This is a genomic window from Hominimerdicola alba, assembly GCF_900109655.1.
GTDB classification, from domain to species: Bacteria; Bacillota; Clostridia; order Oscillospirales; family Ruminococcaceae; genus Hominimerdicola; species Hominimerdicola alba_B.
On sequence record NZ_FOAT01000005.1, the window covers coordinates 1 to 57,671 of the forward strand.

Sequence of the window (57,671 nt, forward strand, 5' to 3'; positions counted from 1 at the left end):
TGTGATTTTAAAGTTCGCTCTGCATTTTGGTTTCGTGCCTTGGTGATTGAGGGCTCTGCCCTCAAACTCCCGCAAGCCTTTCGCGAAAGGCTTGACCCAAAGCTCTATTCACGGCAAAGTTTGTTTTTCGCACAGGTTTGCTGCCGCGACACCCCATCTTCACTAATGCCCCGCATGATACCTCTCCTTATCAGCACGCATCCTTTCATACGCGGTCTTCAACGCCAAGCGTATATCCTTGGCGGACTCAGCAAAGCATTCACCCGCCGCAAAGCTGATAACATCTGATTTTTCCAGCCTTTCCTTGGCTTCAGCTATGCTCTTCATGTATCTGTCAAACTCTTCTTTTTTGAAACCCCAGAACACCGCAACAAATTCATCGCTGCCGAAACGGTAGTACTCACCTCTGCATTCGGTGGCTTCCTGTATCACCAAAGCCACTTTCCTGACCTGCACATCGCTCATCAGATGGCTGTGATAGTCGTGATATTTTTTCAGATCATTTATATCGGTATACAGTACGCCTATCGGTACGCCGAGAAACTTGCTTTCTCGTTCCGCCATGTCGGCAAACTCTTCAAATGCTGCCTTTTTATAATAGCCTGTCTGTATGTCAATGTTATTATTTGCGGTCATGATATCACCTCGTTTATAGATTAGCAGGATAGATCATCACTGCATAGTGATAGTCAGAATAAACTTGCCATTCGATAGCGCAGCTGATATAGTACCGTCCAGCATCTCGGTGAACTGCTTGGCTATTGCCAGACCCAGACCTGTGTTGCCCTTGGTGCGGGAGATATCCGTTGTGTAGAATTCATCGAAGATGTGCTCGGTGTCGATATCCTGAGAGATAATGGCATTTTCAAAGGTTATGCGCATATCGTCCCCATCGATCACTGTTATGGTCAGGTCGCCTGTGCCGTGTTTCAGGGCGTTGCCGATGAGGTTGTCGAATATCCTCAGCAGCATATTCCTGTTTGAGGATACCATGCGCTTGCGCTGATTGCAGTTGAATACTATCTGCCTGTCCCTGCCGCAATAGTCATCGTAGTAGTGTACGATAGCTTCTTCGAGAACGGCTACGATATCAACGTTTGATCTTTCTGGACTTTTGCCGCGGGAGATTATCTTCCACAGCTCGAAGAATGAGTTTATCAGCTCCTGAAGCCTGATAAGACGGTTCTCGATTATGGCGAGCTCTCTGCTTTTTTCTTCCTCTGAAAGGTCTGAGTGCTGTATCAGGTCGATATATCCCATAGCCGAGGTCAGCGGTGTGCGCAGGTCGTGGGACACATTTGTTATCATCTGTTCAAGAGCGTGGTTTTTCTTTTTGTAGTCAGCCTTGGTCTCGCGTATATCTTTCAGCATGGAATTTATCTCCATGATAAGCTTATCCGCCATGCCGTTTTCGCCGTTGATAAGGCGGTTGGTGTCCTGACTTCTCAGCTCTGCCAGCTGTTTTGCTATGTTTGACAGCTCTTTCTTTTCAAGCAGAAAAAGCGCCGTCACGACAGCAAGGATCACCGATAAAATTACAACTGCCGCTGTCATGACGGCACCCCCAATTCTATAATTGATCTTGTTAGCCCTTTAGAGCCCGATTTTTGTATCTGGCGCAGGAAAAGACTTCCTGACCTTGATCATACTCTGTTTATTTTGGGTCTGTAAAGGGAACGCTATAAAAATATAATCAGCACCAAACGCCGCAGCTGAGAATTCCGCCGCGGCGTTCAGTAAAATTTCGGTTTACTATAAGATTTCAGACTTCTCTTTTTTTCCATATCAGATATCCCAGTACGCAGGATATGACAGTGATAGCTGCGGATATGATATAGCAGTCGGTGCGGTAGCTTTGGGAACAGCCTAAAGCAAGTTTGCCTATCATGGTGCTGACCTCGAATTCTACCAGCTTTTCAGTGATCTTTTGTGCGCTCTCTATCTCACAGAATATGGATATGAAAAGTGAATACACCAGCGGTGTGATTATCACGATGGAGTTGAAAGCCGCGCCCTTTTTGAAAAAGAAAGCAAGGAAAACAAATGCCGATACTATCGCCACAAATACAGGGAACTGTCCGAAAAGGACTTTTGAGTATTCACCTAAGGTGGAACTGTACTTGCTGCCGTTGACAGCGCGGTTCACGAAATAGAACAGATAGTTCGCACCCAGGAAACAGCCCAGGGAATAAACTAGCGCGAACACTGTCTTAGCGAAATAGAACTTGCCCTTGCTGACGGCTGAGGTTATGGTGTTCTTGATGGTGTGCTCGGTGAATTCCGCGGTGATCGTGCCAAATACAGGCATTATAAGCAGGAAGTAGTACACAAGATTCATGGCTGCCTGCTTGATATCCATTTTCTGGGCACCGTTCAGGTCAAAATCTCCCCCAAGCATTATGCCGCCGGGTTCGTGGTAGGCTATGGAAAGCATGGATACCAGGAAGGATACCAGCCAGAATATTATGAAGCCCTTTGTCTTGACTATGCGGTAAAGATCCGCTTTCATAAGATTAATCATGACTTCACCTCCCCCACCAGCTTTTTGAAATAATCCTCAAGCGAAACGCCAGATTCGTGTATCTTCATAACATCAACATCGTTCTGCACCAGTGTTCTGTTGACGATATTGGGTCTTGCGTTTTCATCGTATATCCTTATCTCGTGGCTGTCTATCACCTTATAATCGGTGATGCCCAGCTGTCTTTCAAGGATAGTTGAGGCTTTTGCTGTATCGTCTGTGCCAAGTGCTATGCATCGGCTGCATTCAAGGTCAAGCTCGGATTTTGATACCTCTTTAAGTACCTTTCCGTTTTCTATGAACATGAATCTGTTAGCCACTGCATAAAGTTCCGAAAGGATATGGCTGGAGATTATCAGCGTCATCCCCCTTTCGCGGGAAAGCCTGCGGAAAGTCTCGCGCAGTTCGCTGATGCCTATGGGGTCAAGACCGTTGATAGGTTCATCCAGTATAACTATATCGGGGTTATCCAGTACCGCAAAGGCTATGCCCAGCCTCTGCTTCATACCAAGTGAGAAGGTCTTGAACTTTTTGTTCCTCGCGTCACTCAGCTTTACAAGTTCAAGCACCTCGTCTATCTGCTTGCGGTCTGCTATGCCTTTCTGATAGCAGTAGTAGCGCAGGTTCTGGTAAGCTGTCATATTCCCGAAAAAGGCGGGATTTTCAATAAGACAGCCTATGCGGCGCTTTTCGTTCTCCGCCGCCATGCCTGTTTTTCCGAATAGGGAATACTCGCCGTTTGTGGGTTCTGTAAGTCCCGAAACCAGTTTCATCATTGTTGTCTTGCCCGCGCCGTTTCTGCCGATAAGGCCGTAGATATCTCCTTTAAATACGGTCATATCGGCATGATCAAGGGCGGTAGATCTTCCATAGCTTTTTGTAAGCTTCTTTGTCTGAAGTACGATCTCTCGCATTTTGCTGACCTCCGTTCTTTTGTTATCTTTATTATAACAGCAAGGTCTTAATAAACACTTAAATCAACCCTTAAAAAATCCTTAACCGATCATTTTTTCATGCGGTAGCCTATGCCCCATACAGTTTCTATGTATTCCTCGTCACTGCACTCTTTCAGCTTTTTGCGGAGCTTGCTCATATGCACGTTCAGGGTATTGTCGTCGGCGGAATTTTCGTAATCCCAGACGGTATCGTAGATAAGGCTTTTGGTGCAGGTCCTGTTCTGGTTTTCCATGAATAGTTTCAGCAGTGCGAACTCATAGCGGGGCAGTTCAACAGGCTTGCCTGCCACCGTCACGGTGAAATCGGTAGCATTCAGCTCGATATCCTTGAATATAAGTATCTCCCCCGAGGAAGCCCCCGAATTCGCCCTTAGCCTTGCGCCGATACGTGCAAGGAGCTCATCGTTATTGAAGGGCTTTGTGATATAGTCATCAGCCCCCAGAGAAAAAAGATCCACTTTTTTCTCAACATCGTGTATGGCGCTTGTGATTATAACAGGCACATTGTGCTTTTCTTTCAGATCCCTGATAACTTCATCACCGCTGCGCCCCGGCAGCATCAGGTCTAATAGGATAAGATCCACGTCCTTGCTGTGGGCGAGAAGCCCCTCGGTGCCCGAATAGGCGCTTATGGTGCTGTATCCGTTCTGTCTCAGCAGTATGCGGAGCATATCATTTATCTCGGAATCGTCTTCTATAATAAGTATTGTTTTCTGCATAGTTTTCTCCTTCTGTTTCGGACTTTTATTATTATAACAAATTATTTCTTGAATGTAAAGAGATTGGGAAAGATTTTATCGGGTATACTATATATAAACATGACCCTCCAAATGGTACAGAGAAACAAACTGACCGTACTATCAATGTGCGTAACGAGTCGAGCCTTCCGCCCGAGGACAAAAAAAGGCGGGTGCTGACCCGCCTTTTAGTTATCTGAAAATATCGTCTGCCACATCTCTGCCTGTGTCGATGGTGTCATCTATGACATCGTTGCCGCCTTCGAGGATATCATCTATGCCCTCGCCGATACGGCTCATTACGTCACCCGAATCATCGCGGGAGATGTCATTGTCGCGGAGTGATGAGAGCTCCTCCTTTTTTGATGAGCTTTCGTCACGGAGTGAGGAAGTTTCGGTTTTGCTTGAAGTATCGGACTTTGAAGTAACAGCAGGACGTGTTGTGGTCACGGTGCTGCTTTCCTCATACTTGCCTGCCTTATACTCCGAATCGCTGCGCTCGCCTGCCGAGCAGGCTGTTATGGCTGCCGCCGCCGACAGCGCACAGATAGTCACTGCAAGATATCTCTTCATTGTTATCTTTCCTTTCTTTTATGGCATACTATTGTTAAACGGTGTTTCTCTGCCGTTCACTGTTTTTATTATTGACCATGCTAACGTGATTATACGGTGTCATGATAATATACTAAATTTTACCGGTTGAAAGTTCATAAAAAAACTGACCGTAATTCATTTATTGGGTTGCAATAAAATCAGAAATATGCTATAATGTCAAAAGGTAAATCTTATTTAAATTTTCGATATTTTCATGTCTGGACGGATAGGTGGCATGAGAGATATCAAGGAAACGGAAGTGTTAGAAAATGGAAAAAACAAACTTGTCAAAGCGAAATTCATTTTCAAGCTCACTGGGATTCGTGCTTGCGGCGGCAGGTTCGGCGGTGGGACTTGGAAACATCTGGCGATTCCCATATCTTGCGGCTAAAAACGGCGGCGGTATATTCCTGGTGATATACCTGGTACTCGCCCTGACATTCGGCTTCACGCTGCTGGTCAGCGAAGTTGCCATGGGCAGAAAGACCAAGCAGGGATGTCTTACAGCTTACGGTGAACTTCACAAAAAGTCAAAGTGGATAGGCGTTTTTGCGGAGATAGTACCTTTTATGATACTCCCTTACTACTGCCTGATCGGCGGCTGGGTGCTGAAATATTTTACTGTATTCGCAACAGGCAACGGCACTGCTGCGGCGAATGACGAATATTTCGGCAGTTTCATAACCGCACCCGTTTCGCCTATTATATTCGACGTTATTTTCCTTGCGGCGACTGCTATTGTCATCGCACTGGGCGTAAACAAGGGTATCGAATCCATATCAAAGGTACTGATGCCTCTGCTTCTGCTGGCGATAATCGGTATATCGATATTCTCGCTGACACTGAAAGGCAATGACGGCAGAACAGGTCTGGACGGCTTCAAGATATTCGTTGTGCCAAACCTCGACGGCATGGGCGCAAAGGATATATTCAACGTTGTGCTTGACGCTACGGGACAGCTGTTCTACTCCATAAGCGTTGCTATGGGTATCATGGTAACATACGGTTCCTACTTCAAGGACGATGAGAACCTGATGAAGTCCGTAAACCGCATTGAGATATTCGACACGCTGGTAGCTTTCCTTGCGGGCGTTATGATAATCCCTGCGGTATACGCATTCCTCGGCACAGATGGCATGACAGCTGGTCCCGGACTTATGTTTATTGCACTGCCCAAGGTATTCGAAGCTATGGGTCCTGCGGGCACATGGATAGGTGCTGCATTCTTTATAATGGTACTGTTTGCGGCGCTGACAAGCTCCATATCCATACTGGAAGCTGTTGTTTCGGGCTTTATGGACAAGTTCGGCTGGTCGCGTAAAAAGGCTGTTACTTTTGAAACAGCTGCTGCACTGGCGTTGGGCATACTTATTTGCCTGGGCTACAACAAGCTTTATTTCGAGGTAGACCTTCCCAACGGAAGCAAAAACGGTCAGATACTTGATATCTTCGACTACATCTCCAATAATATCCTGATGCCCGTTGTTGCTATCAGCACCTGCATACTCATCGGCTGGATAGTAAAGCCCAAGACCATCATTGACGAGGCAACCAAGAACGGCGAGCGTTTCGGCAGAAAAGGTATGTATATCGTTATGGTGAAGTTCATCGAACCTGTACTGCTGTTTGTTCTGCTGTTAGGTTCGCTGGGCGTCTGGGACAAGTTACTGAAATAAACGAAGTTTCGTGGTTATATATTTTTTGGGGCACCATCGGGTCTACTGATGGTGTCTCGATTTTTATAGAGAACTGAATTTCGCGGCATAGTTTGTTTTGTGCGCAGGTTTCCTGCCGCGGAATTTCACTCGTTGTGTAAATGCACAAAATCGACAACCCGCAATTATTTAGAATGTGGAATTTTGCACGATTGCTTGTTTACTCTTGACGATGGAGAGTATTTGTGGTATTATAAATATAACAATATTAACCTTTGGAGGTTACACGCTATGTTCTTTGACGATTACCCTATCGTAGGCACTGAAACTCGGTTGCCTATCTACATAATAACCATCGGTCAGAATGAATATCAGTCCCACGTTAACAGACCCGAGGGCTTTCGCTACCCTCAGATAATCTACTGCACTAAGGGCAGCGGTATGCTGAATGTGAACGGTGCAAGCTACCGTATATCCCCGAATATGGGCTTTTTCCTGCCTGCTGATGTTCCACACGAATACTACACCACGGGTGATCTATGGGATACCCGCTGGATAACCGCAGGGGGTTACGGCTATGACCGTATGCTGAAAGAATTCGGCATGACTGAGCCCAGGGTTTTCAGGCTGAGCGATATAAATGTTCTGGAAGAGGGCTTTATGAAGATGCATGAGGCGCTCCGCAGTGATACAATATTTGGTAATTATCGCGCTTCGGGACTTCTTTACAATTTCCTGATAGATTTTTACAGGGTTGTATCGGGCGAGTACGAGGGCAGTGAGCCTTCGGGACCGCTGGTAAAGGCTATCGAGTACATAAACCGCAATTATCCAGATAAGATAACACTGGAACAGCTGTGTGATGTTTCCGGGGTCAGCAAACAGCATCTTTGCAGACTTTTCAGGAAGTCACTTGACTGCCGACCCACAGAATACGTGGCAAAGCGCCGTATCCGCGAGGCTAAACAGCTTCTGGCGAACACGGAGAAGCCTATCGAACAGATAGCTGTGGAGACCGGTTTCTGCACCCCCGGATACCTGTGCGAGCTTTTCAAGAGGTATGAGGAGATAACTCCCGGTGAGTACCGCAAGGAATTTACCAGGGATTAGTGTCGGCTTATGAAAGTATCTTTTGACCTTGATGATACGCTGTTCGTATCTGAGAAGAATTTTAAAGTAGAACCTGCGCTGAAATTTCCGCTTAATCATATATACAAGGAAAGGCTTCGGGCGGGGACGATTGAACTTATGAAGTATATCCGCAGTGCAGGTATAGAGCTTTGGATATACACCACGTCCTTTAGGTCGGAAAGGTATATCCGCGGTATGTTCCGCAGTTACGGGATACAGCTTGATGAAGTGGTGAACGGCAAGCGTCATGCTGAGGAGGTACAGAAGGGACATTCTGAGGGTATGCCCTCGAAATATCCCAGCAAGTACCGCATTGACCTGCATATCGACGATGATATCTCGGTAGCGCAGAACGGTCGTACTTACGGTTTCAAGGTGTTCACCGTGGGTGCCCAGGACGATGATTGGGCGAACAAGATAATAGCTGAGATAGAGAAGATAAGGGCGAGGAAGAATGAGGAAAAGCGGTAAGTTCGCTTTTCGTGGAAATATGAGAGAAAAAAATAACGGCGGAAGATTTGGTTCTTCCGCCGTTTTTTTTGTTATCAGAATTTTCCGCTTCGTCCGCTGAAGGAGTGTCCGCCTGACGAACCGTGTGAAACGTGTCCGTGGCTGCCGCCGCTGCTTCCGCTGCTGCTCTCGATGCGCGTTTTTGTAACGTTTTTGTACAGGAAGTTATCGCGCTGAACAGTCAGCTTGAAACTGTTCTTGCGGATATAGTCATCTGCGCCGTGCTGCATGGATACGCTGGTTAGCTGGGATTTTATGGACTCAGAAACGATAAGACCGATGACCGCACCGCCTATCAGAGCGCCTAATATCCAGCCCGGATGGAGCTTGCCCTTTGCCCTGTGAGTTGCGCTGTAAGGCGTGCCTTTCTCCCATTCCTTGATGAAATCTTCACTGATATCGGCGTACTTATCGAAGGCATCGTAGTAATCTCCGTCATGAAGATCGCCGATCATCTGATCAACAAGGAAACCTGTGCCGTAATCGTTGAATATCTCTTCGCCTTTGCCTGTGCACTGAATGGAATAATCTCTCGTATCCATGGCGAGCATGAACACGAATCCGTCCTTTCCATCACCCATGCCGAAGCCGTTGTATGCAAAATAATCCCGTGCAAACTGATCGGGGGCTCTTCCGCCAAGGGAGTTGACGGTCACGAGGACTACATCGATGTTATGCTCTTCGCTTATACTATCAAGCCTTGAAAGAAGCTTATCTTCTGCGAAACCCGGGAGGATATCAGCATCATCCACCACGCGGGGCTTTAATCTTTCGGGAGCATACAAGTTTTGTGATGCGTATTCTTCGGGGATCAGAGCTAAGGCAGGTATTGCGCTTATTATCATTACTGCTGCTGCCGCAAGGACTGCAAATATCTTTTTCATGATGCGCACCCCCTATCTGAAGAACAAATAGCCTACGCCGAATATGGCTATGGCTGAGACTATTGCTGTTAACCAGAATGTGCGCCAGAATGCCTTGGGATCGCAGGGCAGGTTGCCTACGAATTTGCCTGTCTGACCATTCATGCCAAAGAGGAATGTCTGACCGTTCCAGCTGGTGGTAAGCACCCAAACGGGGTAGAGCGCGTACTTTGCCTTTGCCTGTTTAAGGCGGAGATTATCGCCCTCCTTGGTTACGCTGGTATAGCCTGATACAGTCTTTCTGAATGCGTCATCAACGCTTTCCTTGGCGCGTACTGTGGCGCGTTCTGTTGAATCATCGGCGCTTACATCGTACTTATCTGCCAGATAGCCTGCCAGATAAGCGGTCTGGAAAGGAACTGCGTCCTTGAAATCGAAAGGACCTACGGACTCCATCAGGTCATCGGGCATTTTAGTGGAACCGTCAACGGGGATATTATCAAAAGACATGGTACCCTCGCGGTATACTGAATAGTAGCTGGTCTCGGTGATGCGGTAGTTCCCCGAGGTATGGGAATGGGTGCGGGTACATTTATAGCGCACGCCGCCGTCAGCATCGGCATCAAAAAGCCAGCAGGGGACGTATAAGCCCTTTACCTCGTCCAGATGGTTCTGGTCCTTGAAGACCTTGGGCAGGAACTTTTTGCCCACAAGGTGCTTTTTAAAACTTTCCACTGCGGCATTCTTATCCAGCTTGAAGGGTATGACATAATCGGGTTTAAGGTTGCCGCGGAACTGACCTGTCATGACAACGGGGTTATCGCAGTAGGGGCATTTTGTAGCGCCAAGGGTCTCGTCACCGATTATCTCACCGCCGCAGGACTGACAGGTATAGACACGCATATTATCGGTCTCGCCCTCCTGCCATTCGGAAGCTTCGGGATTCCAGTCTAACTCGTCGTTGCCGTCTGTGCTGAGGTCTTCGTCGTATGCCAGCAGGGTATCCATATCGAACTCTGTCTCGCAGTAGGGGCATTTCATCTTCTGCAACTGAGAGTTGAACTCGATGGCACCTGCACAGCACGGGCATTTATATTCTTGTACTGCCATTAGTGTTTCTCCTAATCATTATTATCAGACAAATGCAGAGAGCTGCCTTTGCCATACAAAACGATTGCAGAGATGCCTGCACCTCTGCAATCGTGTATTATTCGGTTAAAATGCGCTTATCAGTTGGTAGCGTCGTTATCATCGAATACGTCGCCGCACTCGGGGCAGAACTTGGGAGGATTGGAAGGATCCGCAGGAGTCCAGCCACACTTGTCGCACTTGTATACCTTAGCGCCTGCGGGCTTGGGTGAGCCGCAGTTCTGGCAGAATTTGCCCTGATTTACTGTACCGCAGGAGCAGGTCCAGCCGTTTTCTGCTGCGGGTGCGGGCTTGGGTGAACCACAGTTCTGGCAGAATTTGCTTGTATTTGTTGTACCGCATGAGCAAGTCCAGCTATCGCCAGCGGGAGCTGCCGCCTGCTGCTGTGCTGCCTGCTGCTGACCCATAGCGAAGAGCTGCTGAGCATTCATGCCGCCTGCCTGCTGAGCCATATTAACACCCATAAAGCCAGTCATAGCGCCAGCTGCATTGCTGCCTGCCGCACGCATAGCGTCGCCCTGAGCTGCAACAAGTCCGCCTGCTGCCATGGTGGGATCAGCGTACATACTCATACGTCTGCCTTCCATGAAAAGCTTCTGGCTTTCCTGCTGAGCCTGCTTGATCATTTCCTGATCTTCCTTGGGCAGGTTGAGAGCCTTGATAGCAACTTCAACAACTTCGATACCCATATTCTTGCCCCAAGTATCAGCAAGAGCGGTATTTACTGCGTTCTTCAGCTCGGTCTTCTTGCCGGGGATCTGGTTGGGTCTGATCTCCATATCCGAAAGGGTGGAGAATGCGGGAGTCAGCGCGTCGATGAATTCAGCCTTCATTCTGGGCGCGATGGTCTCTCTCTTATATTCAACAGCCTGATTGCCGCAGATATTTGTGTAGAACAGCAGCGGGTCAACGATCTGGAATGTGTACATACCGCTGCACTTGATGGAAACGTCCACATCAAGGCCGATCTTGGAGTCAACAACTCTGAAAGGTACTACCTCGGGGGTGCCGAAGAGGTTGTTGGAGATCTGCTTTGTATTGAAATAGTATACTCTCTGGTCTTTTCCGGGATCTCCGCCGTAGCCTATACGCTGACCGATCTGCTTGAATGTCTCCTTGATCTTGGTACCAAGCTTGCCGTCAGCAAACAGTGAAGGTGTACCCAGTTCAAAGGTATATCTGCCGGGGCGGTTGCAGACTTCGATGATAGCACCGTCTTCAACGATTATCATTGTCTGTCCGTCAGCAACTGCTACACCTGAACCTGCGCTGATGATATTATCATTGCCCTTGGTGTTCTGACCTCTGCCTGTAACTACCTTCTGTCCCTTTACCATCAGCACTTCATCGGGAAGTGCCTCGCAGTAAAAATATTCCTTCCACTGATCTGCCATTGTACCGGCTGCTGCGCCGATGGCTGCCATAATAAGTCCCATAGTAAGACCCTCCTTAAAAAATTGAAAAATAAATTCTATATGATACCAGTTGTCACGGTATATTTATCTGTGCATATTAATAGTCTTGTAGCCTTTCTGCGAATAGGGGTTCTTGTTCTCCTTAGGTTTTTCGGGGGCATCGGGCTGTCTGCCTACCCAGTGCAGGAACAGCGTCATCACTAATATGATGAACAGCCAGCCGCCAAGAGCGACCCAGAAATACCACATCGGGAGACCGACCATATAATGCAGTACCAGCAGTACCGCACTTACTACTCCGCCCCAGTGGTTCATCAGAAGATTGAACAGAAACGATCTCAAAAAGCGCAACGCTACTTTCACGGTCATCCCTCCGTTCATAAAATATACATCAACAGTTGAAAAGCTACACAACTTTCTACAATATTATAACATATTTTTTTACTGATTGCAATACCTTTATCTGATTTTTTTTGGATATATTGACGATTTCTTAATACATCATGAGCAAAAATCAGGGTTCAAGAATGACTTTATTACCGTTTCCGTCAACTACAACAATGTTTTTAAGACTGCCTCTGCCGAAGCTTCCGGTGGTACGGCAGCTGACTTTTACGGTTCTTTCGCCGTAGGGCGTAAGTATGATATCCGTGGAATCAATGAGGTTGCCCCTTGCGTTTTCGGAGCCGTTATAATAAATGTATAAATCAGGCCAGAGGAAATCGGAGCCGGAGTTGTATATGTTCAGCTCAACGGTCAGCTTGTTGCCGTCTATCTCGGCAGATTCCACCGTTACTTCAAGCTCGTCCATATATCCCACATCGTACCAGCCGCTTACCACGCCGTCCCCCAGCATGGGGTCGGTGGAAGACAGGTAGTAGGAATTTACGTAGCCGTAGGTATTATTATATAAGGTATAGTACCATGCTGAGCTGCCTGTGTACCATATCTGTATTGGGGTGCAGTCGGGTATGGAAGCCAGAAGCTTGGAACTGGAGGATTTTTCCTCGCGTAGTGCCAGGGTACCGCCGTCGGTATCCACATACATGGTGCCCTTGGAAGTATAGTTCAGGGCGGTGCCCTCGGTGGCACCGCAGACAGAGCAGGTCTTTGGTTTGGTGAGAGTGGCTTCTTTCCAGGTATGACCCTTTGCCTTGCCCCTTGTTTCACCGCAGTTTTCGCAGGTCTCGGGTTCGGTACAGGTAGCGGCTTTCCACTTATGACCGATAGCCTTGCCCTCGGTCTTTTTGCATCTCTCGCAAGTCTTGGGAGAGGTGCAGGTGGCTTCTTTCCACTTGTGTCCCAGGGCTTCCTGACCTATTAGCCCGCAGACTTCGCAGTACTGGGGCATTTCGCAGTCAGCTTCCTTCCATGTATGACCCAGAGCTTCACCCTCGGTCTTGCCGCATACAGAGCAGGTCTTTGGGTGAGTGCAGTCAGGCTGCATCCAGGTATGTTCAAGCTTGTCGCCCTCTTCCAGTCCGCAGACTTTACAGCGTCTGGGGTGGGTGCAGGTAGCTTCCTCAAAATCGTGGTCTGCCAGTTCACCGCGGGTCTTTCCGCAGCGGGTGCAGGTCTCGGGCTTGGTGCAGGTGGCTGCCTGCCAGTGGTGTATACATATCGTTTTAGTAAAGAAAAGTCCGCCTACGCCAAGTAAAAAGCATATGGTCAGACCGATGATGAGTGCCGCCCTTTTGGTAGCCTTTGACAGATGCGCAGGCTCTTTCTCCTTTGGCGGGAGCTTTGCGGGAGACTGTTTTTGGCGGCGCTCGGGTCTTGCGGGGGCGGGGCGGACTATCAGCTCTTCCTCCTCGGAATCTCCCGGACGTATAAAAATGCTGTCGGTCAGTTCAAGGTCGTCCCGCGTGTCGGGTTCTTCCTCTTTAACAGGGGTAGTTTCGGGGGACTTTGTATCTTCCGTATTATCCGTATTTTCTGTGGTATAGTAGCAGCCTTCCAGTGCCGCAAGAAATCTCTCGGCATCGGGGATACGGTCTGCGGGGTCGAAAGCACAGCAATCCATCACCAGCTGTTTCAGCTTTTCACTGCCGTTTTTCGGCTTGCCGAAGTTTTTGCCGCTCAGTCTTGAAAAGATAGCCGCGTCGATGGCGTTGCGGTTATCTCCCTCATTTACCAGCGGCAGACGGTCTTCATTAAGCAGATAATACAGGGTTATACCAAGAGAATAGATATCCGCGGAAGCGCCGTAATGCTGTTCATTGGGGGTGCGGGCGTTCCAGACCTCGGGTGCCATGAAGGGCTGAGTTCCCACAAAGGTTGCGAAACTTCCTGCCCTTGTCTGCTTGGCTATGCCGAAATCGCCCAGGTAGAATTCGCCTTTATCGTCAACGTAGATATTATCGGGTTTGATATCGCGGTGGAGCATATTTATCTCCTGCATGGAGCGGAGAGCTTCACCTATCTGTGAAGCAAGCTTTGCCACTTGACGTGGGGACATGACTCCCCTGCTGTTTATGTACTCGGTGAGGGTGGTATAATATTCCATCTGAATGAGCACATCAAAGCCGATAACATCGCCGTCATCGCCGATGATATCGCGGTAGGTATGGTTTATGCAGTGTACCAGATGTGGCTTATCCCCAAGGCGGTACATATTCTTTATCTCTTCTGCCACCTGCTGTTTGCGCTCAGCCATTTCCTGCTCACGGCTCTCGCGGGTGGTGGAGACGCTTCTGTCCAGGATAATGGGAAGTACCTTGACCGCGCAGTATCTCACCTGTCCGTAAAGCTCCTGACGGAATTTATATACCTTGCCCGAACCACCGCTGCCAAGGTAGGAATCCTTATACCAGTTTTCCCACAGCGGTTCGTAGGCTGAAAGTCTCTCACCTATATCTTTCATATGCTCACCCCCTTACTCGATATTTGAAATTATGCTTATCCCGATGACACATCATTCTATAAAACCTTTTGATAGGCAATAGCAATAGTTGGCGGTATTCTTCCCCCGCCTGCGGCGGGGGAAGAATACATCTCAAATAATTATTCATTATTATCCGGCGTATGAAGTGGTGTGCTAAAGAGATAGCCATATTTGACATTCGTCATAGATCATCTTTTTCACCCACATTATATCATAAACTCACATTATTTTCAAGGCTAATAATCAACCTTTCATTTTACTTTCACCCGTTTTGCACATATCGCAACTTATACTTGCGGCGGTGCGCGTTTCGGGGGACAAATCTTTCAATTCGGTAACTGCGGTAAGGGAAATTGTAATTGTTTTGAACTCTTTTGTTAAGCTTATATATCGTAATCATATATATTATCATATTGACTTTTTTAAAATATTGTATAATATCAAATAAAATAATCTGTATTATACAGAGAAAGAGGAGTATGAAAATGAACAAGAAAATACTATCAATGGTTCTGGCACTTAGTTTAACACTGGGCTAAGCTGCCACGCTCACGCAGGGTGTGTTCACCGATAATGCCTTCGTAACTGCTTCAGCTGATGAATCGTATGGACTGTTCGACTATTATGTAAGCAAAGAGTATGGATATGCAATGGTGACAGGATATAGAGGCACAGCCGAAAATGTCACGATACCCGATAAACTTGGCGGCTATGCTGTACAGTTCATCGGAGAAAAGGCGTTCTACAAAAATGAGAATATTGTCACAGTTAAAATTCCAAGCACTGTAACTACCATAAAGTATGGTACATTTGCATACTGCAAAAATCTGAAAAAGCTTGACAATCTCAAGAACTGCAGCCGTCTGTGCTTTATCGAAGGGTCCGCATTCTATGAGTGCGGCAATCTTCAGATGAAGAAAAGTGATTTCCCTTCATCCCTTTATAAAATAGATAGTTTTGCTTTTTACAACTGCCAGAAGCTTGAAGGCATTGATCTGAGCAACGCCCAGACCATTCAAGGCTCTGCTTTTGATGGCTGTGAATCGCTGTCTTCTATTGAAGCTCCCAAGACAACGGATTACGGTGCATCAGTTTTCAAAGACTGTAAAAATCTGCAAAACATAACTCTTTCAAAGGATATAAAAACTTTGACAAACAGAATGTTTCAGGGTTGCAGCATGCTTAAATTTCTATCCCGAATTCAGTAACATCCATTGGCAACTATTGTTTTGAAAACTGTGAAAGCTTCTCACCTATCATAGTCCCTGCGGGTGTTACATACATAGGAGATTATGCTCTCGGTTGTAAGTATTACAAAACAAGTCAAACTACGAGATATCATTTTACAGTTGATGCTATTTACTGCTATGATATAAACAAGGCAGTTACTGAGGAATATGTCAAACTGGGCGGAAAGTATCAACTCTTACCTGTTATAGTTATCGACTGCAACCACACCTATGAAGATCATATTTCAAAGAAGGCGACCTGCACCGAGAAAGGCGAAGTAACACATACCTGTTCAAAGTGCCTTGATAAATATACCACTGAGATACCTGTCCTTGGTCACGACTGGGGTGCATGGACAGTAGTCACACCCGCGACCAAAGAGAAAAACGGAACTGAAAAACACACCTGCAGCAGATGCAGCAAGGAGGAAACAAGGTCTGTGGCTTATGCAGGTAATGAATATCTGCTTGGTGACGGCAAGATAAACAATACTGACGTCACAAAGGCGGCGGCTCATGTAAAGGGCAAGAATCTTTTGACAAGCAAAAAATAATTTCTGTTGAAAAGACAATGAAAGGAGCTTATGCAGAGTGCATAGGCTCCTTTTTAATATTCGGACACAAAGAATTTAATATTATCAACAGTTAAACGAACAAAATTCTGAAATTTTAGTAAATATTCCTCAATTGGTTATTGCAATTTTGTAAGTAATGTGCTATAATATCCGTAACAGGGACAGAACTTCCCTTACTTGCTGACGCTAAGCAAGATATACATGGTCACACAAAAAAAGCGCTGTCGTTTTCGACAGCGCTTTTGCTTTATCTTATTTAACTATCGCAAGCAGTACGCCCGCAGCAACTGCGGAACCGATAACACCTGCAACGTTAGGACCCATAGCATGCATCAGCAGATAGTTGGTAGGAACTTCTTCCTGACCTACCTTCTGAGAGATACGTGCTGCCATAGGAACGGCGGAAACGCCGGCAGAACCGATCAGAGGATTGATCTTGCCCTTTGTGAGGACATACATCAGCTTACCGAGCAGAAGTCCGCAAGCGGTACCCAGTGAGAATGCTACTACGCCCAGCAGCATTACCTTGCCGAAGTCAAGGGATATTACCTTATCAGCCTGAGTTGTTGCACCAACGGTAACACCCAGGAATATGGTGATAATGTTCATCAGTTCATTCTGTGCGGTCTTTACAAGACGGTCGCAGCAGCCGCTTTCTTTCAGCAGGTTACCGAACATCAGCATACCTACCAGAGGAGCAGCGGAGGGGATCATCAGAGCGATGATAAGTGTAACCAGTACGGGGAAGATCAGCTTCTCAAGTCTGGAAACAGGTCTCAGCTGACCCATAACTACTGAACGCTCTTTCTTGGTGGTGAGAGCCCTCATTATAGGAGGCTGAATAATAGGAACCAGCGCCATATAGGTGTAAGCTGCCAGTGCTATGGTACCAACGGAGCAAGCACTGTGCTTGGTGAGCAGCTGTGAAGATACGTAAATAGATGTAGGACCGTCAGCACCGCCGATGATAGCGATGGATGCGCAGTCAGCAGCACTCATGTTGAGTACGGCAGCACCTACGAAGGTGAAGAAGATACCGCCCTGTGCAGCAGCACCGAGGAGGAAGCTTCTGGGGGAAGCGATCAGCGGACCGAAGTCGGTCATGGCGCCGATGCCGAGGAATATCAGCGGAGGATAGATCTGGAGCTTAACACCCATGTAGAGTATATCCAATAGTCCGCCGTGTTCAAGTATTCGTTGATAGTCGATGTAGTGGTCATTCACCGTGCCTGCATCTTCTTCAAACTTTTCATAGTATTCCCAAAACTCGGGGTGATACATATCTGCGTTAGGCAGGTTTGTCAGCAGCATACCGAAGGAAATCGGCAGCAGCAGCAGGGGCTCAAAGCCGCGTCCCACAGCGAGATACATGAACACGAAAGATATAAGTATCATTATGATGTTCTTCCAGCCGCCGTCAGCGAAAAATCCTGCAAAGCCCGATTCCTGTGCCAGCTGAGTCAGAGTGTTCCAAAACGATTGAATTATAGCCATTTTATCAGATCACGTTCCTTTCCAAAGCTAAAACGGGCGGGTATTATCCATTATGCCCGCGGCAGACCATGCCGATCTTCTCGGCTTTGCAGCCTTAACGCCCTTGAGCACGGGCTTTTTGCCGCTGCCCGCATACATTGCGGAAAGGGCACCCATGATGGCTGCAACCACCTCTTCCTCGATACCGTCCTCAACTGCGGGTGCAGGTGCGGTGGCGGGAGCAGGTGCTGCCTTTACCTCGGTTTCAGCTGCCTTTGCTTTAGCTGCTGCCTCGGCTTCAGCCTTAGCCTTTGCCTTAGCTTCCGCGCTCTTGTTGATACCCTCGAATATCTTGCCGTAAAGGGACACGAGAACGATCAGGATTATCAGACCGATGAAAACCACGGAAATACCCGTGATTACTACCGAAACGATAGTTTCCGCACTGAGGTCTGTCCTGTCGGGCGGGATATTGCTGGAAAGCAACTGAGCAAACATGAATCGTAAATCACTCATATAAGAACTCCTCCAAGAATTTATTCAACATACGTATCAATTATACACCACCTGACAGAAAAATACAAGACCTTTTTGGCAAATTTTTATTTTTTTTAATAATTTTTTCTTACCACGGTAAAACGTCGGTTTGCAGGGGTGAAATTGATGTTCTCGGAGCGGTTTTATGGCGTATCTGCGTTGTGTGCTGTTCAATCATTGATATATCGGTGTTTTCGGGGCTCGAGTATCTGTTAAACACGAAAAACGCCCTGAGATCTAACGTATTCAGGTGGCGCTTTATGCAAAAGATCAGCCCCGAAGCGTTCTCGGAAAGGCTTCGGGGCATTGTGTTTATTTCAATTTGTTCATTTATTGTTCTTCTTTTTTCTTTTTACGATTGCCATAGCTTTTTACACCTGACACGATGACACTGCTAAACAGAGATGCAGCTATGGCGTAACCGATATTATTTCCGCTGTATTCCTTATGCCTTATGAGAACTTCAATGATATACTTGATGATGGGGAAAATTACTACAAGATAGAGCGTCCACCATAAAAAGTAGGGTACAAACAGTTTGAACCAGTTGGTCTCGGTTTGAAGTTTTTCGTAATAGTCACGCATTGTATTCATCTCTTTCGTTATGTTTGGAATTCCGGTCTTATCCAAAATATACCAAAGTATACATGGGCTGTCAACAGATATACCACGGTATACGAAATTATACGACCGTATACGTTGGTATGATCTCGTAAGTTTTTTCCGCCAATGCTGTCCGATATTACTGCTGAAATGAAAAAGGCACTCGCGGAAGTGCCTTTTTATTATAAATAATTAATTTTTTTCTCTTTCAATGTCCTTAGGTTTATAGCCATAATTTATCTATATATATTTTCGTTCCCTTCAAAGTACTTGTGTCAAACTGGAAAATATAGAAGTATTTGGGAATTATCCCATACAAATTCTCCTCATCTCCGTCAATATCAGTGTAAAAATTATCTGTTTGCTCTATATAAGCGTCATTATCTAACACGGTAAAGCCAACTTCCTTTATTTCTTCCAATCCCATATCGATAATGCAAGATTTCGCAGTATCATAATCCATTGCATATACTCCGGTAGGATAATAACAAAGACCTTCAGCATCATCTTTAATTGATACACTTGAAACAATGGCATCCTTGATCTGTACTCTCTCATTTTCTTCAGCATGGACTTTTCCATAACTTACTTCCAAAGTAATTCTTGTATCAGTTAATGACGGAACAAAAGAATTCTTCTGTTCTTCCGGAGTCAAATATTCATCAAGATGTATTTCGGACATATCATACTTATCACCGTATTTTTCGACAAAATCCGCAACTGTGATATAGCCGCCGTTTCTGAATACAGTATCACCTATCTGGATATAGCCCGATCTGAATGAAGCATTTTTGATCTCCTCGGTCGCTTCATACTTTATCTCTTCAACAACGGGTTCTGCTTCGGATTCTGCTGCGGCTGCTGCTGACTCTGCCGCTTCCTGCTTTTCCTTTTCAAGTTCCTCGGCGGTGTCCTTTTCAAGCTTATCAAGAGCCGCATCAAGGTCTTCTTCCTTAATATCGTCTGCGGAAGCACTTTTTGATGTTTCATTTACCGCCTTATCGGTATCACTGTCACCGCAGGCTGTCATTGCGGCTGCGCAAAAGCAAAGCGCGAAGACTAACGCTGTTATTCTTGTTAATTTTCTCATATATACTAATGTCCTCCTAATAAATTAAATCATTTAATTATAACTGTTGAATGTGTCAGAAATATGTGTGTTATGTGATAGCGACTTGAAATGGAAATCATTTGCCTGCGTATGCGGTGGCATACGACGGTACGTATTGGGATATCATGGCATGGGTTCGTATAATGTTAGAAATTGTTTGCGGGGCGGGTCTGCATTTGGCGGGATATGTGGTGTTAGTCCTTACGTCGGAGGGGCGGTCACTTTACGGAAAAAGGCATATGAGAGATTTTTGTTTCTCGGTATCTTTACTTTTGCATTTACATATGGTATAATAAACTTGTATATGAAAGTCAGCAAAGGCTGATTTTGGTGAGTTTTACGGGGTGAGTATAATGTTAGACAGATTTCTTATAAGGCTGGAGGATATGCTGCCTAATCTGCTGGCGGCGGGTATAATCCTTGTGGGCGGATACATCGCCCAGGTGATAACCCTGCGGCTCATGGGCAAGGGACTGAAGCTCAAACACGTTGATGCTACGGTACACAAGTTCCTGATGTCAATGGTCAAGGTGATAATAACTGTCATCGTTGTGGTGAGTGCGCTTTCGGCTTTGAAAGTGCCTATGTCCTCGATACTGGCGGCTATCGGCACGGCGGGAATCGCCATCGGTCTTGCTTTGCAGGACAGCCTTTCAAACGTGGCGGGCGGGTTCATAATACTCTTCGCGAAGCCTTTCCGCTGTGGTGATTACATCAAGATAGGCGATGACGAGGGCACGGTGGACATGATATCGATACTGTACACCAAGCTGAACACCATCGAAAACAAGGCGGTATACATCCCCAACAGCATAGCTTCAAAAAGCTCGGTAACGAACTGCACTGCTGAAAAGAACCGCTGTCTTGAGCTGAAATTCCCCATATCCTACTCCGAAGATCACAAGAAGGTCATGGAGCTGGTTCGGGGTGTGCTTCAGGCTGATGACAGGGTGCTTTCGGTGCCTGCGAAGCCGTTGGTAGTGATCGGGGAGCATGGTACTCATGCGATAATAATCCTGACGCGTTCATGGGTGAAGACGGAGAATTACTGGCAGGTACGCTGGGATATCCTGCAGAAGATAAAGGAAGCTTTTGACGAGAACGGGATCATCATTCCTTTTGAACAGCTGGATATTCATATGAGGGATAAGTAAGGATATTCTTTTGTGGTAATAATAGGCAGGGGCATCATCGGGGTGGCTGATGGTGCTCTTTTTGTATAGTATGGTTTTGTTAGGGTTTATCGTAGATTTTTGGGGTTGTTGGGATAGTCTGGTGTTAGTTGTGTACGATAGAATGTGAGTTTTCGCCGTTGATTTCGGGCGCGGCAATATTTTTACGCACATAGTTTGAGCGTGGACAAAAGATTTGTCCACGCTCTGAAATTTTTTTATTGCCGCGCCTTATTTGGACGTTAGTTTGTTTTGCTATTTACTGCTTTATTGCCACGTCACTTTGGTGCCTTGACCGAGAGGCGCTGCCTCTAACAGTCAGCTTTGCTGACTGTGTGCTCTCCGCAAGCCTTTCGCGAAAGGCTTGAGCCAAAGCTCTCTTCACTGGCATTCTATCCTAAACCCTGCAACGTTTCCACCACGCACTATAATTATGAATTATGAATTATGAATTGACCCAGGGCTTTACAATCGCAGGAAAATATGTTATAATATCCTTTATGAATCAATTCCGAAACGGAGGATAATGATGCATTTGAAAGCAAATAAACTCGCTGCAATGCTGTGCGTTGCTTTGATGACGGCTTCTGCCGGCTGCGCAAGTATGGGCATAAGAGATACAGAGGGTCTTGATAACGGCAAGGAACCACCTGTCGGTATAAAAGACCAAGGCTTGAATATTAAGAATAAAGCCGATGACGAGATAACCACCGATGAGGAGCAGGCTGAAAAGCTTCCTATCCCCGAAGATCAGCCATCCAATGTGGTATCCCTGCTCTGCGCAGGCGATAATCTTGTTCATGATAATATCTATAACGAGGCTTGGCATAAGGGCAATGACGATCATTATGATTTCACCTACGCTTACCAGAATGTGGAGCGTTACCTTGAAGGCACCGACCTTGCGATACTAAATCAGGAAACTCTCGTGACTGATGATTACGGCCCCCAGAGCTACCCCCTCTTTGCCACACCTACCGCAAACGGCGACCATATGGTGGATATCGGCTTCAATGTCATATCCATGAGCAATAACCATGTGCTGGATATGGGCGGAAACGGTCTAATAAGCAGTCTTGACTACTGGGACAGCAAGGGCGTTGTACACTACGGCGCTTACCGCGATGAAGCCGACAGCGAAAATATCCGCATCAAGGAGATAAACGGCATAACCTTTGCATTCCTGGGATATATGGAGCATACCAACGGTTACTATATTGAAGAGGGCGAGCCCGGCAGAGTGGTATACCTCTCCGATGAGGATATCGTTGAGCGTCAGGTGAGGGCGGCAAACGAACTCGCTGATGTGGTGGTAGTAAGCTGTCATTTCGGCAACGAGATAGAGAACGAGCTGAATGTGGTTCAGGAGACTATGGCGCCAAAGCTGGTGGAATGGGGTGCAGACCTCATTATCGGTACTCAGGCGCATACCATAAGCACCTGCAATTATATAGATAAGCCCGACGGCGGACAGGCTTTCTGCTACTATGGTCTGGGAAATTTCATCTCTACCATGTACGACCTCCGCGCACCTGTGGGAATCATAGGCAAGCTGAATGTGGTGAAAGACCCCGAAACAGGGAATATCAGCTTTGAAAACGTCAAGGCGATACCCATAATCTCTCACTTTGAAGCCGACAGCTACGATGGCGACTGGTACAACTGCGCCGAGTATCCCTACAAGGACTATACCGACGAAATGTTCGAGAGAAACTATATCGAAGGCTTCAACAGACAGTGCGTCGAGGACTGCCTCAGCTATATCCCCGATGAATTTCTTAGCATAGAATAATTATTGCGCCCATGTTTATACATGGGCGATATTTTTTTGCAGTTTCAGGAAATGATATGAACTTAAAATCAATTCACCGAAAATTCAGTGCAAAAACCGCAATAATGGGTTAATAATATTACACAATGCAGTAAATTGTTATTGCATTACTTTGCAGAATGTATTAAAATATATCTAAAGCACTTCGGCGAATGTTTTTGCTGAAAGTTTCATTTTTTGATATCATAGCAAAATTAGGAGGTAACAGCCAATGAAATTTGCTGACGGTTTCTGGCTCAATCAGAGGGGCTACGAAGTTAACTACATGGTGCAGACTTATGATGTGGTGGAAGTCGAGAATGGCTTCATGGTAGTGGCTACACCATTTTCGGGCAGAGAGAGATACAAGCTGCTGGGCAGTGCAAATCTGGAGATCACATATACATCTGAATTTGAAAATGTTATCAGGGTGAACATCACTCACCACAAGGGATATAAGGATAACGGACCCCATTTCGCACTGAACAAGGGCAGCTATAAGCCCGTTGTTACGATAAATGAGCATGAAGCTGTGCTGGTATCCGGAGATACCAAGATAGTAGTATCCCGTGATAACTGGAACGTTTCATATTTTTACAAAGATAAAAAACTCACAAGCGGCGGCTGGAGAAGTACAGGCGTTATCAAGGAGAGCGCGTTCAAGCAGCAGGCTAGAATGGCTGTTCAGGCTGACGACACTTTCTGGAGCTATCCTGCCGACCCTCATAAGACCTATATCAGGGAACAGCTTGATACCACTGTGGGCGAGTACTTCTACGGTTTCGGCGAGAAGTTTACCACTTTCACAAAAAATGGTCAGAATGTTGAGATATGGAATGCCGACGGCGGCACCTGCTCCGACCAGAGCTACAAGAGCGTTCCTTTCTACGTTTCTTCACGCGGATACGGCATTTTCGTGAACTCTACCGACAAAGTCAGCTTTGAGGTATGTTCCGATACCGTATCAAAGGTCAGCTTCACCCTGCCCGGCGAGAATATGGAGTATTTCGTATTTGGCGGCGAGAACCTGACAGAAGTTATGAAGGGCTACACCGACCTTACAGGCAAGCCCGCACTTCCCCCTGCTTTCACATTCGGTCTGTGGCTGACTTCCTCATTCACCACCAGCTACGACGAAGCCACCATAACAGGCTTTATCGACGGCATGGCTGAAAGGGATATACCTCTCCAGGTCTTCCACTTTGACTGCTTCTGGATGAAAGGTCTGGAATGGTGCAATTTTGAATGGGATACCGAACAGTTCCCCGACCCCGAGGGTCTGCTGAAAAGACTTCACGAGACCAAGGGTCTGAAGACCTGCGTATGGATAAATCCCTATGTTGGTCAGCGTTCACGCCTCTTCGATGAGGGCATGGAGCACGGCTATTTCATCAAAAACACAGATGGCTCGGTGTTCCAGTGCGATGAATGGCAGCCCGGTATGGCGATAGTTGACTTCACCAACCCCGATGCCTGCAAGTGGTACGCAGGATATCTGCGCAAACTCTGCGAAATGGGTGTTGATACCTTCAAGACCGACTTCGGCGAGAGGATACCCACCAGAGATGTGGTATACTTCAACGGCGCAGATCCCATAAAGATGCACAACTTCTATACCTACCTCTATAACGAGTGCGTTTTCAACGTGCTGAAAGAGTACTACGGCGAGAACAAGGCTTGCCTGTTCGCAAGGTCCGCAACAGCGGGCGGACAGAAATTCCCTGTACACTGGGGCGGTGACTGCTCGGGCAACTACAACTCAATGGCTGAGGTCGTTAGAGGCTGTCTGAGCCTTTGTATCTCGGGATTCGGCTATACCTCCCACGATATGGCAGGCTTTGAAGCTACTGCTACCCCCGATATATATAAGAGATGGGCGGCATTCGGTCTGTTCTCAACCCATTCGAGACTTCACGGAAACCAGTCCTACCGCGTGCCGTGGCTGTTTGATGAGGAAAGCTGCGATGTTCTGCGCTTCTTCACCAAGAAAAAAGGCGAGCTGATGCCTTACATATGGTCACAGGCTATAAAGACCCATGAGGTCGGCGTCACCATGATGAGAGCCATGGTAATTGATTTTGCCGATGACCCCGCTTGTCTTACCCTTGACAGACAGTATATGCTGGGCGATAATATCCTTGTTGCGCCTATACTCAACGAAGAGGGCATAGCACAGTACTACGTGCCCGAGGGCAGATGGACGGATATCATCACAGGCAAGGTCTTCGAGGGCGGCAGATGGTACACCCATAAGTGCAGCTATTTCGAGATCCCTGCCCTTGCAAAGCCTAACAGTATAATCCCCTACGGCAGCTTCAAGAAGGATTTTGAGTACAATTATTTGGACGACACCAACTTTACAATATACGAGCTTGAAGATGGTAAATCTGCTGTATGCCCTGTTTACGATACCGAAGCTAATAAAGTATTCGAGCTGAAAGCCACAAGAAACGGCAATAAGATAGAGTGCGAATATACCAATACCGATGTAAGCTTCAAGATCAGCGTAGCAAACACCGATAAGTTCGTGGAAGTTGATCCAAAGGCAAATGGCTGCAAGGTTGTAATTGATCTGTGATGTAGCAAAAGCTAACTGATTCCGCGGCAGCAAATCTGCGCACCAGACAAACTATGCCGCGAAACAAGCTTTTGATCAAGCTTTTCACGAAAAGCTTGCGGGAGTTTGAGGGCAGAGCCCTCAATCACCAAGGCGCAAAATCGGCGCGGCAACCGTGCCGTCAATAAAACAGCAATCTACCCGCCATGTCAAAAAGGTGCGGCACGCGGTCGACGCAGTCACCGCTACAAAAATATGAGCGTGGACAAATCAAACAGTCCACGCTCTTTCTTTCTGCGTAAATATATTGCCGCGCCCGCTGTCAAACAGCGAAGCGTCTTTGACAGCTCGCCCCGAGGAACGAGGGGCGAGCTGATACCGCAGTACGTAGGGCAAAAGTGACGCAGTATTGAACAGTACCTTACGAATACTATTTCGCAAGGTTCTGCCTGAGTTCGTCTTTCAGTCCGCGCATGATGATATCTCTTGCCCGGAGAGCGCCATCTTTGGACAGGGGCGGGGTGTCGCCAAGGGGATAGTCCAAGCCAAGTTCCTCGTACTTGTGCCTGCCCAGAGTATGATAGGGCAGGACATCAAGGGCTTTGAGGGTCTTTATGCGGGCGAGAAAGTGTCCCAGCTTATAAAGGCTTTCTTCATCGTCGGTAATGTCGGGGACTACAACGTGCCTTATCCACACGGGTATGCCATTATCGCTGAGATACTCCGCAAAAGCGAGTATGCCCTTATTATCGTGACCTGTAAGCTTTTTATGCTTCTCGGGGTCGATGTGCTTTATATCCAGCATGACAAGGTCGGTGGACTTGATAAGTCGGTCAAATGCGGCGGTATCCTTTGGGTTAAAAGTTATGCCGCTGGTATCAAGGCAGGTGTTTATGCCTTTGGACTTCGCCTTTTCAAAAAGCTCCGTCAGAAAAACGATCTGTAGACAGGGCTCGCCCCCTGTGCAGGTTATGCCGCCGTTATGCATGAATTCCTTTACCGCATCATACTCGGTGAGGATATCCTCTGCTGTGACTTCCCTGCCGCCGTCCGACCGCCATGTATCGGGATTGTGACAGTAAAGGCACCTCATGGGGCAGCCCTGAAAGAACACCACGAACCTTGTTCCGGGGCCGTCAACAGCGCTGAAACTTTCTACCGAATGGATACGTCCCGTCATTAAAACATCTCCTTAACCTGTAAATGACATCAGAAGTTCCCCAAACAGCGATCTCAATGTCATTACTATAAAATACCCAAAAGCCTGAGCAGAACAATCACACCGCCGCCAAGCATCAGTATGCCGAATCCCATTAGTGCCCATGTTGATGGGTCGCTGCCGCGGAAGAAATCTCTGGGGTCATTAGGGTTCACCATGATATCGGTGCCCTCGCCCTCATAGAACTGCTGGGGGCTGGTATAAACATCATCATATGCAGTATAGGCTCTTCCGCCTGCGATATACTGCCATATGGGAGCGTACATCATACGATGGTGCTTGCCCGAACTTCTCTTCTCGCGGTTGCCTATGCACACCGCCCTTGTTTTCTCGGTACAACGGCGGAGTTTCATGTGCCTTGAAATAGGCGGTGCGGCGGTGAGGAAAAGTCCCGCAAGTGTGAGGGTCGCACCTGCCGCATAGTCGGTGAGAGAGGGTGTGAAGAGGGTGACAAGTCCCGCAAGACCGAAAAGTCCGCTGCCGACTGCGCCCATCATAGCTTTGAATTTACGCTCGGGCTTATAGTCCTCCATCTCTTTGCGGGTCATCAGGCAGGTACCCATGATGCCGAAGCCCAGAGACATAGCCGCCAGTGAGCCCGAAAATCTTCCTATGGTGAGAAGACCTATTATTCCCGCAAACATCGGGGCGAAGCATTTCAGGCTGAACTGCTTGTCGGGAACGTGTTCGGGGAGCAGGGTGTTTGGATTCTGACCAAGCTGAGTGGGCTGCCCCTGTGGGACTGACCTGTTCATCTGCATGGACTGACCGAACTGATTTGGCTGACCATACTGTGCAGGCTGTCCGTTCTGCACGGGCATCATCTGACCGTTCTGAACTGTATCAATATTCACAAGCTCTGGGTTCTGCTGTCTTGTGGGCTGATAATACTGTTCTCTGTTTGATTGCATTATGCATTCTCCTTTTTGTATTGTCTCCTTGATATTTCTTTCTATTGGGTTTTCCCATATTGATTTTACCATATTTTTCGGGAAAAGTAAAGTCATGAAATCTATATCATTCGGTATCTATCCACTTTTCTATCTCTTTAACTACCGCACTCATTTTAGTGTCAAGTGCGCATGAAAGTTTATACAGCGTTTCCAGCGTAGGCTTGCGCTCCCCTCTTTCAATGGCGCTCAGGTGTGTTCTGCCGATTCCCGCCAGTCCGCTCATGACCTCCTGCGAGATGCCCTTTTTACGCCTGAATTCGGCTATTACCTCTCCCACGATTTTAGGGTCAAGCTCACCGTTGTACATATCCATCACCTCATAGGATATTGTACATTGATTTTGACAGATTTATGAATACATATGTTGACATTTGAACACTTATGTGTTATAATATTTTTAGAATACAAATGTATTCGTATTAATTTTACAGAAGGGGTGTTTTTTATGTATGAAAATGCAGGCGAAAAATTGAAATTTCTGGCAAAGATCATCTTCGCGTTAACTATTATCGTTGGCGTTATTAGCGGATATCTTTTAGTTAAATCAATAATACTCGGTCTAATAATAGGCGTATTCATTGGCGGTATCTTCGGCTGGTTAAATTCAATACTGTTATATGCTTTTGGTGAATTATGCACAAATGTCAAGAGTATCAAGGAAACCATTACAGACGAAGATGACTAAAGACGCTTCAGCATAAAAGCCCTGCCACACAAGTGACAGGGCTTTATCATTAAATTACAAACTCTCGTGGAAAGTTCTGGAGATAACGTCGTCCTGCTGTTCCTTTGTCAGCTTAACGAAGTTTACTGCATATCCCGATACCCTTATTGTCAGCTGAGGGTATTTCTCGGGGTGTGCCTGTGCGTCGAGAAGCATCTCACGGTTCAGCACGTTAACATTCAGATGATGTCCGCCCTTTTCGGCATAGCCGTCCAGCAGACCTATAAGGTTATCCACCTGTGCATCGGTAGGTTCATAATTTGCCATAACTATCCGTCCTTTCTTATACTAAACGATAGCTCGGGGACTGCGGTATCACAGTTCCTCGTCGTCCTCATCGGGCGCTTTTTCGTTGGGCTGACAGCACGCTCCCGTGCCGCAGTCGTTAGTTCTGAAGGTCTGAACGGTCATTTCGGCATCGTCCTGACCCTCGCGCTTGGCTTTCAGCAGTGCTTCGGCATCGATATTTATATGACCTTCGCCGCCTGCCATAAGCCTGTCTATCATTTCGACAAGTTCGTTTACCTTGCCGTCATCATCGTTTGATGCTTTAATTGCCATTATTAAGTTCCTCCGAAATGCTTGCGATATCTATATCGCCTACGAACATCTCATCGTCCTTGCCCAGTGCACCGGGGATAATGGAGAAGGTATTGGAGATACCGTCCTGTGCGTGTCTGAAAGGAAGCTTTGCAACAGAGGACAGTGATGAAGCAGCACCGTGAGTATCTCTGCCGTGCATGGGGTTTGCACCGGGTGCCAGAGGCACGCCGATCTTTCTGCCATCGGGGGTGGAACCTGTCTTTTTGCCGTATACCACGTTGGAAGTGATAGTCAGTATAGACATAGTAGGCACGCCGTCACGGTAGGTGTGGTGCTTTCTGATCTTGTTCATGAAGCGCTTAACGATATCAACTGCCAGCTTATCAACTCTGTCATCGTTATTGCCGTACTTGGGGAAATCACCCTCAACAACATAATCAACAACAACGTTTCTGGCAACGTCTATAACATTACCGTTCTTATCCTTTATCTGGATATCCTTGCGAACAGGTTTTACCTTAGCGTACTTGATAGCGGAGAGTGAATCCGCAACAACGGAAAGGCCTGCGATACCTGTTGCGAAGTATCTCTTGACATCTCTGTCGTGGAGAGCCATCTGGAGTCTTTCGTAGCTGTACTTATCGTGCATGAAGTGGATAACGTTCAGGGTATTTACATACAGACCTGCCAGCCATTCCATCATATCATCATACTTCTCCATAACGTCGTCGAAGTCGAGATACTCGCCGTCAACAGGACGGTACTTAGGACCTACCTGTACGCCCAGACGCTCGTCAACGCCGCCGTTTATAGCGTAGAGCAGGCACTTAGCCAGGTTTGCTCTTGCGCCGAAGAACTGCATCTCCTTGCCCACAACCATTGAGGATACACAGCAGGCAACAGCGTAGTCGTCGCCATGAGTTGCTCTCATGAGGTCGTCGTTCTCGTACTGTATAGCAGAGGTGCGAATGGACATTCTTGCGCAGAACTTCTTGAAGTTCGTGGGCAGCTTAACGCTCCACAGAACGGTCATATTAGGTTCTGGTGCAGGGCCCAGATTGTTAAGTGTATTGAGGTATCTGAAAGATGTCTTTGTTACCATGGGCACACCGTCGATGGAAACGCCGCCGATAGACTCTGTTACCCATGTGGGGTCGCCTGAGAACAGGGAGTTGTACTCGGGAGTTCTTGCGAACTTGACCAGTCTCAGCTTCATGATGAAGTGGTCTACCAGTTCCTGAGCCTGTTCCTCGGTCAGAACGCCGTTTTCGATATCTCTCTGGATATAGATATCGATGAATGTGGAAGTTCTTCCAAGTGACATTGCTGCACCGTTCTGCTCCTTGACAGCTGCAAGGTAGCCGAAGTACAGCCACTGTATAGCTTCCTGAGCGTTCTTTGCGGGTCTGGAGATATCGCAACCGTAGATCTCACCCAGCTTTTTCAGTTCGCCCAGAGCTCTGATCTGCTCAGCAAGCTCTTCACGGAGTCTGATATTCTTGGAAGTCATTCTGACAAGAGAATTGTCCAGCTGATCCTTCTTATCCATTATAAGGTAATCAACGCCGTACAGTGCAACACGTCTGTAGTCACCGATGATACGGCCTCTGCCATAAGCGTCGGGCAGACCTGTCAGTATAGCTGCGTGTCTTGCGAGCTTCATCTCGGGGGTATAAGCATCAAATACGCCCTGGTTATGGGTCTTTCTGTACTCGGTGAATATCTTCACTATCTCGGGATCCACCTCATAGCCATACTGCTTGCACGCAGCCTGAGCCATTCTCAGTCCGCCGAAGGGCTGAAGAGAACGCTTGAAGGGCTTATCTGTCTGGAAGCCGACTATCTTTTCAAGATCCTTATCGAGATAGCCTGCTTCATGGCTTGTGATGGTAGATACTATCTTTGTATCCATATCCAGCACGCCGCCTGCTTCTCTTTCCTGTCTTGAAAGCTCAGTCACCTGTTCCCAAAGCTTTTTGGTAGCCTCGGTAGGACCTGCAAGAAAGCTCTCGTCACCGTCATAGGGTGTGAAATTCTTCTGGATAAAGTCTCTCAGATTGACAGAGGTGCTGGACCATCTGCCGGGGTTGAAACCTTTCCACTCCTCATCGAACCAATTTCTTTCCATCTGTACATCTCTCCCTAACTATGCGGCACAACACCAAAAAGCTCCCGTCCTTTTACGAAAGCTTCAATATCCTTCATGCCGCGTCAATTGTTCAGACGATCTGCCCCGTACCCTCGGGACACTGACACAATATATAGATCATCGTTTGATTTAAGGATATCACATTTAGTAGTATATGTCAAGGTCAAATCAGAAATATTACGCAAGCTTAACAGTTTTTTCATATGTTACCAAAAGCCCTGAAAAGCTTGATTTTTGGCATTTTTTATACATAGGTCATTCCGTGAGGTATATGTCCGCAACAAATTAGTGTACTGAATTTTGTACAGAAAGCCGCTGAATGTTAATTTTTTAACGACCTATATATACGATTTCACGCACTAAAGTGTACTTTTTTGGTCTATTTGCCAAACGACTTTTTGCAGTATTTTTCCGACTTTATTTCTGATTTATACTGTTTTCCTTGTTTTGCACGAGCTCTCATATTAAGGCATTTATGGTCTGTAATTAGTTAAACAGCGTATTAGAATGAAAAATTATTAACAATCTTTCAGGATATCACTGACAGTATGCCCGCGGAAATTAAAAAAATTCAGTATGAAAAACAAAAACGGAGGGCAGCCCGAGCTGTCCTCCGAATAAAATTACTGCTGATTGTTTGAAAGTTCTTTGAGTTCCCTGCCGGCTTTGAGAAGCTCACGCAGGTCGTCGGCATCGTCGGCTTTGATAGCGTCGCGGTACTCGGTCAGACGCTCGATGATGCAGTTGAGCTCGTCAATCAAGGGCTGCTTGTTCATCAGGAAAAGCTCTGTCCACATATTCTCGTTCAGCTTTGCCACACGGGTGAGGTCTTTGAATGAACCCGCGGAAAATCCTGCCTGTTTCAGCAGGCTGGGGCTTTTAACGTAGGCACTGGACACAACATGGGCAAGCTGTGAGGTGAAGGCGATGATACGGTCATGCTCCTCGGTGGTGGAAGTTACGACCTTGGCAAAGCCTATCTCGTAGGCAAGCTGAGATATCTCTCTTACAGCCTTTGCGGCAGTATCGTCCGAGGGGGTCATTATGAAGCTGGCACGCTCGAAGAGGTTATCCACTGAGTACGCAAAGCCCGAAAATTCGCGGCCTGCCATGGGGTGACAGCCTATGAAGACAACACCTTCCTCTTTCAGGGGAGCTTCCACAGCTTCGACTATCGCAGACTTAACGCCGCAGGAATCGGTAACTATGCCGCCCTTTTTGAAATTCGACTTATTATCCAGGATAAATTTTATGGTCTGGGCGGGGTGGAGACATACGATGACAACATCGCAGGTATGCAGGGTATCGGGAGTAAGTTCCCCGTCAATAGCCTCCTGAGCCACCGCTCCCGCTATGGCGGCGCGGTCGATATCCAGCGCAAAACAGCTGTGTTCGGTGTTCTTCTTTATAGCTTTGGCAAGAGAGCCTCCTATCAGTCCAAGACCGACTATGCCTATCTTCATATAAAAACGTCCTTTCGCATTTTATTGCTTTTATGTAATAAAGTATAACACTATTTATTTGAGTTGTCAAGTACATGTTAAGTTGCTTAATTCTTAAATGATTTCTTTAGATGTTTTAACGAATCGATATTTTCAGTAGTATTTTTTAAAAAAATATCTATGAAACTATTGACAAATCGCACCTGTTGTAGTATAATATTGTATGTGAGGAAAAATTAATTTTCTTGCGAATTATGAAGGTTTAGGTGATTTGGCGAAGAAGCAGCTTTTGGGCTGCTTTTTTCGTTTTTAAACGCTTTTTCGCGAATGTGCATACAGGAGGGGTCAGTTTGAAGATACTTAATATACATGGGTTTCGAGGGAGTGCTGAAAATGCGGCATTCGGTGCGCTGACGGGGCTTGGACATGAGGTCGTTTCGCCAGGGTTTGATTATGATGCAGTTTCGGCTGACATTGTCATCGAGAAACTTCGCGAGATAATACGTGATGAAGCTCCTCAGTATATTGTAGGAACAAGCTACGGAGGATTTTTCGCGGCTTTGCTTTCTGCGGAGACAGGTATCCCCGCAGTGCTGGTGAATCCCTGTCTGATGCCTTTTTATCATCTTCCTCTGCTGGGGTATGAGGGTGATATCGGGGCTATGATCTCACTTTTCGGCGGTCTTGCAAAGGCTGACCGCGGTATCGTCAAGTGCGTAATCGGCGGAAGCGATGAGTTGATAGATACACATTCCCTGGAAACGCGGTTTTACGGTGCTGAGAATATCACTGTTATACCTGAGGGGCTTCATTCTGGGGCTACTCTTCCGCTGGGGGAGTTTTTTGGTGAAGTTATAAATAACTTCGGATAATAAAAATCAGGAGAAAATTATGGAATTGGTTTTGCGAATTATTCTGGCAGGTGCCATCGGATTTTTGGTATCTCTGGGATGTGTGAAGATCTTTTATAGATATAGATCCGGTAGAACTATAAAAGCTGTTCCCGATGAGAAACGGATAGATATCCTCAGAAGATTCAGGGATTACGAAGAGGATAATATCAGCAGAAAACATTATCCCGAATTCGTGCTTGGTCGTCCTGCGCCAAAGATCTTGCAAAAATATAATTATCCCGCTTACTGCAAAACAGATTCCGAAAACGAAGATTCTATCGTTTTTTCAATGCTGGACTTTGTTTGCGATAATTTCAGGCACTATAGCCATGCTGTAACGGGCGGTGGTAGTCTTGAGAGTGTTATAAAAAGCTGTGAAAAGCATGAACAGAAGACTAATTGCAGAGGTTTATCGATCATACTATCCGAATTGCTGCGCATGAACGGCATAAAGGCAAGGCATATCACCTGCAAGCCATATGAGGAACCCTTTAATGATTGTCATGTTGTTGTGGACTGCTTGCTGCCGTCGGGTTCAAGAATAATGCTTGACCCCACATATCGGCTATATTTTACTGACGATAACGGTGATTATGTATCTTTGCGGCAGCTACGTGAGGATGTCATTGCGGGGCGCACTCTTCATGCAAACAAAAATGCTTCATACAGCGGCGATGCATTTGATTACGATTTTTATTTAGAATATATGTCAAAAAATCTACTTCGGTTTAATGCAAATTACCGATCGGATAACACGGATTCTATTTCCACACAAATCGAATTGATACCAAAGGGATACAGCACAGACGGATATTCAAAGGCTGTGCAGTATACTACCTCACTGGAATATTTTTGGGATATGGGGTAAGGTCTGATTTTTCTATTGAACAACAAAGGCACTTTTGTCGCGGGTGACAGAAGTGCCTTTTGTTATTATTTATCGGGGTTGTCGAATATTTGCTGTGGGCGATAGTTTGCGAGTTGTCGCCCCTCGTACCTCGGGTAAAGAATTTAATAAGCAACCACCATTAATTTCGTGCGACGGCAATATTTCGCACGGAGTTTTATGCGGTGGCATACGGTCGCACACGCTCGGAATATTTGGTATTGCCGCGCCTTTTTGACAGGACGGGGAGTTTGTTGTTTTATTGACAGCACGGTTGCCACACTAATTTTGTGCCTTGAGTTGAGGGCTCTGCCCTCAAACTCCCGCAAGCCTGCTATCGCGAGGCATATGCCGACGCAGTCGCATAAACCGCGCACTTTGACTCTTTGGCAGTTCCCACTGGATTGCTTTTTATTCCTTATCACTGTTATCCATCTCCAGCGGTATCTCCAGACCAACTGTACCCGGGGTATGGGATGGAAATACGCAGGTGACGTACTCCCAGCCGCCGTGGTTGGCTAGTTTTTGGGTCAGGTTACGTATATCGCTGATGCGCACACCTGTTTCGGGGACTATCTCTATCAGGAGTTCGCAGGAATCTTCCAGAAATTCTGTGGCGGCTGTTTCTACGGCTATCCCCTGTTCAGCGAAGAATTCTTCCACCGTCTGTGCGCAGTAGGTTTCGGGCGGAATATCCGACATATCATCGGTTTTGCGTGAAGCATCCTTGATACCCCGCTTTCTCAGCATTGTTTCGAGTTTGTCCCTGTCCCAGAGTTCAACGTTGTTGACCTCGGCAAGCTTTCGGGCGGCGGCGGTGAAATAGCTGTTGGTCATGACAGCGCCCACCTCACAGCCGTAGTAGGCAAGTCCGCCTATTACTTCCTGTACCGCGGAATTATTAAGCTTTTTATCGTAGCGCTTGCACTGCACCGCATATCGGCGGTGCTTTTTCACGGCGATGATATCAACGCCGAAATCCCCCGAGCCTTTGGTGACTTCGATATCCTTGAAACCGTTGGCTTTCAGGATATTGGCGCAGGCATATTCAAACTCATGACCATCCATAAGATCAAGCTTTTTCAGGGTGAGTCTGCCGAAGTGGCGGATCAATGATATCCCGAGAAACAGGGGTATGCTCAGGAATGGCAGAAATGGGATATAGCCGTAAAATTCCGGACGGTCGCCGCCTGTGCAGAAAAATTCGGCGAGCCTATATGAAGCAAGAGCAGAACCTGCAAGAAGTCCCGCAAGTATAATGAATATCCGCTTGATATGCTGTCACCGACCTTTCGGGGAAATTTCATTGGCACCGCCATTAACGAAGTGAGGGCGCTGACCCGCAGGAAAGCGCCCGTTATGGTATTATTTAAAGAACAGCGGAAGTTTTTCGAGGAAGAAGATATCCGTTCTGTCGGCTGCATCGCCCTCGGCGAGGACTGCACCTGCGCCCACGATCTTTCCGCCTGCTGCGTTTACAAGCTCCTCAACAGCTGTGAGGGATTCGCCTGTGCTGATAACATCATCGAGGATAAGTACACGCTTGCCTTTCAGCCTTGCTACGTCCTCCTGAGAGAGGTAGAGGGTCTGGACTGCGGCGGTGGTTATGGACTTTACCTGCACCGATATAGGGTCGGTCATATAGAGCTTTACGGACTTGCGGGCTACGACATAATTCTTGCCCGACTGTCTTGCTGCCTCGTATGCCAGGGGTATGCCCTTGGATTCGGCTGTGATTATAACATCGAATTCGGGGGCTTTTTTAAGCAGCTCCGTGGTTGCCGCAACTGTCATCTCAACGTCAGAGAACATTATAAATGCGGCGATATCAAGCTTTTCGCTTGCTGAACATATGGGCAGCTCTCTTGTAAGTCCTGCCACCTTCAATGTGTATGTTTCCATTTTAAACACTCCTTAATACTATGCTTTATTTGGATGAGAAGTCCTCTATGGGGTAGTCCTCGGATATCTTATACACCGCGAACCATGAATTTTTCTCGGTACAGCTTATTGCGAAATCGTAATCATCGCCGTCTGTTTTGCCGTAATGATCCACGCCGTCAAGGCTGTACATCCTGCGGTAGCCTTTTTTATCGAAGTATTCTTCGTAGGTATCCTTGCTGCTGCCGATGAATTCGACCATGCCATCCTCGGCGTGACCATCGGGTGTGAAGCCCTTGCTGATCTTCAAAAACACAAGTGTGGTCTTGGGAAGTTCAGCCATACCGTAGCCGCATTCTACCAGAGCCCTGAGGATACTGCCCTCAACGAACAGCACAGCCATTAGTATCACAGCAAAGAATACTCCCGCTAATTTTTTATTATCCATCATTTTCCCTTTCAGATATTCCGTGTTTTAAACTATCAGAGGAATATATACTTCAGTACGAACAGCACTGTCAGCACATACATAATGGGGTTGATCTTCTTGGCTTTGCCGCAGAAGAGGTTGATAACAACGTAGGACATAACGCCCACAGCTATACCCTCAGCAATGCTGTAGAACAGGGGCATAGCAAGTATGCACAGATATGCGGGAACAGCCTCGGTATAGTTGTCAGGATCGAACTTGATATCGGTTATGGAGCTGAACATCAGGAAGCCCACTACTATCAGTGCGGGTGCTGTTGCGAATGAAGGTATCGCTATGAATATAGGTGCGAAAAGCATGGAAGCCATGAACAGCAAAGCAGTTGTAACTGCGGTGAGACCTGTTCTTCCGCCTGCGCCGACACCTGCGGCGGATTCAACGAAAGTTGTTGTGGTGGAAGTACCCAGAACTGCGCCGCCTGTTGTTGCGATAGCGTCAGCCATGAGTGCGGGACGTATCGCGGGGAGTTTGCCGTCCTTATCCAGCATATCAGCCTTTGAAGCCACGCCTATCAGGGTTCCCAGAGTATCGAAGAGGTCAACAAACAGGAATGAGAATACAACTACTATAAAGTTGAATATGCCTACACTGCTCATATCAACGTCGAAGCAGCCGCCGAAAGTCTTGCTGAGAGCGGTGAAATCCGTCATGGAGAAGCTTGGCAGCAGTGAGAACCAGCTCTCGTTGTCGGGTACATAAAGTCCAACGCCCTGACATATCATACCAAGTATCCATGTGCCGAATATGCCTATGAGTATGGAACCGCGGACTTTTCTGATATAAAGCACAGCCATCAGTACAGTGCCGATAACTGCCAGCAGGGCGCATATACCGCGGGTGTGGAAGTCTTCTCTGAAATCCACCAGTTCAACAAGGGTAGCTCCGCCGACTGTCAGATTGGCATTCTGGAGACCGATAAATGCAATGAAAAGACCTATACCAACGGATACCGCCTTTTTCAGCGAGAGGGGTATGCAGTTGAATATGGCTTCCCTGACCTTTGTCACGGAAAGTATTATGAATATAACGCCTTCGATGAATACAGCCAGCAGTGCTACCTGCCAGGGATATCCCATGGCGCCGCACACGGTGTATGCCATGAATGCGTTAAGTCCCATGCCTGCGGAAAGTGCAAAAGGAAGATTCGCCATAAGCCCCATACACATAGTACCGAGGAAAGACGCAAGGCAGGTCGCAAGGAGAACAGCAGTGCTGTCCATGCCTGCGGCGGAAAGTATACTGGGGTTGACCGCAAGTATATAAGCCATTGTCATGAAAGTGGTTATACCTGCCATTACCTCGGTGCGGACATCGGTGCCGTGAGCTTTCAGCTTGAAGAATTTGCCGAGGGTACCTGTTTCGGTAATGGTCTGCACTTCCTTATTGCCCATATGTTCAGAGGGGTGAGTTATGTGGTTCCTCTGCTTTTTTTTGCTTCTGCTTCCCATATCACTTGCCCTCCTCAAATTCAGCTATACACGGCAGATTTCTGTAATACTCGCCGTAATCCAGACCGTATCCGATAACGAAATAATCGGGTATGGTAAACAGTGCGTAGTCCGAACTGAGTTCTACAAGACGTCTGTCGGGCTTATCAAGCAGTGTTACTATCTTCAGCGAAAGGGGATTTTTGCTTTCAAGGTATTCCTTGACCTTGCTGAGAGTTCTTCCCGTATCGATAATATCCTCGACTATCACAACATTATACTTGCTTATATCCTGTGCGAGGTCAAGGGTTATCTCAACATTACCTGAGCTTTCGGTGCTTTCAAAATAGCTTTTTGCCGCCATGAAGCCTATCTCGTGGGGGATGGTTATAGCACGGCTGAGGTCGGCAAGGAATATAAATGCACCTTTAAGGATAGTCACAAGAAGCAGGGGCTTGTCCTTGTACTCAAGGCTGAGTATCTCGCCTGCTTTGGTCACGGCGTCCCTTATCTCTTCCTCGGATATCACAACACGTTTGATATGCTTGTGGAATTCGGGCATATTTGTCATCTGCATCTGCGGTCTCTCCTTTCGTTATTTACTTGGTTCCGAATATTCTGTCACCCGCGTCGCCGAGACCGGGTACGATATATGCGTTCTCGTTGAGCTTTTCATCAAGGCTGCCCACGTAGATATCGATATCGGGGTGAGCCTTTTTCAGCGCTTCAAGACCCTCGGGCGCAGCAATAACGCACATGAATTTGATATTGGTGCAGCCCCTCTGCTTGATGAAATCAACTGCCGTTATGGCAGAACCGCCTGTGGCAAGCATGGGGTCGGGGAGGATAACAAGTCTCTCGTCGATATTCTCGGGGAGCTTGCAGAAATACTCATGGGGCTCATGGGTAACTTCATCCCTGTAAAGACCGATATGACCTACCTTTGCGGATGGCACCAGTGCGAGTATGCCGTTCACCATGCCCAGACCTGCACGGAGTATCGGCACAACTGCCAGCTTCTTGCCTGAAAGCATAGGCACATCAGCCGTAGTTATAGGTGTTTTTACGCTCACCAGCTCGGTGGGCAGATCACGGAGAGCCTCATAGCCCATAAGCATGGCTATCTCCTCGACGAGTATTCTGAAATCCCTTGTACCTGTGTTTTCATCACGCAGCAGAGATATCTTGTGCTTGATAAGTGGATGGTCGATGATAGTTACTTTTCCCATTTTGAAAACCTCGCTTTTATATTATTTTAATTGTTTACTGAGTAACGAAAGGTGACTTTATCCCGCTTTTAGAACGTTCATAGCAGTTTAGCAGTTATCACGCGGATTTATCATTCGTCTTCGCTCTTACTATTGTCCGCTTTTCGGGACAACATGACATTTGTAATTATGCCGAGGATAAGAGCGGCAGCTATCTCGGTAAGAGTTACCTTGCCGAAGCTTATGCTGAGTCCGCCGATGCCTGCAATAAATATCACGGAAGCTGTGAACAGGTTGCGGTTGTCATCAAGATCGACTTCTTTCAGCATTTTAAGTCCCGAAACTGCAATGAAACCGTAAAGTGCCACGCAAACGCCGCCCATCACGCAGGCGGGTATCGAATCTACAAAAGCCACAAAGGGCGTTACAAACGAGAAGAGTATGCAGCCAATAGCAGCCGCGATTATGGTAACTGTGGAGGCGTTGCCTGTTATGGCTACACAGCCCACGCTCTCGCCGTAGGTGGTATTGGGACAGCCGCCGAAAAATGCGCCTGCCATAGACCCTACACCGTCACCGAGAAGTGTTCGAGCAAGACCGGGTTCTTTGAGAAGATCTCTGCCGATAACGGAGGAGAGGTTCTTGTGGTCGGCAACGTGCTCGGCAAAAACCACCAGCGCCACGGGGACATAAGCCACAAGGATAGTCAGTATATAACTGCCTGTCAGGTCGCCGAAGCCCTTGAAGCCTTCAAGGAAAACAAGGTCGGGGAGCTTGAAGAAGCTTTCTGCGGTAACATTGCCGTCGGGGAACATTACCTTTGAGAACACCGAAAGATCAAGGATCTTCAGTGCTTCGATATCAGCGGCATTGCCTATCAGGGTGAATATCAAGGACACTGCATAGCCCGCAAGTATTCCCATAACAAATGGCACAAGGCGGAGCATCTTTTTGCCGTAGGTGGAGCACAGCATAGTCACCGCAAGGGTCACAAGACCGCATATCAGCGCGATATACTTAGCGGCGGGAACATCTGTGACATCGCTTTTCTGAAGATCTCCGATGGCATTTCCCGCAAGGGACAGACCGATTATTGCAACGGTGGGTCCAATGACCACAGGGGGCATCAGTTTGCCCAGCCAGTCAACGCCTACAACGCCTATAAGCGTGGCTATCACCACATAGACAAGTCCTGCAGCAACAGCACCTATGATTATGCCAAGCATACCCAACTGTGCTGTGGCAGCGCCTGCAAATGCTGCGGACATGGAACCTATGAAAGCAAAGGAAGAACCCAGAAATACAGGGCTTTTCTTCTTGGTGAACGCCAGATACACCAGCGTACCCACACCAGCACCGAACATTGCGGCAGCGGGAGTCAGTCCGTTGCCGATTATCACGGGGACAGCAATCGTTGCCGCCAGTATCGCCAGCATCTGCTGTAGGGCAAAAACGATTATCTGCCCTGTTTTCGGCTTCGATTCAACATCATAGATCAACTTCATTTTAGCTTTACAACGCCTTTCATCTAATTATCACATTCATAGATTTATTTTAGCATATTTCGGTAAGAATGTCAATAATAATAAAATATTTCAACTTGTTTTAGTATACTATTAATATTTAAAAATATAAAAAACGCATACTTTACAAAAGTATGCGTCGGTATTTGTATAGATTTTCCTTGCCGTTTTTTGCGATCTCAAAGCTGTAATTTTTTCTTGGCTTGAAACAAGACCTGTACTACTGGTCATTTTTGCTTTGTGATAAGACGTTTTGTCAGTGGAATAAGAAGTTTCGCCATGCCGCGCAGATATCGCTTTATACAGAATTTCTGCATATATTCATCATGCCTGTCACAGGGACGTTTGCTGATCTTGCCCTGAAAATATTGATATTTCATGAGGAGTTCATCTATGTCCTTGATGGAGTATCTCCAGTATGGCTTGGCAAGGCTGACTGCCCTGCTTTTTTCGATCACCTGTGCGGTGAAACTCATGCAGTTTTCAGCCCCAGCTATCCTGAATCCGCCGATAATGGGCATGGTCGCCATTGAGTACACATTGAAGAGATATCCCCCGCTCTCACGTTCTTTTATAAAGGTAAGTATATCGGCATAAGCATCGTCTTCAACGGGCAGGCGGAAGACTTTCACACCGTAGTCACAGTGTTCGCCGAATGCGTAATAATCACGGTACTCATGGGTGAAGCCCGCTTCAAAGGGATAATAATGGTATCTTCTGGAAAAGCTGATATAGTCCGTCAGGGACTTATCAAGGCATACCGCTATATGCGTGTAGGGATAATGTGTAAACTTCCGCGCTATGCTACCCAGACCCGTATGCGCCTTTATCAGCACAATGTAGATATATCTCATCTCTGACTGGCCTCCAGCCGCTTGAACAGGGCTATTATCATGCGTATCATTTCATAGTACATGGGTATCATGGCGATGACTGCTATGATATCCACAACCGTCACACCGTGGCCGAAAACTGTGAATACCTCGTTTCCCTTGAATATCATGGCGCATATCGCTATCACGGTATAGCTGATATGGGCTTCGATAGGGCCTAAGCGCGGAAACTGGAATTCGTTGAAATAGATGATATAGTTCATCATGGTAACATTCATGATGCCGTAAAGGGGTGCCGCCAGCGCCATTGGCAGAAGATGTGCCGCAGGAGTCAGACCAATGGATATCAGCAGAAATGTTGAAAAAAGTATATCCACCATGAGATCGTAATACGCCCCCGCTTTTGAGGACAACCCCCTTGATCTGGCTATAAATCCGTCAAGGTCGTCCGCCACCAGATGCAGGGCAAGACCCGCTATCGTACCCAGCCAGAACCATGATGAAATATTTGTCAGAAGCGTCATCAAAATGGAGAATATCCCACCTGCGGCGCTTAATGTGGTCATTTGGTTTGGTGTCATGGACTTTGGTATATGGGGTCCCACGCGCTTATATAAAAACTGCTGAAATCCCGTTTCCAGCTTGCTTGGTATCATTTTTTTCACGGGATTCTTATATACTTCTCCCATGCTATCCTCCGAACCTGAACATATTTTTAACTATCGAACCTATAAAGAATTTATAGTCGATAAAATCGTATATCCCCTGCCGCCATGCCCGCAGGAACAGTCTGCCGATGAGGATATGATAGTGCATATAGTACCGTCTTACACTCATATGGGAGGGCTTTGCTACTACATGGAGATAGTCCCAGTGGGAGGGGTCACGGGTGATAAGGCGGCTTCGGTATTCTTCAAACAGTTCGCTGTTCATCTCGGGGGTGAATATGGATATAGCCGCGTGTTTGAGTTTGTGCTTTCTCACCCATTTTGAGATATCCCTGAAATCCCGCGCCTTGAAATCCAGATCGACTATGAACATACCCATGGCGTTTATACCCAGATCGTTGAGTATCTCCACCGCCGCAGAATTGGCATATAGGTCGGACTTTTTGTTATAGCGGTACAGATGCTTGTCGTCCGCCGCTTCAAGTCCTACCAGCACATAGTAGAAACCTATCTCTTTAAGGCGTTCCATAAGGTCGCGGTGCTTGGATATGAAATCCGCTCTGCCGTAGCAGACATACTTTTTGTGTATGCCCCTTTCCTTTACAAGGCGGATAAATTCTTCAAGGCGCTTTTCGCCAAAGAGGAAATCGTCATCGATGAAATATATATTATCACATTCTATGGAAGCTATCTCGTCCACCACATCTGCGATATCCCTTGCGGAGTAAGTGCCGCAGTTCAGCCTGTTGCGGTAGCAGAATTTGCACTTGTAGGGACAGCAGTAGGCAGTCCTCACATGGGCGCAGGGCTGTAATTCAAGGTAGCGGTAGCGGGGGTGAGCATAGAAATAGCTTCTATCGGGACGTGGCAGACGTTTGATATCAAAGGGAGTAGCCTCATTCTCCACCCAGCGGTTTCCGCGATTCATGCAAAGCCCGTTTACTTCGGCAAGGGCTTTGTTTTCAAGCACGTTGACTATACCGAATATATCGAAACTCCTGAAAACGAAGTCGATGTAGCTTTCATAGAAACGCTTGTAGTTATGCTGTGCGTGAAGTCCGCCGACCATGGTGATACAGCCTATATCCTTTGCGGCGCGACAGTATTCTTTCATGAAGTTCTCCTGCCTTGTTCTTCCGCAGACGTATACCGCAAAGGGAGAAACTTCCGCAAGACGCTTTACAAAGGGCTGTTCCTCCACCTGACCGTCCCATATATATGGCTCATAGCCCGCGTCTTTCAGAACGGTGCAGATATATTCAAGTTCAAGGGGTTCGTTATCGATTATCCCCGCGAAATTATATTTAGTCCTGGATATCTCCGGGTGGACCAGCAGTACTTTTCTGTTATCCATAGCTATCACTCCTCAGCTTTCAGCGCAAGATAATCCACCTTGCCCACAAGTGTTCTGGGCAGACTTTCTTTGAATCTTATATCTCTCGGCAGTGCGTAGACTGCTATATCCTTTTTCAGCATTTCGGTGAGTTCATCACGGAGGATATCCTCGTTTACTCCCTCTTTGGGAACTACATACGCCCTGACTTTTTCGCCCATTATCTGGTCTTCAACACCTACAACGGCGCACATCACCACATCACGGTGAGAGTTTATGACCTCTTCGATATTCTGGGGATAGATATTGTATCCCCCCGAAACTATCATGCGCTTCAGCCTTTGCCTGAAGTACACATAGCCATCTTTGTCCATATAACCAAGGTCACCTGTGTGGAGCCAGATATTGCCGTCTTCATGCATACGCAGGGTATTGGCAGTCTCCTCGGGGGCTTTGTAATAGCCTTTCATCACCGTGGTGCCGCGGAGAATTATCTCGCCTGTTTCACCCGCAGGAAGTTCGTTTTCCTCGGTATCAACTATCTTGAAATAGGTATCGGCATAGGGCAGACCCACGCTTTCTAGCTTATCGGAAGATGCAGGCAGAAGACAGCAGCCTGTTACGCACTCGGTAAGACCGTAGCCCTCTCTTACGCGGGCTCTGCTTCCGTGAGAAGCAAGCAGGTCGTTGAGCTTTTTCTTTGAGCTTGGTGACAGAGAATCTCCGCCTGAAATAACGGTTTTCAGGAAGCTCATGTCCTTGCCGTCGAAGTCCTTGTTCATCAGCATAGCTTCGTATACGGCGGGAACTCCCGAGATGATATTGGGCTTGTATTTGAAAAGCAGTTCGTGGAATTCAGCCGCAGAGAATTTCGGCAGTATTATCGCTGTGCCCCCCAGTATCAGAATAGTATGTATGCACACACCCAGTCCGAAACCGTGGAAGACAGGCATCACCGAGAGCATTTTCTCGCCTGCGTAAAGGTTGCCGCAGCCGTCGATGCTTTGAGCGGCAAGGGCATTGAAATTCAGGTTGGTGAGCATTATGCCCTTTGGAATACCCGTTGTTCCGCCGCTGTAAAGGATAGCCGCGGTGTCATCGGGGGCAGAATCTACATTGATATTCTGTCTGATATTCTTTGCCCCTTCAATGAAATCCGACCAGCTGTCAAAGCCTGTATACTCGGGTAGCTTGCCTTTCATCTTCGCGAAGTATCCCGCCTGTATCACAGGGGGCATATAGGTGCTGACACTGACAGCCACAGCCTTTTCGGGGCAGACCCTCATGCAGACCTTTCTCATTTTATCCGAAACGGAATCAAGGAAGAAAACATATTTGCTCTCGGTGAGTTCCATATAGCGGATTATCTCGTTTTCAGCTGAGAGTGGGTGTATCATGTTAGCCACCGCACCCACTTTGTTTATGGCGTAAAACAGGAAGACCGCCTGAGGAATATTCGGCAGGCATACGGATACGCTGTCGCCTTTTTTGACACCCGCCGCCGCAAGTGCGCGGGCTGTTCTGCCTATCTCACCAATAAGACGGCGGAAAGTCAGCTTGTTGCCGAAATAGTTCAGTGCGGTGTATCCTGGGTATTTCTTCGCTGTCATGACAAGATATCTATACAGCGAGCAATCGGGGTATTCAAGATGTCTTTTCATTTCTGCTGCTCCATTCTTCAAATGAGGTTATTTTTTTGGACTGCAATTCTTCTTTCGGCATCACCTTTTTTAGCAGTGCGGCGATGCTGTTATATAGTTTTCTGTTGGTCATTTCCGCATCGCCTACGGCTTTGAAAGGCTTACCGAAAATGATAGTCAGCCCGCCGAAAGGCTTGTACCTGCCAACTATCGCATAGGGCACAAGAGATGCCCCCGTATCCTCAGACATAACTGCCGCGCCGTATTTGAAAGGCAGCAGCAGTTCATCGGTATAATTGCGCTTCGCCTCGGGGGAAACATTAACAAGTTCACCATCATGAAGGGCTTCTTTAGCGGCTTTAAGGGCTTCGGGATTATGCTTTGCGTGGAGATCTACGGGGATAGTGCCCGAGCTCCTGAAAAGCCAGCCGAAAGGTCCATCATGCAGGTCTTTTTTAGCAAGGGTGCGCACCGTCCTGCGGGTGCTGATATCCACAAGGATAGGGTCAAGAGCGTGCTTGTGATTGCCAGCAATGACCGCCGCGCCCTCTTTCGGTATATTCACCCTGCCTATTATCTTAGGCTGAAACAGGACATAAAACAGCGGCGCGAACACCATCCGCATTACTTTATATACCACGACTCTCTTATCCACCGTGAATGACCTCCGAACCGAAATAATTTATTCATAAATATTATAGTATGATTCAGGGGGAATGTCAATAGAAATTGCAAATGTCCGCAATAATTATCATCAAAAAACCGACAGGACACAAGCCCTGCCGGTTTCGAATGTTTGTTTTGGTTGATGATTATTTGTTGTTTAGAGTTCCGGTTGTTTTATAGAAATAAGTGTAAATACTGAAAGACCTGTCTTCGAGATTTCTTGTATCCCACTTACCGTTGACTTTAGCTACAATGACAACCTTGTTTGTAGTGGCCGGTCTCAAGTTCTTGGGTGTGGTGTAACTTGTTACATTAGCAGGTATACTCTGTGTCTGAATTCTCCACTTGCCTGCCAGATATACTGCTACGCCGTACTGTTCTGCACCTTCTACGGCTGTCCAGTTCAAACGTATCTGACGATAAACAGAATTAGTTTGTGTCGCATTCAACACAGGATATTCAGTTTTGTCCTTAGCATCAATTACCTTAATATTGATACCATTTGCAAGTGCATATTTCTCAGCCTTAGAACCATTATAGCATTTTATTACAAGAGATGGATTACGATATACAAAAGAACTGCTACCTATATCTGTCAAATTTGCAGATAATTTAACCTCAACAAGATTCGAGCAATGTGCGAAAACTTCCCGATCCATTGTAGTTATACTATCAGGCATAGAGACACTTACAATACTCGTATTATAATGAAACGCAGCATAGCCAATACTTGTTACAGCCACACCATCTACCTCGGCTGGTATCTCAACTTTTGTATTTTTACCTTCATAGCTTCTTATCTCAGCAGTACCATCTTCAAGCAAAGTGTACTTAAAGTCGCCGTATGTGAGTACTTCCTTTTCAGCTGCACTAGCTGAGATAACTGCGTTGCTGTTTACTACTGTGTTGGGCAGAGCTGCGCCACCAAATGCGAATGTCAGTGCCAGCAGACCTGCTACGATCTTTTTGTTGTTCATTTTATGAACCTCCTAATAAAAAAATTTATTTAAACGACATGAACCCGACTCGAATAATCTCTTATCCCGACTTTAACGATCACTTATCCCAAATATGGGTGCAGTACTTTGGTTGCACTGACCATGTTTGTATAAGTTCATTAATCATGTCGTTCAATGTTAATTATATTACTTTTTAAATTATTTGTCAACAGTGTTTTTGAACATTAACTATCATTAATGATAAACTCTATCCTGTAGATATCAGTAATTTCGCATTAGCTGTTGAACTTTGTGAATATGGCTGTATCTCGCTTACTGATATCATTTCGCTGCTGTTTACTGCTTTATCCAGCTATGCTTTACTTCTAGTGCGGATCAAACACTGGCAGTCATGATATGGTTTTAATATTCATTATTTGTTATTTTCAAGTTTAAATTAATCTATAATTATTTTAACATATTTGTTATTAAAAGTCAATGGATCCCCCCATGTATCATTCACAATAGCCGATTGATATTTTGATATACCCCATCAGCTTTATGAATGTCGGGAAGATCCATTCGACATTAAGTATTAATTATTATGTTTTATAAGTATCAGCATTACTTAACAGTAACAGTAAATGCTCTGCCGCTGATATTGCTGGTATCCCATTCGCCGTCGATCTTAGCGCATATAACCATGTTGTACTTAGATTTAGCTTTCAGCTTGGGCGAAGTGAATGTAGTGTTCTCTGCCTCAGTGTAAGCCTGTACCTTCCACTTGCCGGCCAGTCTTACTGCAATACCGTACTTCTCAGCACCATCAACAGCTGACCACTTTATGCGGAATTGGTGGAACTCCTCGTTGTAGTCGATCTTTGTTACTTCGGGGTAATAGTTTACAAATCTGTACATCAAGCCGTTTTCTTCTGCATAACCCTGTGCATAGGATCTCTTATAGCAGTAGATAGTAAGGTTTCTTAAAGGTTCGATCTCATTTTCGATCCTGTTTCTGTAAGCGAAAGCCATCTCGCCTATTTCAGTAACGTTATCGGTAATATACAGATTCTTAAGCTTTGTGCAGCCGAAGAAAGCGCCCTCTCCTATTGTCTGTAACCTATCAGGCAGATATAAAGTCTCAAGACTTGTGCAATTAACAAATACCTCGTTGCCGATACTTTCCAGCGAATCAGGCAATATCACAGTATTAAGGTTCTTACAACCCTCAAAAGTGCATGCTTCGATCGTAGTAACGCCATCAGGTATTGTTATACTTTTCAGGCTCTTGCAATCTTTGAATGCAGAATCACCGATCATCTCGACGCTCTTGGGCAGATCTATGGTTTCCAGATTATTGCAGCCCTCAAAAGCAGAGAATTCAATAGAACGTACATTACCGCCAAACTCTACATCAACTAAACTTTCGCAGTTCAAAAATGTCCTGTAATCGATGTTTGTGACTTTTTCGGGTATATAGATGCACTTCAGGGATTTGCATCCGCTGAAAGCAGCTCTGCCGATCTTTTTAACAGTCATAGGAAGGTATATATTTTCAAACTTGCTGTTTGAAAATGCATTATCTGCGATATTGGTAACACCGTCTGGTATGCTTACTGATCCGGCATTAACATCTGAAAAAGCACCCTCACCAATACTTGATACCGTATAGCCATCGATCTCATCGGGTATATAGATCTCCACGTCAGGACCATAGCAATCAGCGATGTAATCTGTTATCTCAACTGTATTGTTTTCAAGATAAATATACTCAAAATTATCGAATACATATACCTCGTATCCGCCTGCGCTAGCTGAGATCACTCCGTTGTTGTTTCCTTTTGTGTTGGGCAGAGCTGCACCGCCGAATACAAATGACAGCGCCAGCAGACCTGCTACGATTTTCTTGTTGTTCATCTTTTTGTCCTCCTAAATTTGTTATATAATTAACAAGCGACATCTCACCTTCACACAGCCCGAATGAAGGTACTGTTGCTTTTTCGGCACTGACCAACTCGGGTTAATACGAAAGATCATGTCGCTTGATAGTTATTATATACCTTTTTTGGTATTCTGTCAATAGTCAGTTTTTACATTATATGACAGTAAGGGTAATCGCTCTGTTGTTGAGAGCGGAAGTATCCCACTTGCCGTTATATCGCACTTTAGATTTACTAAAATGCCGTATTTACATTCCTGTATATCACTTAACGGTAACAGTTACAGCGTCAAAGAGAGCATCCCTTACATTCCACTCACCGTTCACCCTAGCAGCAACTGCGACCTTATAGGTCTTCCCGGGTGTAAGGTTCTTGGGAGATGTGAAAACAGTAACATCGGCAGGGATAGAACAAGTCCAAACTCGCCACTTTCCTGAAAGATATACAGCGATGCCGTACTTTTCAGCATTATCATAAGGCTTCCATCTTAAACGTATCTGGTGATACTCTTCGCTGAGTTCAGCTTTGATGACCATCCTCTTCGGAGGGGGACAATTAGGGAGTTTTTCATCGATCAGCTTATAATTCAAGCCCTTTTCTTTTGCATATTTTTCAGCGTATGAACCGCTGTAGCAATTGATAGTCACGTTCTTTAATGGCTTATAGCTATCATCGTGTGTATCATATTCTGAAAATGCATCCTCACCTATTTCGGTTACACTTGCGGGAATTGTAATGCTTTTAAGGTTATGGCATTCCAAAAATGCAGCTCCTCCTATGGTTTTTACACTATCAGGTATTACTACATTTTCCAAGCTTTCGCAGCTTTCAAATGCCGCATCATCGATAGATTCAACACTATCCGGTATAACAATGCTCTCAAGGCTTTCGCAAAGCATAAAAGCTCCAATATCTATCTGCTTTAATCCTTCCGGTAATGTTATACTTTTAAGGTTTGTACAGGATAAAAAAGCAAATTCACCAATATATTCCACACTATCGGGTATATCAATGGTTTCAAGATTATCCAACCCTACAAAAGCATATTCTACAATTGACTTCGTACCATCAGGTATAACAATGCTCTTAATTTTACTACAGCCCGAAAAAACATTATGCATATATTTAAGATTTTTAGATAATGTTACATTTTCAAGGCTTACACAATCGTAAAATGCATGATCTTTGATTTCCGTAACACTATCGGGTATATCAATGCTATTTAATAATTCACATCCAAAAAATGCATTACTACCTATACACTTCAAATTTTTAGATAATGTAATGCTTTCAAGGTATCTACAATATGCAAATGCCCCTTCTTTGATTTCCGTAACACTATCAGGTATAACAACACTTTTAACATACACAAAATAATTGCAATCAAAAGCATCTTCACCAATGCTTGTTACAACTGCGCCATTTATCTCGCCCGGTATCTTAACCTCGTCAGCTGAAAAATGACCCTCTACTATCTCAGCAGTACCATCTTCACGCAGAATATACTTATAATCACCGTATGTAAGTACCTCTGCATCCTCTTCACTTGCCGAAGCTACCACGCTGTTGTTAACTACTGTGTTTGGCAGAGCTGTGCCACCGAATACAAATGACAGTGCCAGCAGACCTGCTACGATCTTTTTGTTGTTCATTTTTGTGTCCTCCTAATATTCAATATTTATTAAACGACATGAACCCGACTTTAATGATCACTTATCCTGACTGTGGGTACAGTGCTTTTTCGGCACTTACCGTGTCGGGATAAGTATGAATAGTCACGTCGCTTATTGCAAATTATTGATCAACAGTATATTTGATATTACCTTACAGTAAGTGTAAACGCTCTGTTGTTGATAGCAGAAGTATCCCACTTGCCGTTTACCTTAGCACAGATAACAACCTGATAACTCTGACCTGAGATCAGCTTGGGTGATGTGTAGTCAGTTGTACCGCCATCGATATAAGCCTGTACCTTCCACTTGCCAGCAAGCTTTACGGCTATACCGTACTGCTGTGCACCTTCTACTGCTGTCCAGTTCAGACGGAACTGACGGTATTTTGAACTGTATTCTTCCTTTATCAGCTCGGGATATTTTGTTTTGCTGTCACCGGCATCGATCACATTGAAGTTGTTGCCGTTTTTCAGAGCATACTTATGTGCAGCTGAATCCTTGCAGCAATTAATTACCAGATCTTTTAATGGCTTGTAAGAATCATCTTCACTTTCATCGGTATAATACGATTCCGAAAAAGCATCGTCACCTATTTTGGTAACACTTGCGGGAATTGAAATGCTTTTAATAGCAAAGCAGTTTCCAAAGGCATATGCCCCTATTTCTTCCGTTCCTTCAGGCAAAGTTATACTTTCAAGTTCCTGACAGTTTGCAAAAGCGGAAGCCCCTATTTTCTTCAAGCCTTTCGGTAATTCGATGCTTTTGAGGCTACAAAAACAAAATGCCCCTAAACCGATACTTTCAACACTATCAGGTATAACTACATTCTCAAGACTAGAAGCAATAAAAGTATAATCACATATCTGCTTCAAGCCTTTCGGTAAAGTTATACTTTTAAGACTGTTACAATCCTCAAATGCCCATTCACCTATATATTCAACACTATCGGGAATAACAATGCTCTCCAAACTATTGCACATATTAAAAGCTCCCGCCCCAATTGTCTTCACACCATCAGGGATAACAATGCTCTTAATTTCTCCACAAAATGAAAAAGCATTTTCACCAATGCTAGTTACAGCCACGCCATTGATCTCAGCGGGCACCTCGATCTCTGTTTCAGAACTGTTGTAATATGTTATCTCAGCAGTACCGTCTTCAAGCAGCTTGTACTCATAATCGCCGTATGTGTTTTTATAGCGAACGTAGGTGTTCTTGCCGTCGTTTTCTATCTCAGCATATGTGCGGTGACCACTTACATCAGTATATGGTTCATTAACGTTTGCCCAGCCTAAATCATTAGAAAGTCTGGCTTCAAAATTTATACTCTTGAAATTCTCGCCGAGTGCAAAGGTGGTCAGATTATAACAACCCTTAAACATCTCTTCCATATTTGTAACATTGCTTGTGTCGAATCTGCTCATATCGAGTGAGGTCAGTGCCATACAATCACTGAACATATGGTGCATATATATAACGCTGCTTGTATCAAATCCACTTACATCAAGTTCGGTAAGGTTTTCACACTTATTGAACATATAGATAAGATTTGTAACTTTGCTTGTATCAAATCGGCTTACATCAAGTTTGGTCAGTTTTTTACACCTATTGAACATAAGACCCATATATTTTACCTTGCTTGTATCGAATCCGCTTACGTCAAGTTCGGTCAGGTTTTCACACAAGCTGAACATAAACGAAAGATCTGTAGCCTTGCTTGTATCAAATCCGCTTACATCAAGTTGGGTCAGAGATTTACAAGAACTGAACATACCACTCATATCCACAGCATTGCTTGTATCGAATCCGCTTACATCAAGTTTGGTAAGTTTGTAACACCCACTGAACATATCGTTCAGTTTTGTTGCTTTTCTTGTATCAAATCTGCTTACATCAAGTTCGGTCAGAGATCTGCAAGAATTGAACATACCGCACATATATTCAGCGCTGCTTGTATCAAATCCGCTTACATCAAGTTTTGTCAGAGCGAAACAATCCCAGAACATTTGGTGGATATCTGTAACCTTGCTTGTATCAAATTTGCTTACATCAAGTTCGGTCAGTTTTTCACAACCATAGAACATATTATTCATATCTGTAACATTGCTTGTATCAAACCTGCTTACATCAACTTTGGTCAGTTCATAACAACAATAGAACATCTTGTTCATATCTGTGACATTGCTTGTATCGAATCCGCTTAGATCAACTTCGGTCAGAGATCTGCAATAACTGAACATATCGCTCATATTTGTAACATTGCTGGTATCTGCCTTTGAAAGATCAATAGAAGTACACCGGAAATTATGAAACAGTGACTTGCAATTTTCCGGTAAAACAGTTCCCTCTTCGGCTATAATGGTTCGTACGTAAGGTGCTTTTGATCCGCTGAATCTATATAATTTTTTACCATCTACCTTGCCCCTGAGCGTAAGCACACCTGTTTCCGCCTCATAAGAATAACAATCTCCCTCAAGGTCAGCAGCCTGCGCTGTTATTACCGATACTACGCTGTTTACTACTGTGTTGGGCAGAGCTGTGCCGCCAAATACGAATGTCAGAGCCAGCAGACCTGCTACGATCTTTTTGTTGTTCATTTTTGTGTCCTCCTAAATTTGTTATATAATTAACAAACGACATCTCACTTTCGCCCATTCCGACCGAATGCGCTGTTTTTGCGGCACTGATCGGATCAAACGCGAAAGATCATGTCGTTTGATAGTAATTATATATCTTTTTTTACTTTGTGTCAATTGACAGTTTTAACATTTTATGACAATATCTGTAAATACTCTGCTGTTGATATATGACTATTCCCATTGGCCGCTATATCACACGTGAGATTTACTGAAATGCCGTATTTACGTTACTGTATATCACTACTTAACGGTAACGGTTACAGCATTCTTGATCGGGTCAGTAGTATTCCACTTACCGTTCACCCTAGCAGCAACTGCGACCTTATAGGTCCTGCCTGGTGTAAGATTCTTTGGTGTAGTGAATGTTGTGGTCGTAGCCGGGATAGAACTGGTCCACACTCTCCACTTTCCCGAAAGATATACAGCGATGCCGTACTTTTCAGCACCACCAATAGGATCCCAGCTGAAACGTATCTGATGATACTCCGCACTGCATTCAGCTCTTAACATATTAGTAGGGGGACAATTAGGGAGTTTTTCATCGATCAGCTTATAATTCAAGCTGTTTGCTTTTGCATATTTCTCGGCAGCTGAGTTTGCGTAGCAATTGATAATCACGTTCTTTAATGGCTTATAGCTATCATCGTGTGTATCATATTCTGAAAATGCCTCTTCACCTATCTCGGTAACACTAGCGGGAATAGTAACATTATTAAGATCTGTACAGTATCCGAAAGCAGCTTCACCTATATACTTCAGGTTTTGGGGCAGAACAATGTTTTTGAGGTTCGTGCAGCTGTTGAATGTTCCCACCTCAATGCGTTCCACACCATCAGGTATGACCACATTGTCAAGTGCAACACACTCCGCAAAATTGGTCTCACCTATAGACTTCAGATTTTTTGAAAATTTGATACTTTTAAGATTAAAGCAGCTGGTAAATGCATATCCCTTGATAGTAGTTACGCTATCAGGCATAATGACGCCGGTGATATCGAAATTGCCTTCAAATGCTGACTCACCAATACTAGTTACTGCCACGCCGTCTATCTTATCGGGTATCGTGACCTCTGTATCTTCGCCCCTGTATCTTGCGATCTCAGCTGTACCGTCTTCCAGAAGCCTGTACTCATAGTCATCAAATGCAATTGTTTCTGCACTTGCTGAAATAACCGTGCTGTTGTTTGCTGCACCGGGCAGGAATGTACCACCGAATACGAATGTCAGCGCCAGCAGACCTGCTACCATCTTTTTGTTGTTCATTTCATTACCTCCGTATCATTTTAATAGATATAACAAACGACATAAAATATCCGCTTGTTCCGAACGCAGGTGATATGCTTTTCCGGCACGAACCGCAGCATCGGGATAAGTGTGAAATAATATGTCGTTTGATAATTATTATATATCTTTTTTAACGATATGTCAACAGGCTGTTACAATATTACTTTACAGTAACTGTGATAGCGTTCTTGATAGCGTTTGACGTATCCCAAGTGCCGTCTACCTTGGCCGCGATAGCTACCTTGTAGGACTTGCCCGGAGTAAGATTTTTAGGTGTGGTATAACTTACAGTTGAAGCGGGGATCTTCTGGGTCTGGATCCTCCACTTGCCTGCAAGATATACAGCTATGCCGTACTGCTGTGCGTTCTCCACCTTGTCCCATGAAAATCTTATCTGGTGATATTCTTCGCTGTAATCGACCTTGATGTTTGTGGGATATGTGGGTTTAGCTGCATCCAACAGCTCAAATGTCAGTTTGTTTGTTACTGCATATTTATGCGCTGCTGAGTTAGTGTAGCAATATACAGTAACTTTACTTGCAGGACTAGCTGTCTGAGTAAGAGAATTAGAATCGGTGATTATATTATCCCCTATTTCAGCAACACTTGCGGGTATAGTTATGGTTTCAAGACCGCTGCAACCTGCAAAAGCACCTGTTTCGATACTCGCAACGCCATCAGGTATAACAACAGTTTTAATAAGCAAACAATTGTCAAAAGCATTTTGGCTGATAGTTTTCAGACCTTTCGGCAATGAGATGCCGGCAAGTTTGCCGCAGTCCTCAAAAGCACTTGCGCCGATAGTTTCAAGCTTTGTGGGGAATGTAACGCTCTCAAGAGCTTCACATTCTGCAAATGCTTTATCATTGATAATTTCTACGCCATATGGAAGAGCGATACTTTTGAGCTTTTTACACTTTTCAAAAGTACTTTCTTCAACAGACGTTATGTATTTGGATAAAGTGATGCTTTCAAGTGCGTAGCAGTTAGAAAATGCATATTTACCAATAGCTGTAACGGTGTTGGGTACAGTTACCTTATTGAGACTTTCACAGAAAGCAAAAGCAGATTTTCCTATAGACTCCAGGTTTTTGGATAACGTTACACTTTCAAGCTCTGAACAGTATACGAAAGCAGAATCTCCGATAGATGTAACAGTGTCGGGTACCACGATCTCTTTCAGCAAACTGCATCTGACAAATGTTGAATCCTTTATAGATTCTAATTTATTTGATAAAGTTACGCTTTCAAGTGTAGAACAATCCATGAAAACTGCAGTGCCCATGGAAACTACGCTATCGGGTATAACAATATTTGTCAGAGCTTTGCATCCGCCAAACACTACACTGCCAATTGAAGTAACACTGCCGGGTATCACAACATCTGTCAGAGAAGAACACTGATTAAACGCTGCATCACCAATGGAAACCACACCTTCAGGTATTACAATGCTTTCGATTTTAGAAAAACCGCTGAAAGCGCCGGATCTTATTTTGGTAACACTTAATTCATCTAACTCGCTTGGGATCTCGACATCAGCATCAGAACCGGCGTACCTTACGATCTCCGCAGTACCATCTGAAAGCGTATTATAAATATAATCACCGGATTTAATTGAAGCTGCACTTGCTGTAACAGCAGAGATGCTATTTACTGCGCTGATCGGAACGAGTGCACCGCCGAAAACAAGTGTCAGTGCCAACAGACCAGAAATGATCTTCTTATTATTCATCTTTTAACCCCCTGTTATTTTGACCATTTATTTAACCCGTACACCGGCAGGACATCTCCTGCCGTTTGATGTATATTATACAACAGTTTTTAGTTTTTGTCAACATATTATATCAATATCATCAAAATTGTCAAAAACAGCGCCCGATTAACTCAGGCGCTGTTAGCATCATGTCAGATTTAAATCCTACAGTGATGACTGATACTTTACTGATATTACTTTACAGTAACATTCACAGCATTCTTGATAGCGTCTGAGGTATACCATTTGCCGTCAACTTTTGCTGCGATCGCTACCTTGTAGGTCTTGCCGGGAGTAAGGTGCTTAGGAGTTGTGTAGGTTGTGTCAGTGATATCCTGTGTCTGGACTCTCCATTTGCCTGCGAGATATACTGCGATACCGTATCTGTCAGCGTTTTCTATCTTATTCCATGTAAATCTTATCTGATGGAACTTTTCGCTGTATTCGGTCTTGATGCTTGTGGGTGCGTTTTTAAAATAACGAATGTAGGTGTTTATGCCATTGTTTTCGATAACTACAAATAATCCGTTATCACTTGGAATAATGGTTGAGGGTGAATCAGCATTTACCCAACCGTCGCCTTCAGGAAGCCCGGCGCCAATATTTATGTATTTGAAATTCTCTCCAAGAGTAATTTTTTTCAGATTATTACAGTGATCGAACATACTATACATCTCTGAGTATATTCCATCCACCTTTATTAACTTGCTTGTGTCAAAGCTGCTAAGATCAAGCGAGGTCAGATTTTTACAATCACAGAACATACTATGCATATCTGTAACTTTGCTTGTATCAAAGTTGCTGATATCAAGTGAGGTCAGATTTACACAATTTTCGAACATTTCACTCATATCTGTTACACTGCTTGTATCAAAGACACTCAAATCGAGTGAGGTAAGTTCACAGCCACGGAACATTCCCTTCATATCTGTCACGTTACTTGTATCAAAACTGCTAAGATCAAGAGAGGTCAAACCTGAAAAATCGCCGAACATGTGACCCATATCTGTGACCTTGCTTGTATCAAAGCAACTAAGATCAAGAGAGGTCAAATGACAACCTAAGAACAATCCATACATTTTTGTGACATTGCTGGTGTCAAATCCACTCAGATCAATAGATGTCAGATTATCACAAAGAGCGAATAAAAGTGAAATATTTGTAACTTTACTGGTATCAAAGCCACTAATATCAAGAGAGGTCAGTTTTTCACAACAACGGAACATTCCAGTCATATCTGTAACGTTACCGGTATCAAAGCCACTGACATCAAGTCCAGTCAGATTTTCGCAGCCATCGAACAAATAACTCATATCTGTAACATTGCTTGTATCAAAGCCACTAACATCAAGTGCAGTCAGATTTTTACAATATTGGAACATACCACCAATATCTGTAACTTTGCTTGTATCAAAGCCGCTGACATCAAGTGCAGTCAGATTATCACAGTTATCGAACATTCCGCTCATACCTGTAACTTTGCT

General features: G+C 45.6%; 51 protein-coding genes (1 of these 51 running past the window's edge). 10 read left to right on the forward strand and 41 right to left on the reverse strand.

All coding sequences use genetic code 11. From position 1 onward, the window contains the following. Positions 1-162: 162 nt before the first annotated feature. The 6 genes from BMY75_RS07025 to BMY75_RS07050 form a co-directional block, all read right to left on the reverse strand. The gene (locus BMY75_RS07025; RefSeq protein ID WP_074831714.1) at positions 163-636 is read right to left on the reverse strand and encodes a GGDEF domain-containing protein; all 474 of its coding nucleotides are present in this window, start codon (positions 634-636) and stop codon (positions 163-165) included. Between the two features lie 36 nt (positions 637-672). Continuing rightward, positions 673-1,554 carry a sensor histidine kinase gene (locus BMY75_RS07030; protein WP_074831717.1) on the reverse strand — a complete coding sequence of 294 codons (882 nt, stop codon included), beginning with the start codon at positions 1,552-1,554 and terminating at the stop codon, positions 673-675. A 208-nt stretch (positions 1,555-1,762) separates the two neighbouring features. After that, positions 1,763-2,521, reverse strand: a complete 759-nt coding sequence (locus BMY75_RS07035; RefSeq protein WP_074831721.1) for a hypothetical protein — start codon at positions 2,519-2,521, stop codon at positions 1,763-1,765. Further along, positions 2,518-3,435 carry an ATP-binding cassette domain-containing protein gene (locus tag BMY75_RS07040; protein ID WP_074831724.1) on the reverse strand — a complete coding sequence of 306 codons (918 nt, stop codon included), beginning with the start codon at positions 3,433-3,435 and terminating at the stop codon, positions 2,518-2,520. Before BMY75_RS07040 ends, BMY75_RS07035 begins: the two co-directional genes overlap by 4 nt. An 89-nt stretch (positions 3,436-3,524) precedes the next feature. After that, positions 3,525-4,196, reverse strand: a complete 672-nt coding sequence (locus BMY75_RS07045) for a response regulator transcription factor (RefSeq protein ID WP_074831727.1) — start codon at positions 4,194-4,196, stop codon at positions 3,525-3,527. A gap of 210 nt (positions 4,197-4,406) precedes the next feature. Continuing rightward, entirely contained in the window at positions 4,407-4,787 is a 381-nt protein-coding gene (locus BMY75_RS07050) for a hypothetical protein (protein WP_074831729.1), read from the reverse strand. Between the two features lie 290 nt (positions 4,788-5,077). Between BMY75_RS07050 and BMY75_RS07055 the strand changes: the two genes are divergently transcribed. The 3 genes from BMY75_RS07055 to BMY75_RS07065 all read left to right on the forward strand — a co-directional run bounded on the left by BMY75_RS07055 (position 5,078) and on the right by BMY75_RS07065 (position 8,065). Beyond that, a complete protein-coding gene (locus tag BMY75_RS07055) occupies positions 5,078-6,484 on the forward strand; it encodes a sodium-dependent transporter (protein WP_074831732.1) in 1,407 nt (468 codons plus the stop codon). Between the two features lie 270 nt (positions 6,485-6,754). Further along, positions 6,755-7,573, forward strand: coding sequence for an AraC family transcriptional regulator (locus BMY75_RS07060; RefSeq protein WP_074831735.1), 819 nt, complete (start codon positions 6,755-6,757; stop codon positions 7,571-7,573). A gap of 9 nt (positions 7,574-7,582) precedes the next feature. Further along, on the forward strand, positions 7,583-8,065 hold the full coding sequence (locus BMY75_RS07065; RefSeq protein ID WP_074831738.1) for a hypothetical protein: 483 nt from the start codon (positions 7,583-7,585) through the stop codon (positions 8,063-8,065). A 74-nt stretch (positions 8,066-8,139) separates the two neighbouring features. On the opposite strand, the gene BMY75_RS07070 is transcribed toward BMY75_RS07065, so the two are convergent. The 5 genes from BMY75_RS07070 to BMY75_RS07090 form a co-directional block, all read right to left on the reverse strand. Then, complete coding sequence (locus BMY75_RS07070) at positions 8,140-8,988, reverse strand: TPM domain-containing protein (RefSeq protein WP_074831741.1); 849 nt, start codon at positions 8,986-8,988, stop codon at positions 8,140-8,142. Between the two features lie 12 nt (positions 8,989-9,000). Next, a complete protein-coding gene (locus BMY75_RS07075) occupies positions 9,001-10,077 on the reverse strand; it encodes a TFIIB-type zinc ribbon-containing protein (RefSeq protein WP_074831743.1) in 1,077 nt (358 codons plus the stop codon). Positions 10,078-10,196: 119 nt separating this feature from the next. Then, positions 10,197-11,552, reverse strand: coding sequence for an SPFH domain-containing protein (locus tag BMY75_RS07080; RefSeq protein WP_074831746.1), 1,356 nt, complete (start codon positions 11,550-11,552; stop codon positions 10,197-10,199). A gap of 63 nt (positions 11,553-11,615) precedes the next feature. Continuing rightward, positions 11,616-11,894, reverse strand: a complete 279-nt coding sequence (locus BMY75_RS07085) for a hypothetical protein (protein ID WP_139199741.1) — start codon at positions 11,892-11,894, stop codon at positions 11,616-11,618. A 151-nt stretch (positions 11,895-12,045) separates the two neighbouring features. Continuing rightward, positions 12,046-14,394: a serine/threonine protein kinase gene (locus BMY75_RS07090; RefSeq protein ID WP_074831751.1), complete on the reverse strand. Its 2,349-nt coding sequence runs from the start codon at positions 14,392-14,394 to the stop codon at positions 12,046-12,048. 581 nt (positions 14,395-14,975) lie between these two features. Here BMY75_RS07090 and BMY75_RS07095 point away from each other — a divergent pair. Further along, positions 14,976-15,623, forward strand: coding sequence for a leucine-rich repeat domain-containing protein (locus tag BMY75_RS07095; RefSeq protein WP_074831753.1), 648 nt, complete (start codon positions 14,976-14,978; stop codon positions 15,621-15,623). Positions 15,624-16,471: 848 nt separating this feature from the next. Here BMY75_RS07095 and BMY75_RS07105 read toward each other — a convergent pair. The 4 genes from BMY75_RS07105 to BMY75_RS07120 form a co-directional block, all read right to left on the reverse strand. Then, positions 16,472-17,713, reverse strand: a complete 1,242-nt coding sequence (locus BMY75_RS07105) for a sodium ion-translocating decarboxylase subunit beta (RefSeq protein WP_074831755.1) — start codon at positions 17,711-17,713, stop codon at positions 16,472-16,474. 27 nt (positions 17,714-17,740) lie between these two features. Next, positions 17,741-18,208, reverse strand: a complete 468-nt coding sequence (locus tag BMY75_RS07110; RefSeq protein ID WP_081350473.1) for an OadG family protein — start codon at positions 18,206-18,208, stop codon at positions 17,741-17,743. A gap of 351 nt (positions 18,209-18,559) precedes the next feature. Next, the gene (locus BMY75_RS07115; protein WP_074831758.1) at positions 18,560-18,814 is read right to left on the reverse strand and encodes a hypothetical protein; all 255 of its coding nucleotides are present in this window, start codon (positions 18,812-18,814) and stop codon (positions 18,560-18,562) included. Positions 18,815-19,055: 241 nt separating this feature from the next. Further along, on the reverse strand, positions 19,056-19,922 hold the full coding sequence (locus BMY75_RS07120) for a hypothetical protein (protein WP_074831761.1): 867 nt from the start codon (positions 19,920-19,922) through the stop codon (positions 19,056-19,058). 374 nt (positions 19,923-20,296) lie between these two features. Between BMY75_RS07120 and BMY75_RS07125 the strand changes: the two genes are divergently transcribed. The 3 genes from BMY75_RS07125 to yicI all read left to right on the forward strand — a co-directional run bounded on the left by BMY75_RS07125 (position 20,297) and on the right by yicI (position 25,503). Continuing rightward, positions 20,297-21,097 carry a mechanosensitive ion channel family protein gene (locus tag BMY75_RS07125; protein ID WP_074831763.1) on the forward strand — a complete coding sequence of 267 codons (801 nt, stop codon included), beginning with the start codon at positions 20,297-20,299 and terminating at the stop codon, positions 21,095-21,097. Between the two features lie 547 nt (positions 21,098-21,644). Continuing rightward, a complete protein-coding gene (locus tag BMY75_RS07130) occupies positions 21,645-22,907 on the forward strand; it encodes a CapA family protein (protein WP_074831766.1) in 1,263 nt (420 codons plus the stop codon). Positions 22,908-23,157: 250 nt separating this feature from the next. Continuing rightward, a complete protein-coding gene (gene yicI, locus BMY75_RS07135) occupies positions 23,158-25,503 on the forward strand; it encodes an alpha-xylosidase (RefSeq protein ID WP_074831769.1) in 2,346 nt (781 codons plus the stop codon). Between the two features lie 409 nt (positions 25,504-25,912). On the opposite strand, the gene pflA is transcribed toward yicI, so the two are convergent. From pflA to BMY75_RS07150, 3 genes are all read right to left on the reverse strand, one after another. Continuing rightward, entirely contained in the window at positions 25,913-26,662 is a 750-nt protein-coding gene (pflA, locus tag BMY75_RS07140; RefSeq protein WP_074831772.1) for a pyruvate formate-lyase-activating protein, read from the reverse strand. Positions 26,663-26,727: 65 nt separating this feature from the next. Beyond that, positions 26,728-27,612 carry a DUF3592 domain-containing protein gene (locus BMY75_RS07145; RefSeq protein ID WP_074831775.1) on the reverse strand — a complete coding sequence of 295 codons (885 nt, stop codon included), beginning with the start codon at positions 27,610-27,612 and terminating at the stop codon, positions 26,728-26,730. Positions 27,613-27,718: 106 nt separating this feature from the next. After that, entirely contained in the window at positions 27,719-27,961 is a 243-nt protein-coding gene (locus BMY75_RS07150) for a helix-turn-helix domain-containing protein (protein WP_074831778.1), read from the reverse strand. 138 nt (positions 27,962-28,099) lie between these two features. Between BMY75_RS07150 and BMY75_RS07155 the strand changes: the two genes are divergently transcribed. Further along, the gene (locus BMY75_RS07155; protein WP_074831781.1) at positions 28,100-28,339 is read left to right on the forward strand and encodes a hypothetical protein; all 240 of its coding nucleotides are present in this window, start codon (positions 28,100-28,102) and stop codon (positions 28,337-28,339) included. A 54-nt stretch (positions 28,340-28,393) separates the two neighbouring features. On the opposite strand, the gene grcA3 is transcribed toward BMY75_RS07155, so the two are convergent. The 4 genes from grcA3 to BMY75_RS07175 all read right to left on the reverse strand — a co-directional run bounded on the left by grcA3 (position 28,394) and on the right by BMY75_RS07175 (position 32,533). Then, the gene (gene grcA3 / locus BMY75_RS07160; protein ID WP_074831783.1) at positions 28,394-28,645 is read right to left on the reverse strand and encodes an autonomous glycyl radical cofactor GrcA3; all 252 of its coding nucleotides are present in this window, start codon (positions 28,643-28,645) and stop codon (positions 28,394-28,396) included. A gap of 48 nt (positions 28,646-28,693) precedes the next feature. Then, positions 28,694-28,939 (reverse strand): hypothetical protein, encoded by a 246-nt coding sequence (locus BMY75_RS07165; protein ID WP_074831786.1) that lies wholly within the window; start codon positions 28,937-28,939, stop codon positions 28,694-28,696. Continuing rightward, positions 28,929-31,049 (reverse strand): formate C-acetyltransferase, encoded by a 2,121-nt coding sequence (gene pflB / locus BMY75_RS07170; protein ID WP_074831789.1) that lies wholly within the window; start codon positions 31,047-31,049, stop codon positions 28,929-28,931. The genes BMY75_RS07165 and pflB overlap by 11 nt, the downstream gene beginning before the upstream one ends. A gap of 644 nt (positions 31,050-31,693) precedes the next feature. Further along, positions 31,694-32,533 (reverse strand): prephenate dehydrogenase, encoded by an 840-nt coding sequence (locus BMY75_RS07175; protein WP_074831791.1) that lies wholly within the window; start codon positions 32,531-32,533, stop codon positions 31,694-31,696. Between the two features lie 329 nt (positions 32,534-32,862). Between BMY75_RS07175 and BMY75_RS07180 the strand changes: the two genes are divergently transcribed. Continuing rightward, the gene (locus BMY75_RS07180; RefSeq protein WP_074831794.1) at positions 32,863-33,384 is read left to right on the forward strand and encodes a YqiA/YcfP family alpha/beta fold hydrolase; all 522 of its coding nucleotides are present in this window, start codon (positions 32,863-32,865) and stop codon (positions 33,382-33,384) included. A 19-nt stretch (positions 33,385-33,403) separates the two neighbouring features. Then, positions 33,404-34,273 (forward strand): transglutaminase-like domain-containing protein, encoded by an 870-nt coding sequence (locus BMY75_RS07185; RefSeq protein ID WP_074831797.1) that lies wholly within the window; start codon positions 33,404-33,406, stop codon positions 34,271-34,273. 429 nt (positions 34,274-34,702) lie between these two features. Here BMY75_RS07185 and BMY75_RS07190 read toward each other — a convergent pair whose 3' ends face one another. The 19 genes from BMY75_RS07190 to BMY75_RS07285 all read right to left on the reverse strand — a co-directional run. Next, positions 34,703-35,404, reverse strand: coding sequence for a restriction endonuclease (locus BMY75_RS07190; RefSeq protein ID WP_242940194.1), 702 nt, complete (start codon positions 35,402-35,404; stop codon positions 34,703-34,705). Between the two features lie 252 nt (positions 35,405-35,656). Beyond that, positions 35,657-36,193, reverse strand: coding sequence for a phosphoribosyltransferase family protein (locus tag BMY75_RS07195; RefSeq protein ID WP_074831803.1), 537 nt, complete (start codon positions 36,191-36,193; stop codon positions 35,657-35,659). A 25-nt stretch (positions 36,194-36,218) separates the two neighbouring features. Next, complete coding sequence (locus tag BMY75_RS07200; protein WP_139199745.1) at positions 36,219-36,623, reverse strand: hypothetical protein; 405 nt, start codon at positions 36,621-36,623, stop codon at positions 36,219-36,221. 32 nt (positions 36,624-36,655) lie between these two features. Beyond that, complete coding sequence (locus BMY75_RS07205) at positions 36,656-38,053, reverse strand: NCS2 family permease (RefSeq protein WP_074832298.1); 1,398 nt, start codon at positions 38,051-38,053, stop codon at positions 36,656-36,658. A gap of 58 nt (positions 38,054-38,111) precedes the next feature. After that, a complete protein-coding gene (gene hpt / locus BMY75_RS07210; protein ID WP_074831809.1) occupies positions 38,112-38,666 on the reverse strand; it encodes a hypoxanthine phosphoribosyltransferase in 555 nt (184 codons plus the stop codon). 22 nt (positions 38,667-38,688) lie between these two features. Further along, positions 38,689-39,318, reverse strand: a complete 630-nt coding sequence (upp, locus tag BMY75_RS07215; protein ID WP_024855892.1) for a uracil phosphoribosyltransferase — start codon at positions 39,316-39,318, stop codon at positions 38,689-38,691. Between the two features lie 110 nt (positions 39,319-39,428). Next, entirely contained in the window at positions 39,429-40,802 is a 1,374-nt protein-coding gene (locus tag BMY75_RS07220) for a uracil-xanthine permease family protein (RefSeq protein ID WP_074831812.1), read from the reverse strand. A 245-nt stretch (positions 40,803-41,047) separates the two neighbouring features. Further along, positions 41,048-41,674: a hypothetical protein gene (locus tag BMY75_RS07225; RefSeq protein ID WP_074831815.1), complete on the reverse strand. Its 627-nt coding sequence runs from the start codon at positions 41,672-41,674 to the stop codon at positions 41,048-41,050. Continuing rightward, positions 41,671-42,342, reverse strand: coding sequence for a CDP-alcohol phosphatidyltransferase family protein (locus BMY75_RS07230; protein WP_074831818.1), 672 nt, complete (start codon positions 42,340-42,342; stop codon positions 41,671-41,673). Before BMY75_RS07230 ends, BMY75_RS07225 begins: the two co-directional genes overlap by 4 nt. 1 nt (position 42,343) lies before the next feature. Then, entirely contained in the window at positions 42,344-43,675 is a 1,332-nt protein-coding gene (locus BMY75_RS07235; protein ID WP_074831821.1) for a B12-binding domain-containing radical SAM protein, read from the reverse strand. 5 nt (positions 43,676-43,680) lie between these two features. Then, a complete protein-coding gene (locus tag BMY75_RS07240; protein ID WP_074831823.1) occupies positions 43,681-45,315 on the reverse strand; it encodes a class I adenylate-forming enzyme family protein in 1,635 nt (544 codons plus the stop codon). Further along, positions 45,299-45,949 (reverse strand): lysophospholipid acyltransferase family protein, encoded by a 651-nt coding sequence (locus BMY75_RS07245; RefSeq protein WP_074831825.1) that lies wholly within the window; start codon positions 45,947-45,949, stop codon positions 45,299-45,301. The genes BMY75_RS07240 and BMY75_RS07245 overlap by 17 nt, the downstream gene beginning before the upstream one ends. A gap of 157 nt (positions 45,950-46,106) precedes the next feature. Then, complete coding sequence (locus tag BMY75_RS18715) at positions 46,107-46,937, reverse strand: leucine-rich repeat protein (RefSeq protein WP_074831828.1); 831 nt, start codon at positions 46,935-46,937, stop codon at positions 46,107-46,109. Positions 46,938-47,522: 585 nt separating this feature from the next. Continuing rightward, the gene (locus BMY75_RS07255) at positions 47,523-48,815 is read right to left on the reverse strand and encodes a leucine-rich repeat domain-containing protein (RefSeq protein ID WP_074831831.1); all 1,293 of its coding nucleotides are present in this window, start codon (positions 48,813-48,815) and stop codon (positions 47,523-47,525) included. Between the two features lie 286 nt (positions 48,816-49,101). Continuing rightward, the gene (locus BMY75_RS07260) at positions 49,102-50,490 is read right to left on the reverse strand and encodes a leucine-rich repeat protein (RefSeq protein WP_074831834.1); all 1,389 of its coding nucleotides are present in this window, start codon (positions 50,488-50,490) and stop codon (positions 49,102-49,104) included. A gap of 167 nt (positions 50,491-50,657) precedes the next feature. After that, entirely contained in the window at positions 50,658-53,108 is a 2,451-nt protein-coding gene (locus BMY75_RS07265) for a BspA family leucine-rich repeat surface protein (RefSeq protein ID WP_074831837.1), read from the reverse strand. A gap of 282 nt (positions 53,109-53,390) precedes the next feature. Next, positions 53,391-54,413 (reverse strand): leucine-rich repeat domain-containing protein, encoded by a 1,023-nt coding sequence (locus BMY75_RS17485; protein WP_081350475.1) that lies wholly within the window; start codon positions 54,411-54,413, stop codon positions 53,391-53,393. A 181-nt stretch (positions 54,414-54,594) separates the two neighbouring features. After that, entirely contained in the window at positions 54,595-56,166 is a 1,572-nt protein-coding gene (locus tag BMY75_RS07280; protein WP_074831840.1) for a leucine-rich repeat domain-containing protein, read from the reverse strand. A gap of 215 nt (positions 56,167-56,381) precedes the next feature. Next, positions 56,382-57,671: the 3' portion of a BspA family leucine-rich repeat surface protein gene (locus BMY75_RS07285; protein WP_074831845.1), read on the reverse strand. 648 nt of this gene lie beyond the right edge of the window; 1,290 of the gene's 1,938 nt are visible here — the last part of the coding sequence; its start codon lies beyond the right edge, outside the window; it ends in the stop codon at positions 56,382-56,384.

Coding starts and splice junctions, on each gene's coding strand:
- BMY75_RS07025 (WP_074831714.1), bottom strand. CDS start 636: ATGACCGCAAATAATAACATTGACATACAGACAGGCTATTATAAAAAG.
- BMY75_RS07030 (WP_074831717.1), bottom strand. CDS start 1,554: ATGACAGCGGCAGTTGTAATTTTATCGGTGATCCTTGCTGTCGTGACG.
- BMY75_RS07035 (WP_074831721.1), bottom strand. CDS start 2,521: ATGATTAATCTTATGAAAGCGGATCTTTACCGCATAGTCAAGACAAAG.
- BMY75_RS07040 (WP_074831724.1), bottom strand. CDS start 3,435: ATGCGAGAGATCGTACTTCAGACAAAGAAGCTTACAAAAAGCTATGGA.
- BMY75_RS07045 (WP_074831727.1), bottom strand. CDS start 4,196: ATGCAGAAAACAATACTTATTATAGAAGACGATTCCGAGATAAATGAT.
- BMY75_RS07050 (WP_074831729.1), bottom strand. CDS start 4,787: ATGAAGAGATATCTTGCAGTGACTATCTGTGCGCTGTCGGCGGCGGCA.
- BMY75_RS07055 (WP_074831732.1), top strand. CDS start 5,078: ATGGAAAAAACAAACTTGTCAAAGCGAAATTCATTTTCAAGCTCACTG.
- BMY75_RS07060 (WP_074831735.1), top strand. CDS start 6,755: ATGTTCTTTGACGATTACCCTATCGTAGGCACTGAAACTCGGTTGCCT.
- BMY75_RS07065 (WP_074831738.1), top strand. CDS start 7,583: ATGAAAGTATCTTTTGACCTTGATGATACGCTGTTCGTATCTGAGAAG.
- BMY75_RS07070 (WP_074831741.1), bottom strand. CDS start 8,988: ATGAAAAAGATATTTGCAGTCCTTGCGGCAGCAGCAGTAATGATAATA.
- BMY75_RS07075 (WP_074831743.1), bottom strand. CDS start 10,077: ATGGCAGTACAAGAATATAAATGCCCGTGCTGTGCAGGTGCCATCGAG.
- BMY75_RS07080 (WP_074831746.1), bottom strand. CDS start 11,552: ATGGGACTTATTATGGCAGCCATCGGCGCAGCAGCCGGTACAATGGCA.
- BMY75_RS07090 (WP_074831751.1), bottom strand. CDS start 14,394: ATGAAAGATATAGGTGAGAGACTTTCAGCCTACGAACCGCTGTGGGAA.
- BMY75_RS07105 (WP_074831755.1), bottom strand. CDS start 17,713: ATGGCTATAATTCAATCGTTTTGGAACACTCTGACTCAGCTGGCACAG.
- BMY75_RS07110 (WP_081350473.1), bottom strand. CDS start 18,208: ATGAGTGATTTACGATTCATGTTTGCTCAGTTGCTTTCCAGCAATATC.
- BMY75_RS07115 (WP_074831758.1), bottom strand. CDS start 18,814: ATGCGTGACTATTACGAAAAACTTCAAACCGAGACCAACTGGTTCAAA.
- BMY75_RS07120 (WP_074831761.1), bottom strand. CDS start 19,922: ATGAGAAAATTAACAAGAATAACAGCGTTAGTCTTCGCGCTTTGCTTT.
- BMY75_RS07125 (WP_074831763.1), top strand. CDS start 20,297: ATGTTAGACAGATTTCTTATAAGGCTGGAGGATATGCTGCCTAATCTG.
- BMY75_RS07130 (WP_074831766.1), top strand. CDS start 21,645: ATGCATTTGAAAGCAAATAAACTCGCTGCAATGCTGTGCGTTGCTTTG.
- yicI (WP_074831769.1), top strand. CDS start 23,158: ATGAAATTTGCTGACGGTTTCTGGCTCAATCAGAGGGGCTACGAAGTT.
- pflA (WP_074831772.1), bottom strand. CDS start 26,662: ATGACGGGACGTATCCATTCGGTAGAAAGTTTCAGCGCTGTTGACGGC.
- BMY75_RS07145 (WP_074831775.1), bottom strand. CDS start 27,612: ATGCAATCAAACAGAGAACAGTATTATCAGCCCACAAGACAGCAGAAC.
- BMY75_RS07150 (WP_074831778.1), bottom strand. CDS start 27,961: ATGTACAACGGTGAGCTTGACCCTAAAATCGTGGGAGAGGTAATAGCC.
- BMY75_RS07155 (WP_074831781.1), top strand. CDS start 28,100: ATGTATGAAAATGCAGGCGAAAAATTGAAATTTCTGGCAAAGATCATC.
- grcA3 (WP_074831783.1), bottom strand. CDS start 28,645: ATGGCAAATTATGAACCTACCGATGCACAGGTGGATAACCTTATAGGT.
- BMY75_RS07165 (WP_074831786.1), bottom strand. CDS start 28,939: ATGGCAATTAAAGCATCAAACGATGATGACGGCAAGGTAAACGAACTT.
- pflB (WP_074831789.1), bottom strand. CDS start 31,049: ATGGAAAGAAATTGGTTCGATGAGGAGTGGAAAGGTTTCAACCCCGGC.
- BMY75_RS07175 (WP_074831791.1), bottom strand. CDS start 32,533: ATGAAGATAGGCATAGTCGGTCTTGGACTGATAGGAGGCTCTCTTGCC.
- BMY75_RS07185 (WP_074831797.1), top strand. CDS start 33,404: ATGGAATTGGTTTTGCGAATTATTCTGGCAGGTGCCATCGGATTTTTG.
- BMY75_RS07195 (WP_074831803.1), bottom strand. CDS start 36,193: ATGGAAACATACACATTGAAGGTGGCAGGACTTACAAGAGAGCTGCCC.
- BMY75_RS07200 (WP_139199745.1), bottom strand. CDS start 36,623: ATGATGGATAATAAAAAATTAGCGGGAGTATTCTTTGCTGTGATACTA.
- BMY75_RS07205 (WP_074832298.1), bottom strand. CDS start 38,053: ATGGGCAATAAGGAAGTGCAGACCATTACCGAAACAGGTACCCTCGGC.
- hpt (WP_074831809.1), bottom strand. CDS start 38,666: ATGCAGATGACAAATATGCCCGAATTCCACAAGCATATCAAACGTGTT.
- upp (WP_024855892.1), bottom strand. CDS start 39,318: ATGGGAAAAGTAACTATCATCGACCATCCACTTATCAAGCACAAGATA.
- BMY75_RS07220 (WP_074831812.1), bottom strand. CDS start 40,802: ATGAAGTTGATCTATGATGTTGAATCGAAGCCGAAAACAGGGCAGATA.
- BMY75_RS07225 (WP_074831815.1), bottom strand. CDS start 41,674: ATGAGATATATCTACATTGTGCTGATAAAGGCGCATACGGGTCTGGGT.
- BMY75_RS07230 (WP_074831818.1), bottom strand. CDS start 42,342: ATGGGAGAAGTATATAAGAATCCCGTGAAAAAAATGATACCAAGCAAG.
- BMY75_RS07235 (WP_074831821.1), bottom strand. CDS start 43,675: ATGGATAACAGAAAAGTACTGCTGGTCCACCCGGAGATATCCAGGACT.
- BMY75_RS07240 (WP_074831823.1), bottom strand. CDS start 45,315: ATGAAAAGACATCTTGAATACCCCGATTGCTCGCTGTATAGATATCTT.
- BMY75_RS18715 (WP_074831828.1), bottom strand. CDS start 46,937: ATGAACAACAAAAAGATCGTAGCAGGTCTGCTGGCACTGACATTCGCA.
- BMY75_RS07255 (WP_074831831.1), bottom strand. CDS start 48,815: ATGAACAACAAGAAAATCGTAGCAGGTCTGCTGGCGCTGTCATTTGTA.
- BMY75_RS07260 (WP_074831834.1), bottom strand. CDS start 50,490: ATGAACAACAAAAAGATCGTAGCAGGTCTGCTGGCACTGTCATTTGTA.
- BMY75_RS07265 (WP_074831837.1), bottom strand. CDS start 53,108: ATGAACAACAAAAAGATCGTAGCAGGTCTGCTGGCTCTGACATTCGTA.
- BMY75_RS17485 (WP_081350475.1), bottom strand. CDS start 54,413: ATGAACAACAAAAAGATGGTAGCAGGTCTGCTGGCGCTGACATTCGTA.
- BMY75_RS07280 (WP_074831840.1), bottom strand. CDS start 56,166: ATGAATAATAAGAAGATCATTTCTGGTCTGTTGGCACTGACACTTGTT.